This is a genomic window from Streptomyces sp. ISL-43, from assembly GCF_018614195.1.
Classification (GTDB): Bacteria; Actinomycetota; Actinomycetes; order Streptomycetales; family Streptomycetaceae; genus Streptomyces.
The window spans coordinates 113,101-170,029 of the sequence record NZ_JAGGOT010000028.1 but is presented as its reverse complement, the minus strand read 5'-3'; the positions used below and the strand labels follow the sequence as shown (position 1 = coordinate 170,029).

Here is a 56,929-nt window from a genome sequence, read left to right as displayed (position 1 = left end):
ACGAGCAGTGCATGCAGTACGACGAGTGCGACAAGCTCGCCCCCTTCGTGCGGGCGGGCAAGGCGGTCTTCCACGTGGAGTACGAGAAGCCGTTCGCGCAGTGGTGCCCGCGCGCCCGCGAGGCCAAGCTCAGCTCGCTGCAGAAGAAGTACGACCTCGGCGTCTGGCGCCGGGTCTGCCGGTAGGCCCTGGCAGATCCGCGGGCCCGGCAAGATCCGAAAGAGAAGGCCTAGCCCACCGGGAGGATCGCGTGGACCCGGTAGCCGCCCCCGAACCGGGGGCCGGCGAAGCAGGAGCCGCCCAGGGCGACGGCCCGCTCGCGCATCCCGAGCAGGCCGTGCCCGCCGCCCGCGTCCACCGGCCGCGGCGCGGAGTCGGCCGAGGTGCCGCCGTCGTCCAGCACGGTCACCTCCACCGAGCCGCCCACCCGGACCACGCTGACCTCGGCGTCCGTACCCGGGCCCGCGTGCTTGCGCACGTTGGTCAGCGCTTCCTGGATCACCCGGTACGCCGCCAGGTCCACGGCGGCCGGCAGCGGGTCGCGGTCGCGGCCCAGCTGGACCATCACCTTCACCGGGAGCCCCGCGTGCCGGAAGGTGTCCACGAGGTCGTCCAGCACGGCCAGCCCCGGCGCGGGCTCGGTCGGCGCCTCCGGATCGCCGGACTGGCGCAGCAGCCCGACGGTGGCCCGCAGCTCGTTCAGCGCGGAGCGGCTGGCGTCGCGGACGTGGGCGAGGGCCTCCTTCGCCTGGTCCGGGCGCTTGTCCATGACGTGCGCGGCCACCCCTGCCTGCACGTTGACCAGGGCGATGTGATGGGCCACCACGTCGTGGAGGTCCCGGGCGATCCGCAGCCGCTCCTCGGCGACCCGCCGCCGGGCCTCCTCCTCCCGGGTCCGCTCGGCGCGCTCGGCCCGCTCCTGGATGGCGTCGATGAAGGCCCGGCGGCTGCGCACCGCGTCCCCGGCGGCCGCGGCCATGCCGGTCCAGGCGAAGATCCCGAGGTTCTCCTGCGCGTACCAGGGCAGCGGACCGGCCAGCATGGCCACGCCCGTCAGCCCGGCCATGGTGACCAGGCCGACCTTCCAGGTGGTGGGCCGGTCGCTGCGGGAGGCCAGCGTGTACAGGGCGATCACCGCGCACATGGCGACGGGCGCCCGCGGCTCCCCGGTGGTCAGCTCCAGCAGCGAGAGCCCGATGGTCGCGGCCAGTACGGCGCGGGGCCGCCTGCGCCGCAGCACCAGGGCGGCCGCGCCGAGCACCATCAGCACCAGCGAGAGCGTCTCGGGGGTACGGGTCCCGAAGGTCGGGCCGTGGATCCCGTGCGGGTTGGCGAAGGAGCCGACGACCATGGCGACGAGCGCCCCGAGCGCGAGGACGGCGTCGCTGGCCAGCGGATGGTCCCGCGTCCACTGCCGGGCGGAGCCGAAGCGTCCGGGGTTAGTCGTCACCCCGATACGGTACGGCCTGCCCGTACCCCACCCCTATGCCCTGTGCGAGCTCCGGGGCGGCGGGGCCGGCGGGTGGAGGCCGAGGGGAGTGCGGGAGCGCTCCGGACCCCACTTGGCGCGCACATAGCAGAGCACCATGACCGAGGCGATGGCCGCCAGATGCTCCTTGCCCGCCAGGTTGTCCTTGAACAGCAGCTCGCCGATCATCACCACGATGACGACGGATCCGGTGACGTACGCCCGGTAGCGCCAGCAGACGTAGATCGCGAGCCCGACCACCGCCGCCGAGGGCCCGGTGTCGTTGACGATCCGGTCCGACACCGGCAGCCCGAAGGGGTGGTCCGCGCCGAGCGAGAGCCCGATCCGCGCGTACGTCGTCCCGGCCAGCGTGGCGACGTAGCCGATGGCCAGCGTGCGCCACCAGCCGATGCAGATCTCCGAGATCCCGAAGACCAGCAGGATCTGGGCGAGCGCACCCCACACCGGCAGGTCCAGCGCGGGCACGAACAGCGACAGGGGGGTCCGCAGCAGGGCCAGCCAGAGCGGGTCGACGGCTTTGACCGACCCGAGGTTCTGGACCGGCTGGAAGCCCCATGACGTGTTCTGCACGATCTGGAAGACCGAAGTCAGACAGACCGCGCCGATCGTCATCGGGATCGCCCGCCACTTGTCGTGGACGAGCGCGTCCCGGATCGTCCGGTACAGGGGCCCCCACTCGCGGCGGGCGAACCGCCGCAGTGAGGCAGTCGTCAACGCTTGCTCTCCAGATGTCTGCGGTGCATCCACTTCGGCAGGCCGGGGGCTTCCAGGAACCCCTCGGCCCGGCCCGCCGCGATACCGATCCGCAGCAGGTCCGAACTCTTCTCGAAGAGCATGAACCGCGGTTCCCAGATCGGCCGGTATTTGGCGTTGGCCCGGTAGAGGGACTCGATCTGCCACCAGCGCGAGAAGAAGCTCAGCAGCGAGCGCCACATGCGCAGCACCGGACCGGCGCCGAGCTTCGACCCACGCTCGAAGACGGAGCGGAACATCGCGAAGTTGAGCGAGACCTGTGTGACGCCGATCTCCTTTGAGCGCTCCAGGAGTTCGATGACCATGAACTCCATCAGACCGTTCTCGGAATCCCGGTCACGGCGCATCAGATCGAGCGACAGGCCCTTGGGTCCCCACGGCACGAAGGACAGCACGGCGCGTAGTGCGCCGTCGCCGTCGAAGCACTCCAGCATCACGCACTGGCCGTCGCCGGGATCGCCCAGTCGGCCCAGCGCCATCGAGAAGCCGCGCTCGGTCGCGCCGTCCCGCCAGTCGTCGGCGCGCAGCAGGAGCACGTCCATCTCGTCGGAGGGGATGTCGGCGTGGCGGCGGATGCGGACCGTGTATCCGGCCCGCTTGACGCGGTTGTACGCCTGCCGGACGGTCCGCATGGCGCGGCCCTCCAGGGTGAACTCGGCGGTCTCGACGATCGCCTCGTCGCCCAGCTCCAGCGCGTCCAGTCCGTGCCGGGCGTAGATCTGCCCGGCTTCCTCGCTGGCGCCCATCACCGCGGGGACCCAGCCGTGCTCGCGGGCCTCGGCCAGCCAGGGCTCGATGGCGCCGGGCCAGGCCTCGGGGTCGCCGATCGGGTCGCCGGAGGCCAGCGAGACCCCGCCGACGACGCGGTAGGTGACGGCGGCCTTGCCGGTGGGGGACCAGATGACGGACTTCTCTCGGCGCAGCGAGAAGTAGCCCAGGGAGTCGCGGTCCCCGTGCTTGGCGAGCAGCGCGCGCAGTTTCTCCTCGTCGTGCTCGCCGATCGGGTCGACGGCGCGGCGCGAGCGGAAGGCGGCGAACAGGACGGCGAGCAGCAGCACCGTCGACATGACGTTGATGGTGACGTCCACCCAGCCGGGGGTGGTGATCGCGTTGTACGCCTTGCCGTCGGGCGCCAGCGTGATCAGCCGCATCACTCCGTAGCGCCAGCGGGCCAGGAACGGTGCGTCGCCGGCGTCCGGGTCGGTGTTGGTCGCGCCGACCAGCAGGGCGGCGACGAGCGAGGTCACCAGCAGGCCGATGGAGGCGACGAGGCTGGCCAGCAGCGGGTTGGAGCGGTCGCCCTTGGCGTAGAACTCCCGGCGGCCCAGCAGCAGGGCGCCGACGAAGAGGGCGGTCAGCGCGAAGGCCACCCAGTTCTGGGCGTGGCTGCGGAACTCCGGGTAGCAGAAGTCGTCGGTCACGCCCGAGCAGGGGGTGAAGGAGGCGACGGCGGCCACGAGGAACGCCAGCAGCGTCAGCCCGCTCAGTACGAGGTTGAGGATCCAGGCGGCCCGCTTGCGGCGGCCCATCGTGACGGTGAGCAGCAGCGAGAAGGCCGCGGAGGCGAAGCCCGCCGTGAGCAGGTACGGGGTGTAGAAATCGGCGGTGCTGTGCCGGCGCAGGTCCTGGCCGAGCGAAACCCACACCGCGCTGAGGAAGTTGATGAAGGTGACGGCGCGCAAGTACCACACCGCGAAGGCGGCGCCGCGCCGCGATCGGGCGCTTCCCCTGCCGCCCTCCCGGCTGTTGCCGGGGCCGTTCCCCTGGCCGGTTTCCCGGCCGCCCCCTGTTTTGCCGTTGCCGTTCGGATCCCCACCGGTTCCTCGGTCGGTCTTCCGTTCGGTCTCTGCGCTGGTCAAACGGACCTCTCCCATAAAAAGCGATGATATGGGGCGTCGCAGTCCGTGCTCGGCGTCCGGAGGACCGCGGCCTGGTCAGGACTGCGGGCCCCGGTGACTCACTCCTTCGGCTCGGCCGCCCGCTCCGGGAGTTCCGCCGCGAGTGCGGCGGCCGCCTGGACGAGGGGAAGAGCCAGCAATGCCCCGGTTCCTTCTCCCACAGTGACGCCGTGGTCGAGTACAGGGTTGAGCGCCATCCGGTCCAGGGCCTTGGCCTGGCCGGGCTCCCCGCTGGCCTGTCCGGCCAGCCACCAGTCCGGGGCCCGGAAAGCGGCCCGCTGGGCCACCAGTCCGCAGGCCGCCGAGACGACTCCGTCGAGGATGACGGGGGTCCGGCGGACCGCGCACTGGAGCAGGAAACCGGTGATCGCGGCGACGTCCGCGCCGCCTACGGCCGCGAGCAGCGCGACCTGGTCCCCGAGGACGGGCCGGGCGCGTCGCAGCGCGTCGCGGATCGCCGCGCACTTGCGCATCCAGGCCAGGTCGTCGATGGGCACGCCGCCGCGGCCGGTGACGACGGAGGCGTCGGTGCCGCACAGGGCGGCGACGAGCGTCGCGGCGACGGTGGTCCCGCCGACGCTCAGATCCCCGAGCACGATCAGGTCGGTCCCGGAGTCGGCTTCCTCGTCGGCGATCCGCATCCCGAGCCGCAGCGCCGCCGTGGCCTCCTCGGCCGTCAGCGCGTCCTCCACGTCGATCCGTCCGCTGCCGCTGCGTACGCGGTGCTTGGTGATCTCCTCCGGCAGCAGCGCGGGGTCGCACTCCAGGCCCGCGTCGACGATCCGTACGGAGGCGCCGAGCCGCCCGGCCAGGATGGCCACGGGGCTCGTCCCGTCGAGCACGGCCCGCACCAGCTCGTGGGCGCTGCCGGCGGGCCGTGCGGACACCCCCTCGGCGGCGATCCCGTGGTCGGCGGCGAACAGTACGACGCGCGGCCGCTCGATCGGCGCGACCGGCACCCGCCCCTGCGCGGCGGCCAGCCACTCGGCGAGCTCGTCGAGCCGCCCCAGCGCACCGACCGGCACGGCCAGCCGCTCACGGCGTTCCTCGGCATCACGCCGCACGCCCCCGTCGGGGCGCTCGATCAGATCGGAGAAGTCGTCGAGATTCAGCGTGGTCATCTGCCAGAGCGTACAGCCGAGCCCCGCGGCGCCCGACCGGCCTCGGCGGTCCGGATCGGCCCGGGCCGCGGGGCTATTCCTTGAGGACCGCCACCTGCCCCGCCACCACCAGCAGCACGTGCTCGCACTCGCCCGCGACCTCCGCGTTCAGCCGGCCCAGCTCGTCCCGGAACCGCCGTCCCGACGCGGTCGCGGGGACCACGCCGGAGCCGACCTCGTTGCTGACGAGCACGACCGTCCGACGGGTCGCGCGGACGGCGGCCGCGAGCTCGGCGGTCCGTTCCCGCAGCTCCTTCGCGCCGCCGTTCGTCCAGACCGCGTCGTCCCAGGCACCCACCCGGTCCATCGCGTCCGTCAGCCACAGCGACAGGCAGTCGATCAGCAGCGGCGGGCCCTCCTGCGCCAGCAGCGGGGCCAGCTCGCAGGTCTCCACCGTCCGCCAGGAGGCCGGCCGCCGCTCCCGGTGGAGCCCGACCCGCGCCGACCACTCCGCGTCGCCGTCCCGCGTGCCGCCCGTGGCGACGTAGACGACCTCGGGGTAGCCGGTCAGCCGGCGCTCCGCCTCGTACGACTTCCCCGAGCGGGCCCCGCCCAGGACCAGGGTCCGGCGCGGCACGGCCGGCGGCGCGTGGTACTCCCCGGCCGTCACCGTGGTCCCGTCCGGCACCGCCCGCGCGCCGGCGGCCGCGCAGCGGCGCTCCAGCTCCGGGCCCGGCGGGGTGTCGTGGTCCAGGTGGACGGCGATCACGTCCGTCGCCGGGCCCACCGCCCCGCTCGCCCGCAGCCGCGCCATGGCCTCGGGCCGGCCGAGCACGTCGGCCAGGACCACGTCGTACGGGCGCCGCCCGCTCGTGCCGTCGGTTCCGGCGGGCGCGCCGCCGGGCGGCAGGTACAGCACCCGGCCGCCGTCCGGCCCGGTCACCTCGTAGCCGGTGCCCGGCGAGTCCATCGGCACCGCCCGCACCCGGTGCCCGGAGATCACCGCGAGTTCCCGCCCGTCCGGCACCCGCCCGGCCGCGGGCAGCCCCGGCGGCAGCTCGACGGCCGGTCCGTCGTGCGGATGGGTCAGCAGGACCTGCCGTACGGCGGCCAGGGAGTGCCCCGCGCGCGCACCCGCGAGCACGGCTCCGGGGGTCAGGTCGAGCAGCAGCGCCCCGTCCACGAGTACGGCCGTGGCGGCGCGTGCCCGGGGGCCGACGCTGACCGCGCAGGCGGCGCAGGGACAGCCGGGGCGGGGCAGTCCTTCGGGTGTGCCGGTGCCGAGCAGAGTGAGTTCCACAGGATGATCCTCCCGCGTCGCCGAGACTGCTGCGCGCCCGGTTAGTCTGCGGGCACACTCAAGGCGAGAAGCGTGCGAGTGGCGGACGAGCAACGGAGGCGGACATGGCGTGGACGTGGCGGTTCGAGACGGCGGACGGCAGTGAGACGAGTCCGTCGGTGGTGCCCGAGGAGTTCACCACGCAGGGGGACGCCGAGTCGTGGATCGGCGAGTACTGGAAGGACCTGCTGGAGGGTGGCACCGAGAACGTGAAGCTGTCCGACGACAGCGGCACCGAGCTCTACACGATGAGCCTGAGCGAGGCGCTGGACGCCTGAGCCGGATGGCGAGGAGCCCGGGCCCGTCCGCGGGTCCGGGCTCCGGTGTGTCGCGGGGCGGGGTTCAGCCGCGTACGCCGCACAGGTGCAGCAGTGCGGCGATCCCGCGGTACGGGTCGGTCCGCCCGGCGCGGTCCTCGGCGGCGAGGAGGCGTTCCAGCTCCTCGTCGGCGGGGAGCTCCTCCCCGGCCTCGGTGCCGTCGGTGAAGACGCGCACGCCGTACCAGGTCTGCAGCGGGGCGCCGATGCCGGACAGGGTCGCGGTCAGCGCGGCCAGCCGGTCGGAGCGTACGTCCAGGCCGAGCCGGTTGGTGTAGCCGACGGTGTCGAAGGCGGCCAGCGCGGCAGGCCAGTCGCCGTCAAGGCCGGGCCGCATGGCGAGCGCGTCGCCGTTGCGCACCAGCAGGGACAGCAGGCCGCCGGGGGCCAGCATCCGGGCGAGCCCGGCGAGCATGGCGTCCGGCTCGGGCACGTACATGAGGACGCCGTGGCAGAGCACGACGTCGAAGCTGCCCGGCAGGAAGTGCGCGCCGGTCTCCCGGCCGTCGCCCTCCATGAGGCGGACACGGTCCTGGATCCCGGCGGGCTCGGCGGCCAGCGCCTCACGGGCGACGGCCAGCATGTCGGGGTCCTGCTCCAGGCCGGTCACCTTGTGCCCGGCGCGGGCCAGGCGCAGCGCCTGGGTGCCCTGGCCCATGCCGACGTCGAGGACGCGCAGCCGCTGCCCGACGGGGAAGCGGTGCGCGATCTGCTCGTCGACCTGGCGGCCGACGAGCTCCTGGCGGACGGCGTTGCGCAGTCCGCCCAGGCCCTCCAGCCACAAACGGGCCCCGTCCGCGAACCCGCCCCCGCCGAACGCTCCGGGCGTCCCTCGGCTCAGGGCCGTTCCCCGCGCTTGACCTGCGGCTTCGGCAGACGGAGCCGGCGCATCTGAAGGGTGCGCATGAGGCCGTACGCGACGGCGCCGCGCTTGGGCTCGTCCGGGAAGCGCTGGTTCAGGGCCTTGCGCAGGCGGATGAACATGCCGATGGAGTCGAGGATGATCAGCGCGATCACGCCGAGCCACAGCGTCAGCGCGACGTTCTGGATGGACGGCACCCGGACCATGCTGAGCACCAGGATGATCACTGCCAGGGGCAGGAACATCTCGGCGACGGAGAAGCGGGAGTCCACGAAATCGCGCACGTAGCGGCGGACGGGGCCCTTGTCGCGGTTGGGCAGATAACGCTCGTCGCCACTGGCGAGAGCCTCGCGCTGCTTGGCCATCTCGACTCGACGGCGCTCACGGGCTCGCTTGGCATCCTCCTTGCGATTGCCGGTCGAGGCCACCACGGCCTTGCGCTGCGACTGGGCCACAGCACGCTTCGGCGTAGGGCGGCCCTTCGGGGCCTGCGGGTCACGGGACTGCGAGAGGTCGGCGCTCACCTTGTCGGTGGCGGCGGCCTTCTCTTCCTTGGAGGAGCGGCTACCAAACACAAAACCCAAGGGTACGTGGTCATGGGCACGGGCCCCACCCCGGCGGGGAACGATCCGGCAACGGCGGGCGTCCTTCTAGTTGCGGACCCGCGAGCGGGCCGTGAGGGGAGCACCTACTCCTTACGCCTGACACGGCGGCGGAGTAGTCGTCCTGGAGGAGGAGCGCATCCGCACTCGAACAGTGCGGTAATGGAGACAGGGCCCGTACTGTGGGTTCTGTGGCGATCATCTCGGGTGACCGGGGATCGCGACTGTCGGTGACCGGAGCGAAGTCCGTCTAGAAGGGGGCGCGCGAAGCCCATGAGCGGTGTCATGAAGCGTATGGGGATGATCTTCCGCGCGAAGGCGAACAAGGCCCTTGACCGGGCCGAGGACCCGCGCGAGACCCTCGACTACTCGTACCAGAAGCAGCTTGAACTGCTGCAGAAGGTACGCCGCGGCGTCGCCGATGTGGCGACCTCCCGCAAGCGGCTGGAACTGCAGCTGAACCAGCTCCAGGGCCAGTCCAGCAAGCTGGAGGACCAGGGCCGCAAGGCCCTCGCCCTGGGCCGCGAGGACCTGGCCCGCGAGGCCCTGTCCCGCCGGGCCTCCCTGCAGCAGCAGGTCAGCGACCTGGAGGTGCAGCACCAGACCCTTCAGGGCGAGGAGGAGAAGCTGACCCTCGCCGCGCAGCGGCTGCAGGCCAAGGTGGACGCCTTCCGCACCAAGAAGGAGACGATCAAGGCCACGTACACGGCGGCCCAGGCGCAGACCCGGATCGCCGAGTCCTTCTCGGGCATCTCCGAGGAGATGAGCGACGTCGGCCTCGCCATCCAGCGTGCCGAGGACAAGACGGCCCAGCTGCAGGCCCGCGCCGGCGCGATCGACGAACTGCTCGCCTCGGGCGCGCTCGACGACCAGAGCGGCCTCGGCTCCAAGGACGACATCCAGGCCGAGCTGGACCGCCTCTCCGGCGGGACGGACGTGGAGCTGGAGCTCCAGCGGATGAAGGCCGAGCTGGCGGGCGGCACCTCCGCCCCGCAGCAGGCCATCGAGGGCGGCGCCCCGGGCACCGGCCAGCCGTCGCAGACCCAGCACCGGTTCGACAAGCAGTAGGACGGGGCCCGTCATGATTGTCCGCATCATGGGGGAAGGCCAGTGGAAGCTGGCAGACGGTCACTTCGCCGAGCTCAACAAGCTGGACGACGAGCTGCTCGCGGAGATGGAGAGCGGTGACGAGGAGGGCTTCCGGCGCACGCTGGGCGCACTGCTCGACGCCGTGCGCCGGCTCGGCGAGCCGCTTCCGGACGAGGCGCTGGAGCCGTCGGAGCTGATCCTGCCGGCGCCGGAGGCCACGCTGGACGAGGTCAAGGAGCTGCTCGGCGACGACGGCCTGATCCCGGGCTGACGGACGCCGAAGGAAGTACGTGAAAGGGCCCGCCCCCGACGGGCGGGCCCTTTCACGCGGTCCACGTGGTCAGGGTCGACGCAACTCGTTCTCCGAGGCCCGCTCCGGGTCCGGGGTCCCGCCGATGAAGTTCTCGAACTTGCGGCGCGGCGCCGCCCACCTGCGGTCGTGGTGGAACGCGCGCAGCCCCGACTTGGCCCGGGCCTTCGGGCGGTTCGCGTAGAACCTGCGCGCGTACGGGGAACCGGGCCGGGCCAGCCGGATCGCGCCGATCAGCGCGACGAAGGGGATGACCGTGCCGAAGAACGCGGTGCGCGGTTTGCCCTTCCACAGGGCGATCAGGGCCAGGAAGAAGTTGGTCGCCGTGTTCATGGCGACGAGCCCGCGGTTGTGCCGCTCCGCCTCGGTGAGGTCGTTGACCCCGAAGGGCAGGAATCCGCCCAGGACCAGGGCCACGATCGCCGCCGTCAGGACCACGATCTCCACGCTCTTGCGGCCCTGCTCGCTCCAGTACACGTCGTCCAGGTGGAGGATCAGCGCGAACTCGTCCAGCACCAGGCCCGCGCCCAGGCCGAAGATCACGGCCGAGAGTCCCGCCCCGAAACTGTGCCGGCTGCTGCCGATCGCACCGAAACCGCCGATGATCACGAGGATCACGCCGGGGACCACGTGGTGGACGTGGATCCCGCCCGGGGTGACGTTCTTGAACGGCCCCCGCCCCGCCCGGATCATCCGGGTGATCACACGGGTGACCAGGAAGGACAGGACGAAGGAGACCAGGGCGAGGAGCAGGGGGAGCTTCCCCGGTTCCATGATGTTTCGATACCACCAGTGACCCATACCGCAGACTTTCTGTTCGGCAGCTCCCGATTTGGTCCGTAATGGGTAACTTACCGTCCACCGTGAGCGGGTAGCGTTCGCGCCGATGACTGATTCGTACGATGGCCCGATTTCGACGCCGCCCCCGACGCCGCCCCCGGAGCGGGCCTCCCTGCTCGACGGGGTGCGCTTCGCCTTCGGCACGCTCACCGTGCTGCCCGCGCGGATCACCCGCTGGGACCGCCCCGCCGCCCGGACCGGCATGGCCTGCGCCCCGCTCGCCGGGCTCGTCGTGGGACTCCTCGCGGCCGTGCCCGGCGTGCTCCTGCTGCTGTGCGGGGGCGGCCCGCTGCTGGCCGCGGCCGTCACCGTCGCCGTCCCGGCGGCCCTGACCCGCGCCCTGCACCTGGACGGCCTCGCCGACACGGCCGACGGACTGGGCAGCGCCAAGCCGGCCGAGGCCGCGCTGCGCATCATGAAGCAGTCCGACATCGGCCCCTTCGGGGTGGTGGCGCTGGTGATCGTCCTGCTGGTCCAGGTCGCGGCGCTGTCGAACGCGTACGCCGACAGCTGGATCCGCGGCGCCCTCGCCGCCGTGCTCGCCGCCGTCACGGCCCGGCTCGCGATGACCCTGGCCTCCCGCGACGGAGTACCGCCGGCCCGCCCCGGGGGGCTGGGCGCGGCCGTAGCCGGCGCGGTCCCGCGCGGCGCGGCCGCCGCGATCGCCGCGGTCACGGTGGTGCTGGCGGCCGCCGCCGCGCTGCCGCTGGGCCTGCCGTACGCCGGCCAGTACGCGGCGGCGGTCCTTGCGGCCCTGCTGGCGTCGGAGCTCCTGCTCCGCCGCTGCGTGCGCCGCTTCGACGGAGTCACGGGCGACGTGTTCGGCGCCCTGGCCGAGGTCTCGGCGACGACCGCCCTGGTGGTGCTCGCACTGGGCTGAGCCGGGCCGGTTCGGGAGGCCGGAAGGCGGTCCCACGAGGTCGAATATAGTTTCGCGTCATGCAGCGCGAGCACATCCCCGACGTATCCGTGATCATCGCCGTCTACAACGCGATGCCGTATCTCGTGGAGTGCCTCGACTCGGTCGTGAACCAGAGCATCGGCATCGAGCGGATCGAAGTGATCGCGGTCGACGACGGGTCCACGGACGGCAGCGGCGCCGAGCTGGACCGCTACGCCGCCCGCCATCCGCAGATGCGGGTCGTGCACCAGGCGAACTCGGGCGGCGCGAGCGCGCCCCGCAACCGCGCCCTCGACATGGCCCGGGGCCGCTACGTGTACGTGGTCGACGCCGACGACTACCTCGGCCCGGAGGCGCTGGGGCGCCTGGTGGGGATGGCCGACAGCCAGGACAGCGACGTGGTCCTCGGCAAGCAGGTCGGACTCGGCCGGGTCGTTTCGGACAAGGCGTACCGGCACGCCGAACGCGCGGACCTCTACACGTCAGAGGTGTACCGGTCGCTGAGGAGCTTCAAGCTCATCCGGCGCGCGGTCCTGGAGTACAACCGGATCCGCTACCCGGAAGACCTCTGGTACGGCGAGGACCAGGTCTTCATGACCGCCGCGTACCTCGCCGCCCGGAAGATATCGGTGGTCGGGGACTACGACTGCTACTTCTTGCGCAAGCGCGAGGACGGCGGCAACATCACCTCGCGGCCCAGGACCGCGTGGGAGAACGTCGAGTCCATCGACCGCACGATGCGGATGGTCTCGGACGCGGTGCGGGACCCGGTGGGACGCCGCCGCATGCTGGGGCGCCACTTCCGCGCCCTGATGCAGAGGATGACGGCGGCCGCGCGGGCGCGCGCGAGCCGGCCCGACTACGCCGCCGAGGTGTACTGGCGCTGCAAGGCGATGTGCGAGGCGTACTGGACATCCGACATGTACGGGGAGCTCCCGCACATCGACCGGATCCGGATGTACTGCTTCCTGTACGGGGCGATGGAGGCCTTCGAGCAGCTCGCCGCGTACAACCCGGAGAAGGCCCCGCCCGGGCAGATCGTCGACAACGGCCGCGTCTACCGCCCCTTCCCGCTCTTCCGCGACCCCGCCGTCGGACTCCCGGACGGCCTCTTCGAGATCACCGACACCCTCAAGGTGGTGCACCGGCTCGACTCGCTGGCGTGGAAGGGCAACAGGATGCGCCTCACCGGCCGCGGGTACATCACCTCCCTCGGCGCCGGACGGATGACCACCGAACTGGCGCTGCGGCAGCGCGAGACCGGGGTGGAGTACCTGGTCCCGGTCACCGCGTGCCCCTCGTCCGACTCCGTGGGCGGCCCGGCCGGCCCGACCGGCTTCGAGGTGGTGACGGACCCCGCGTCCGTCGACGGCGAGCCGATCCTCTCCGGCTTCGAGGTGGAGGTGGACCTCGCGTCCGTCGGCGGCGAGCCGATCCTCTCCGGCTTCGAGGTGGAGGTGGACCTCGCGTCCGTCGGCGGCGGGCCGATCCCCACCGGCACCTGGGACCTCTTCCTCAACGTCCGCACGGACGGCGTGATGCGCCCGGCCCGTCTCGGGCGCCACGCGGCACCCGGGCTCGACCGGACGGCGCGCCGGCCGCGGGTGGTCCACCAGGACCCCGCCTCGGGGACCGAACTGGCCGCGACCGTCTTCTTCACCGCGGGTTACGACAACGTCAGCATCGAGGTGACCCGCAGGCTCCCCCTCCCCCTCCCCGCCACCGTTCCGGCTCCGGCGGGCTGATCCGCGCCGCGCGGGGACGACGTAGGGTCGGGGCGTGGAAGAGACCGCGACCCCCGGCCCGACACCCATCAGGGTGCTGCTCGCCGACGACCAGGCGCTGCTGCGCAGCGCGTTCAAGGTGCTCGTCGACTCCGAACCCGACATGCGGGTCGTCGGCGAGGCCTCCGACGGAGCGCAGGCCTTCGAGCTGGCGCGCGGGGTCCGGCCCGATGTCGTGCTCATGGACATCCGGATGCCCGGCACCGACGGCCTCGCCGCCACCCGCCTGATCAGCGCCGATCCCGAGCTGGCCGACGTGCGCGTGGTGATGCTGACGACCTTCGAGGTCGACGAGTACGTCGTGGCGGCCCTGCGGGCGGGCGCCTCCGGCTTCCTCGGCAAGGGCGCCGAACCCGACGAGCTGCTCAACGCCATCCGCGTCGCGGCCGCCGGCGACGCGCTGCTCTCCCCGGCCGCCACCAAGGGGCTCATCGCCACCTTCCTCGCCCAGGGCGGCGGCGCCGCCGACACGATCGCCACCGCCGCGCACGCGCAGCGCCTGGCCGCGCTGACCGGACGCGAGCGCGAGGTCCTCGTCCTCGTCGCGGCGGGCCTGTCCAACGACGAGATCGCCGGCCGGCTGGAAGTCAGCCCGCTCACCGTCAAGACGCACGTGAACCGGGCCATGGCCAAACTGGGCGCCCGTGACCGCGCCCAATTGGTGGTCATCGCCTACGAATCGGGACTAGTCCGGCCCAGGGCAGAGTAGGCCCGTCTACTGCGGACGCGGTATGCCCGGGGTAAGGACGGGACTTGGGGCCGACGCTGCGGTGCCCGCGCACACGACAGGCTGAAGGTGCCTCGCGTGTGCCCGACGGCATGACTACGTAGACGTCACCCACGTCACTGCAGAGAGATCCCCATACCCATGTTCCGGCTGTCCCGCTTCAGCCTGGCCCAAAGGGCGCTGATCGGCCTCGTGTCGATCGTCGCGCTCCTCTTCGGTGCCATAGCCATCCCGCAGCTCAAGCAGCAGCTGCTGCCCTCCATGGATCTGCCGATGGTGTCCGTGCTCGCGCCGTACCAGGGCGCCTCGCCCGACGTGGTGGAGAAGCAGGTCGTCGAACCGATCGAAGCCATGCTCAAGGGCGTCGACGGCATCACCGGCATCACCTCCACCGCCAGCGAGGGCAACGCCGTCATCATGGCGACCTTCGACTACGGGGACACCGGCACCAAGCAGCTCGTCGCCGACGTGCAGCAGGCCGTCAACCGGGCCCGCGTCCGGCTGCCTTCCGAGGTCGACCCGCAGGTGATCGCCGGATCCACCGACGACATGCCGACCGTGGTCCTCGCCGTCACCTCCGACAAGGACCAGCAGGCTCTCGCCGACCAGCTGAACAAGTCCGTCGTCCCCGTCCTGGAGGACATCGCGGGCGTCGGCCAGGTCAGCGTCAACGGCGTCCAGGACCTCCAGGTCACCGTCACCCCGGACGAAACCAGGCTCGCCGCCGCCGGCCTCGACGGCGCGGCCCTGGCCCAGGGCCTCCAGGCGGGCGGCGCCACCGTCCCCGCCGGTTCCTTCGACGAGGCGGGCAAGAACCGCACCGTGCGCGTCGGTTCGGGCTACACCTCGCTCGCCCAGCTGGAGGAGCTGCGCCTCACCGCCGGTCCGGGCAAGCCGGCCGTCCGCCTCGGTGACGTGGCGAGCGTGAAGCAGGAGCCCGCCAAGGCCGACTCCATCACCCGCACCAACGGCAAGCCCAGCCTCGCCCTGGTCCTCACGATGGACAAGGACGGCAGCGCCGTCGCCATCTCGGACGCGGTCAAGGACAAGCTGCCCGAGCTCCGCTCCACCCTCGGCTCCGGCGCCGACCTCACCGTGGTCAGCGACCAGGGCCCGGCCGTCGCCAAGTCCATCTCGGGCCTGACCACCGAGGGCCTGCTCGGCCTGCTCTTCGCGGTCATCGTGATCCTGGTCTTCCTCGGCTCGCTGCGCTCGACGCTGGTCACCGCGGTCTCCATCCCGCTGTCCGTCGTCCTCGCGCTGATCGTGCTGTGGACCCGCGACCTGTCCCTCAACATGCTGACGCTCGGCGCGCTCACCATCGCCATCGGGCGGGTCGTCGACGACTCGATCGTGGTCCTGGAGAACATCAAGCGCCACCTCGGCTACGGCGAGGAGCGCGAGAGCGCGATCATCACCGCGGTCAGGGAAGTGGCCGGCGCGGTCACCTCCTCCACGCTCACCACCGTCGCCGTCTTCCTGCCGATCGCCTTCGTCGGAGGCATGGTCGGCGAGTTCTTCGGCCCGTTCTCGATCACCGTCGCCGCGTCCCTGCTGGCCTCGCTGATCGTCTCCTTGACCGTCGTGCCGGTCCTCTCGTACTGGTTCCTGCGCGCGCCCGAGGGCGTGAGCGCGGGGGACGCCGAGAGCGTCGAGCGGGCGCGCCGCGAGGCCGAGGAGAAGGAGTCGCGCAGCAAGCTGCAGCGGTTCTACGTACGGGCCCTGGCACTGGTCACCCGCCGCCGGCTCGCCACCCTGGCCGTCGCCGTCGTGGTGCTCGTCGCGACACTCGGCATGACCCCGCTGCTCAAGACGAACTTCTTCGACCAGGGCGAGCAGGAAGTCCTGTCCGTCAAGCAGCAGCTGCCCCCCGGCACCTCGCTGGCAGCCGCCGACGAGGCGAGCCGCAAGGTCGAGAAGGTCCTGTCCGAGACCGACGGCGTCAAGGACTACCAGGTCACCGTCGGCTCCTCCGGCTTCCTGGCCGCCTTCGGCGGCGGTACCGGCTCCAACCAGGCCTCGTACGCGGTCACGCTGGAGAGCTCGGACGACGCCGACGCCGTGAAGAAGCACATCGAGACCGCCCTGAAGGGGCTCGACGGCATCGGCGACACCACCATCGCTGCGGGCGACGGCTTCGGCAGCCAGAACCTCAGTGTCGTCGTCAAGGCCGGTGACGGGGCCGTCCTCGCCAAGGCCGCCGAGCAGGTCCGCGCCGAGGTGGCCAAGCTCGAGGACGTCACCGACGTCCAGAGCGACCTGTCCCAGTCCGTGCCCCGGATCTCGGTCACCGCGACCCCCAAGGCGGCGGAGTTCGGCCTGAACCAGGCCGCGCTCGGCGCCATCGTCGGCCAGGCCGTACGGGGCAACCCGGCGGGCAAGGCCGTACTGGACAACACCGAGCGGGACATCGTCATCAAGTCCGCGCAGCCGGCCGCCACCCTGGCCCAGCTGCAGGCGCTGCCCGTCGGCCCCGTCAAGCTCGGCGACATCGCCGACGTCAAGGAGGTCCCCGGCCCGGTCGCGATGACCCGGATCGACGGCGCCCGCGCCGCCACCGTCACCGCGAAGCCGATCGGCGACAACACCGGCGCCGTCAGCGCCACCCTGCAGTCGAAGATCAAGGCCCTGGACCTGCCCGCGGGCGCCACGGCCCGCATCGGCGGCGTCGGGCAGGACCAGAGCGAGGCCTTCGGCTCGCTGGGCCTGGCCATGCTCGCGGCCATCGCGATCGTCTTCATGCTGCTGGTGGCGACGTTCCGTTCGCTGGTCCAGCCGCTGATCCTGCTGGTCTCCATCCCGTTCGCGGCGACCGGCGCGCTCGGCCTGCTCCTGGTCACCGGCACCCCGCTCGGCGTCCCGGCGCTGATCGGCATGCTGATGCTCATCGGCATCGTGGTGACCAACGCGATCGTCCTGATCGACCTGATCAACCAGTACCGGGCCCAGGGCTACGGCGTGGTCGAGGCGGTCGTCGAGGGCGGCCGCCACCGCCTGCGCCCCATCCTGATGACGGCACTGGCGACGATCTTCGCGCTGCTCCCGATGGCGCTGGGCGTCACGGGTGAGGGCGGCTTCATCTCGCAGCCGCTCGCGGTGGTCGTCATCGGCGGCCTGATCAGCTCCACGCTGCTGACGTTGCTCCTGGTGCCGACGCTCTACACGATGCTGGAGCTCCGCAAGGAGCGCCGCCGCGCGAAGAAGACGGCCCGCCTGACCGTGGTCCCCTCGCCGTCCGCCTCCTCGGAGGACGAGAGCCCGGTCAAGGTCTGACGCGCCACCCGCACACGCCGAAGGGCCACCCAGGAGGGGCGGCCCTTCGGGCGTCACGGGGGAGGAGGGCTACGGAAGCGCGAGCATCCGCTCCAGGGCGAGCTTCGCGAAGCTCTCGGTCTCCTTGTCGACCTGGATCTGGTTGACGAGGTTGCCCTCGGCCAGGGACTCCAGGGTCCACACCAGGTGGGGGAGGTCGATGCGGTTCATGGTCGAGCAGAAGCAGACCGTCTTGTCGAGGAAGACGACTTCCTTGTCCTCCGCGGCGAAACGGTTCGCCAGGCGGCGTACGAGGTTCAGCTCGGTGCCGATGGCCCACTTGGAGCCGGAAGGGGCCGCCTCCAGCGCCTTGATGATGTACTCGGTGGAGCCGACGTAGTCCGCGGCCGCCACGACCTCGTGCTTGCACTCGGGGTGGACCAGCACGTTGACGCCGGGGATGCGGGCGCGCACGTCGTTGACCGAGTCGACCGAGAAGCGGCCGTGCACGGAGCAGTGCCCGCGCCACAGGATCATCTTTGCGTTCCGCAGCTGCTCGGCGGTCAGGCCGCCGTTCGGCTTGTGCGGGTTGTAGAGCACGCAGTCGTCCAGGGACATGCCCATGTCGCGGACGGCGGTGTTGCGGCCGAGGTGCTGGTCCGGGAGGAAGAGCACCTTCTCGCCCTGCTCGAACGCCCACTCCAGGGCCTTCTTGGCGTTGGACGACGTACAGATGGTGCCGCCGTGCTTGCCGGTGAAGGCCTTGATGTCGGCCGAGGAGTTCATGTACGAGACGGGGACCGTGCTGCCGGCTATGCCGGCCTCGGTCAGCACGTCCCAGCACTCCGCGACCTGCTCGGCGGTGGCCATGTCGGCCATCGAGCAGCCCGCCGCGAGGTCGGGCAGGACGACCTTCTGGTCGTCCGAGGTGAGGATGTCCGCGGACTCGGCCATGAAGTGGACGCCGCAGAAGACGATGTACTCGGCCTCCGGCTTGGCGGCCGCGTCCTTGGCGAGCTTGAAGGAGTCGCCGGTGACGTCGGCGAACTCGATGACCTCGTCACGCTGGTAGTGGTGGCCGAGGATGAAGACCTTGTCCCCGAGCTTCTCCTTGGCGGCGCGGGCGCGCTCCACCAGGTTCGGGTCGGACGGCGAGGGCAGGTCGCCGGGGCACTCCACCCCGCGCTCGCTCTTGGGGTCGGCCTCGCGGCCGAGCAGCAGCAAGGCAAGGGGCGTCGGCTGGACGTCCAAAGGCTGGGCGGTGGTCACGACACGCACCCTTTCTGTTCTGCGACAAGGGACTTCTGAAGACATTGCTTCGACTTCTCGTCTATTTGACGCTATCTATCATAACCGCTTCACGTCACTTTGACGATGCCGATAGTGTCGATGTGACGAATTCGCCCGCGCCGGGTAGGGGCGGCCCGTCCGCGATAGGGGTCACCTCCGCACGGCGGTGTGCGAGCATGGAATATCTGAGACAAGCGTCGGGCCCCGGAATGAATCCGCGGTCCCGCTCGTTGCCACCGACGGCAAGAGTCCGACGTTTCCCCGCACCCGCGCGGGGAGCCGCCCACTTCGGGAGTGAATGCAGATGTCCGTACAGGACGAAAAGACCACCGTGAGCGACGGCATCCTCCTGTCCGACGCCGCCGCCGAGAAGGTCAGGACCCTGCTGGAGCAGGAAGGCCGTGAAGACCTGGCCCTGCGCGTAGCCGTCCAGCCCGGTGGCTGCTCGGGCCTGCGCTACCAGCTCTTCTTCGACGAGCGCTCCCTCGACGGCGACGTCGTGAAGGACTTCGACGGCGTCAAGGTCGTCACCGACCGGATGAGCTCCCCGTACCTGCACGGTGCCTCGATCGACTTCGTCGACACCATCGAGAAGCAGGGCTTCACCATCGACAACCCGAACGCCACGGGCTCCTGCGCCTGCGGCGACTCCTTCAGCTAAGCCTGCAGGACCGCGAGAGGGGCCCGCCGCCGGACATCCGGTGGCGGGCCCCTCTCGTGTGCGGGCCCCTCCTCGTGCGGAAGGGCTCCTACTGTCGGGCGAGCGGCTTGCCCGTCGTCGCGTCGATCACCTTCCGGTCGCCGAGCGGCTGCTGGAGCTTGGCCGTCACCGTCATCTCCTGCGCGATCATGATGCAGGCCTGACCCGGCTTGTTCGGGGTGTCCGTGATCTTCGTCATCACCGACTCCGGCTGCTCCCGGACCTCCAGGGCGTACGTGCTGCACACCCCGCCCCAGAAGTTCACGGTCAGCGTCCGGTCGGCCTCGGAGTACGAGAATCCGGGCACGGTGAGCCCCTTCGCGGGCGGGGAGGCCGGCGCCGGGGGATCCTCGGCCGGGGCCGCCGGCTGGGCCACCGTGCGGCCCGGGCCGTCGCCCTTGCCCGCCACCTCGAACAGCCAGGCCGGGACCAGGCCCCGGGCCCCGTCGACCGTGCCCGGGACCAGCCCGAGCGCGGCGCCCCGTACCGACTCGGTCCGCGGCGGCTTCATCGGCCGGGGCTCCGGGTTGCACGGCAGCGTGTCCGTGGCGCCGTCCGGCGGGTCCGGAGTCAGCGGGACGCTGGTGGCGCAGCCGCTCGGGCCGGGCCCGGTGCCGTCGGACCCCCTCGCCTTGTCGTTCAGCCGGGCCAGCGCGTCGACGGCGCCGATCACCGGCTGCTCGGCGGCCCGTACGGGAGCCGTCAGCTCGCCGCTGCCCGACACCACCGCGGAGTCCGCCCCGACGCCGATCCGGGTGGACCAGCCCTGCGTGGGCAGTCCGCCGATCACGGGGTCGGCGCTCACTACGCGCACCGAGCCCTGGAGGAGCCGGGCGTCGAGCTTGGCCGAGCCCTGGCCGACCGCCGCCAGTACGGGCGCCACGGCGGCCTTGGCGGCCTCCTCGGAGACCGGCTTGCCCGCCGCCGTGCCGGAGGCGTCGGCCGCGCCGTTCCCGGGGAGCGTGGCAGGTCCGCAGGTGTCCTTGCCGCGTTGGCAGTCGTCCCCGGTGCCGCCCACCTGGAAGCGGGAGAAGTTCCACGTTCCGGGAGCCTTGCGGTTCACCGTGAGCAGGGGCCCGGAGCCGTCCGCGCTCTCCCCGACCTGCCAGAGCTCACCGGTGAGCCGGGGCGCGCCGGAGAGGCCGAGGGCCGCGGCGAGCCGGGCCACCTCGGCGGAGGTCACCTCGCCGCGCGCGGCGAAGGCGGGCGCGGTCGCCGGACCGTCGGGCAGCGGGACGTCAGCCGTGTACGTGACCCCGCCGCCGGAGGGGTCGGGCTCGCCGGGCGCGATGCCGGGCCCGGTCGGAGCGGGCGCGACGCGGGGCGCGGAGGCCGCGCTGTCCCCCGTACCGCCTTCCCCGTGCGCGGTCGACGCCCAGTACGCCGTGCCGCCGCCGGTGAGCAGGACGGCTGCGGCGATCGAGCCGACGATCCAGGCCGGCCGCCGTGGTGTGGCGCGTGAGGTATCGGTTGTGTCGGATGTGCCGGGTTGTTCGCTGGTCACCGCTTCGCTCCTTTGCCCGTCCCGCCGTGGGTGATGCGGGTGTGACGCGGCAGGCGCGGATCCGGTTCCCCCGGAGCCCCGGGCTCCGGTCCCTTCAGGGCCGAGAAGGCCTAGTCGCCGTAGGCCGCGGTGGAGGCGATCAGGCGGGCCGAAGCCGCCGGGACGCGGATGCCGTGGATCTGCGAGGGCGCCACCCGGTCCGGACGGGGGTCGGCGGGGACCGGCCAGTGCGGGGCCATACGGGCGCAGTCGCCCAGCAGCCGGGCGAAACCGGGGCGCGCGTCGGCGGGATCGGCGTACCCGAAGCCATCGGTGTAGGTCATGGGGCACGGTAAGCACGGCACGGCGGGCGAAGAAAGGCCTACTACGGGGTAGTTTCTGCCGGTCGGCCACACGCCGTCGACCGGGTAGTTTTGAATGTCCCCTCGCCGTCCTCCGCAGGAGCATCCACGCCGTGCGCATCGCAGTCACCGGCTCCATCGCCACCGACCACCTCATGACCTTCCCCGGCCGCTTCGCCGACCAGCTGGTCGCGGACCAGCTGCACACGGTCTCCCTCTCCTTCCTCGTCGACAACCTCGACGTACGGCGGGGCGGCGTCGGCCCGAACATCTGCTTCGGCATGGGGCAGCTCGGTACCCGCCCGATCCTCGTCGGCGCGGCCGGCTACGACTTCGACGAGTACCGCGCCTGGCTGGACCGGCACGGCGTCGACACCCAGTCCGTGCGCATCTCCGAGGTGCTGCACACCGCGCGCTTCGTCTGCACCACGGACTCCGACCACAACCAGATCGGCTCCTTCTACACGGGCGCGATGAGCGAGGCCCGCCTGATCGAGCTGAAGGCGGTCGCGGACCGGGTCGGCGGCCTGGACCTCGTCCTGATCGGCGCGGACGACCCCGAGGCGATGCTGCGCCACACGGAGGAGTGCCGCACGCGCGGGATCCCCTTCGCGGCGGACTTCTCGCAGCAGATCGCCCGGATGGACGGCGAGAACATCCGCACCCTGATGGAGGGTGCGACGTACCTCTTCTCCAACGAGTACGAGAAGGGCCTCATCGAGTCGAAGTCCGGCTGGACGGACGCGGAGATCCTGGCGAAGGTCGGCACCCGGGTCACCACGCTGGGTTCGAACGGCGTCCGGATCGAGCGGGTCGGCCACGACCCGATCGTCGTCGGCTGCCCCGAGGAGACGGCGAAGGTCGACCCGACGGGCGTCGGCGACGCCTTCCGCGCGGGCTTCCTGACGGGCCTGGGCTGGGGCGTCGGCCTGGAGCGTGCGGCGCAGGTCGGCTGCATGCTGGCGACGCTCGTCATCGAGACCCTGGGCACGCAGGAGTACACCCTGGCCCGGGCGCACTTCATGGAGCGCTTCACGAAGGCCTACGGGGACTCCGCCGCGGCGGAGGTCCAGGCGCACTTCGCCGCGTAGCCGACGGCCAGCCGCCGGGGCTCCGCCCCCGGCGGCGGGGGCGGAGCCCCGGCGGGGTCATACCGCCCGGCGGACCGTGTAGGCGACGCCCTGCCCGCGCGGGGCCTCGCCCACGTAGACCTGGCCCCGCATCGAGCACCACGCCGGAATGTCCAGCCGGGCGACCTCGTCGTCCGACAGGACCGTCACCGTGCCCCCCACCGGCACCCGCCCGATCGCCCGCGCCAGCTCGATCACGGGCTGCGGGCACCGCAGCCCGAGCGTGTCCAGTTCCAGCGATTCGGCGTCGGGGGCGGCGGGCTCGGCCTCCACGGCGCCGAGCCGTTCCCGGACCCCGGCCACCAGGCCCGGCAGGACCTCCAGGAAGCCGTTGACCTCGGCCGCCGTCGTGCCCGCCGGCAGGGACACCCGTACGTTCCCCTCCGACAGCGCCCCCATGGCCCGCAGGACATGGGAGGGGGTCAGCGTCGAGCTGGTGCACGAGGAGCCGGAGGAGACGGAGTAGCCCGCCCGGTCCAACTCGTGGAGCAGCGTCTCGCCGTCGACGTACAGGCACGAGAAGGTGACCAGGTGGGGGAGGCGGAGGTCCGGGTGTCCCACCACCTCCACGTCCGGCACCAGGCGGGCCACCCGCCGGCGCAGCCGGTCCACCAGGATCCGCAGGCGGGCCGCCTCCGCGTCCGCCTCGGCGCGCACCGCCCGCAGCGAGGCCGCCGCCGCGACGACCGCCGGCAGGTTGACGAAACCGGGGGAGCGGCCCGACTCCCGTTCGTCGAGGGGGCCTTGGGCGGCGAAGCGGACCCCCTTGCGGACCGCCAGCAGACCCACCCCGGGCGGGCCGCCCCATTTGTGGGCGCTCGCGCACAGGACGGACCAGTTCCCGGGAACCGGCCCCCAGCCCAGCGACTGCGCCGCGTCCACCAGCAGCGGGACCCCGGCGGAGCCGCAGACCTCGGCGACCTCCGCCACCGGCTGGACCGTGCCCACTTCGTGGTTGGCCGACTGGAGGCAGGCCAGCGCCGTGGACGGGCCCACGAGTTGCCCGTAGGCGGATGCCGAGACGAGGCCGAAGCGGTCCACCGGGACCTCCTCGACCGTCCCGCCGCCCGCCGCGTGAACCTCCGCCGCGTGCAGTACAGAACTGTGTTCGACCGCCGATACGACCAGATGTCCGCCGACGCGCCGGCGTCCCGCGAGCACACCCGCCACGCCCGAGTGAACCGCGTGCGTCCCCGAAGGAGTGAACGAGAGCTCGTCCGGGCGGCATCCCACCGACTCCGCCGCCGCCTCCCGCGCCGCGTCCAGCAGCAGCCTGGCCCGCCGCCCTTCGCGGTACAGCCGGGCCGGGTCGGCCCAGCCCTCGTCAAGGGAGGCCTGGAGCGCCTGCCGGGCCACGGGGTGCAGCGGGGCGGCGGACGCGGTGTCGAAGTACGGCATCCGGTCACGCTAACCGGCGGGCGCGCGGACGCGGCGCCCGGCCGAGGTCAGGGGGCGTCAGATGTCGTCGGGAGGCCGCCATTCGGGGCGGGTTGGGCCGTCCCCCGTACGGCGGATCCATCCCTTCGGGGTCAGTAGCGGCGCGTTGGGCACCCTCCCCGCGCGACCCCAAATAGCGTCCAGTAGGGTTTGGTCCGCATAAACATCCAAACCCCTGCCTGCGTCAGGGCCGGCGACCGACCTGAATACGGCCGCGGCCGGCCGCGCGGGCCGAGACTCTCGGGAAGGCGCTACGTGAGTCCCTACGGCTCCGACCGCTCGCCGCGGCGCCCGATGCGGCGGAAGCTGCTGCAGGCGCTGACTGCGGGCGCGGTTCTGGCGACCGCCACTGGTTGCTCGTATAACTGGAAAAGCTTCCCCCGCCTCGGAATGCCCACTCCGGTCACCGAGGAGGCGCCGCGCATCCTCTCCCTGTGGCAGGGCTCCTGGGCGGCCGCGCTCATCACGGGCATCCTGGTGTGGGGCCTGATCATGTGGAGCGTCATCTTCCACCGGCGCAGCCGGACGAAGATCGAGGTCCCCGCGCAGACCCGGTACAACATGCCCATCGAGGCGCTGTACACCGTGGTCCCGCTCATCATCGTCTCGGTGCTCTTCTACTTCACCGCGCGTGACGAGTCGAAGCTGCTCTCCCTCTCCGCCAAGCCGACGCACACGATCAACGTGGTCGGCTACCAGTGGAGCTGGGGCTTCAACTACATCGAGAACGTCGACGGCGACGCGGCGACCCCGAAGGCGGGCGAGGTTCCCAAGGAACTCGCCTCCATCCCGGACCGCTTCACCAAGGACTTCCCCAAGGGCGCCGAAGGCGTCTACACCAAGGGCGTCCCCAGCGACCGGAACCCGGAGACCAACAACCCGGGTCCGACCCTCTGGCTGCCCGTGGGCGAGAAGGTCCGCTTCATCCTGTCGTCGAACGACGTCATCCACTCGTTCTGGGTGGTCCCCTTCCTGTTCAAGCAGGACGTCATCCCGGGCCACACCAACGTCTTCGAGGTCACCCCGACCGAAGAAGGCGTCTTCATGGGCAAGTGCGCCGAGCTCTGCGGTGTCGACCACTCCCGGATGCTCTTCAACGTCAAGGTGGTCTCCCCGGAGGCGTACCAGGCGCACCTGAAGGAGCTGGCGGAGAAGGGGCAGACCGGCTACCTCCCGGCCGGCATCAAGCAGACCGACCCGGCCCGGAATGCGGAGACGAACAAACTGTGAGCATCCTCAACGAATCTCAGGGTGCCGCCGCCGACTCGTATGAGAACGAGCTGCCGGTGCGGCGCAAGCAGCCGGGCAATGTCGTCGTGAAGTGGTTGACCACTACCGACCACAAGACCATCGGCACGATGTACCTGATCACGTCGTTCGTGTTCTTCATCATCGGCGGGATCATGGCGCTCTTCATGCGCGCCGAGCTGGCCCGTCCGGGTACGCAGATCATGTCGAACGAGCAGTTCAACCAGGCGTTCACCATGCATGGCACGATCATGCTGCTGATGTTCGCCACCCCGCTCTTCGCGGGCTTCGCGAACTGGATCATGCCGCTGCAGATCGGCGCGCCCGACGTGGCGTTCCCGCGGCTGAACATGTTCGCGTACTGGCTGTACCTCTTCGGCTCGACCATCGCGGTGGCCGGCTTCGTCACCCCCTCGGGTGCCGCCGACTTCGGCTGGTTCGCCTACTCCCCGCTGTCGGACGCCGTCCGTTCGCCGGGCATCGGCGCCGACATGTGGATCATGGGTCTGGCCTTCTCGGGCTTCGGTACGATCCTCGGCTCGGTCAACTTCATCACCACGATCATCTGCATGCGCGCTCCCGGCATGACGATGTTCCGCATGCCGATCTTCACCTGGAACGTGCTGCTGACCGGTGTCCTGGTCCTGCTCGCCTTCCCGGTGCTGGCCGCCGCGCTCTTCGCGCTGGAGGCCGACCGGAAGTTCGGTGCGCATGTGTTCGACGCGGCCAACGGCGGCGCATTGCTGTGGCAACACCTCTTCTGGTTCTTCGGACACCCAGAGGTGTACATCATCGCGCTACCGTTCTTCGGAATCGTTTCCGAGGTCATCCCGGTCTTCTCGCGCAAGCCGATGTTCGGTTACATCGGTCTGATCGCCGCGACGATCTCGATCGCCGGTCTCTCGGTGACGGTGTGGGCCCACCACATGTACGTCACCGGCGGTGTGCTGCTGCCGTTCTTCTCCTTCATGACCTTCCTGATCGCGGTACCGACCGGTGTGAAGTTCTTCAACTGGATCGGCACCATGTGGAAGGGCTCGCTGTCCTTCGAGACACCGATGCTCTGGACGATCGGCTTCCTGGTCACCTTCACCTTCGGTGGTCTGACCGGCGTCATCCTGGCCTCGCCCCCGATGGACTTCCACGTCTCCGACTCGTACTTCGTCGTCGCGCACTTCCACTACGTCGTGTTCGGCACCGTGGTCTTCGCGATGTTCGCCGGCTTCCACTTCTGGTGGCCGAAGATGACGGGCAAGATGCTGGACGAGCGCCTCGGCAAGATCACCTTCTGGACGCTGTTCACCGGCTTCCACGGCACCTTCCTGGTGCAGCACTGGCTGGGTGTCGAGGGCATGCCGCGTCGTTACGCGGACTACCTCGCGGCCGACGGCTTCACCGTGCTGAACACGATCTCCACGATCAGCTCGTTCCTGCTCGGCCTGTCGATGCTGCCCTTCATGTACAACGTCTGGAAGACGGCGAAGTACGGCAAGAAGGTCGAGGTCGACGACCCGTGGGGTTACGGCCGTTCGCTGGAGTGGGCGACCTCCTGCCCGCCGCCGCGGCACAACTTCCTCACCCTGCCGCGGATCCGTTCCGAATCCCCGGCGTTCGACCTGCACCACCCGGAGATCGCGGCCCTCGACCACCTCGCGGACCACGGCGCCGGCACCCAGGCAGTCACCGGCGGCAAGGAGGCCGGCAAGTGAAGATCCAGGGCAAGATGTTCCTCTGGCTCTCCTTCTTCGTCCTGATCATGGCCGTCGTGTACGGCGTGTGGTCGAAGGAGCCCGTAGGCACCACCGCGCTGTTCCTTACCTTCGGCCTGACCGTCATGATCGGCTACTACCTGGCCTTCACGGCCAAGCGCGTGGACGAGATGGCCCAGGACAACCTGGAGGCCGACGTCGCCGACGAGGCGGGCGAGCTGGGGTTCTTCTCCCCGCACAGCTGGCAGCCGCTCTCGCTGGCCATCGGTGGCGCGCTCGCCTTCATGGGCGTCATCTTCGGATGGTGGCTCATGTACTTCTCGGCCCCGGTCATCCTGCTCGGCCTGTGGGGCTGGGTGTACGAGTACTACCGCGGCGAGAACCAGAACCAGTAGCCGCACCCGCGCCGCCGCTTCCGGTGGCGGCCGCAGCCTGACACTTGGGGCCCGGACACCTCTAACGGAGGAGTCCGGGCCCCTCGTTTGCAGTCACCCCGCGCGCCGTAATTGTCATACCTTCATAGCGTTGGCTCCATGAAGCACTCACCGCGTCTTTGGACGGTCATCGGCTGCTCCCTGCTGGTCGCGTCCCTCGGGGCCGGCGCCACCGCATGCGGGTCCGATGACAACCCGCTGTCAGCCCGCCCTCACGACGCGGGCGATCAAGTCGCCTTCAACCAGTCCTCGGGCGGCCGCCCCGTCGATCCCGACCGGCCCCTGGAAGTCACCGCCAAGAGCGGCGACGGCCGGATCACCGACGTGACCGCCACGGACACCCACGGCCGACGCCTCGCGGGCGAGCTCTCCGCCGCGGGCGACCGCTGGCACAGCACCGTCCCGATGGCCGCCGGAGTCCGGTACACGGTCACCGTGAACACCGAGGACGAACGGGGCGCCCCCGGGCAGCGCACGATGTCGTTCGACACCACCCCCGCCAAGACCGTCCTCAAGGTCGAATTCGGGCCGGAGGAGGGCAAGTACGGTGTCGGACAGCCCCTCACGGCCGAACTCAACGAGCCCGTGAAGGACAAGGCCGCCCGTGCCGTCATCGAACGGGGCCTGGTCGTCGACACCCCGCCCGACGTCGTGGGCGCCTGGTACTGGGTGGACGACAAGACGCTCCACTACCGGCCCAAGGACTACTGGCCGGCCAACACCAGCGTGTCCGTCCGGAGCAATCTGGAGGGCATCAAGATTACCGATGACCTCTACGGGGCCGCGGCCAAGCCGCTGAAGCTGGAGATCGGCGACCGCGTCGAGGTCACCACGGACGCCTCCTCGCACTACCTCACGTTCACGCGCAACGGAGAAGTGATCAACACCATTCCGGTGACCACCGGAAAGCCGGGCTTCTCCACCCGCAACGGCGTCAAGGTGGTGCTCGGCAAGCAGTACTACGTCCAGATGCGCGGCGACACCGTCGGCATCGGCGGCAGCGAGTACTACAACCTGCCCGTCTACTACGCGACTCGCGTCACCTGGAGTGGTGAATACGTGCACGCCGCGCCGTGGTCCGTCGGCTCCCAGGGCTACGAGAACGTCAGCCACGGCTGCACCGGCATGAGCACGGGCAACGCCGCCTGGTTCTACGAGAACATCACCGAGGGCGACATCGTCAAGGTGATCAACAGCATCGGCGACGACATGGACAACTTCGGCAACGGCTACGGCGACTGGAACATCGACTGGAAGGACTGGCGCCAGGGCAGCGCCCTCCTCAAGGGCACCCAGGAGGGCCGCAGCCCGATCGACCACGCCCGGCTGCGCCCGCAGGTGTAACCACCGGGGCTGGAGCGCCCCCAGGGGCCGCCACCGGGGCGTGGGAGTCCGCAGGGGCTCCCGTGCCCCGGAATGCGCCCGTACGGCCCCTACGGGCCCCACAGGCGGCCCCAGGCCGTTACGCGGCCGGAGAGAGCCGCGTACGCAGGAGACCCGCCAGGGCCTCCGCGAAGTCCACCGGATCCACCGGAAGGGTGACGGCGGCGTCCGCGCGGCTCCACGTGGCCAGCCAGGCGTCCTGCGGACGGCCCATCAGGAGCAGGACCGGCGGACACCGGAAGATCTCGTCCTTGATCTGCCGGCACACCCCCATGCCCCCGGCCGGAACCGCCTCGCCGTCCAGCACGCACACGTCGATGCCGCCCGCGTCCAGCTCCTTGAGGACGGCGGGGAGCGTCGCGCACTCCAGGAACTCCACCGGCGGCAGGTCCGAGGCCGGCCTGCGCCCGGCCGCCAGCCGCACCTGCTCCCGGGTGCCCGCGTCGTCGCTGTAGACCAGAACCCGCGCAGTCGCCCGCATTTCGTTCCTCCACGTGTCCCGTGAAAAACGCTGATGTTGCGCGGGATGCTACTCCGTCCGGGCCGGTGTCAACATCGGTTCGCACAGCCTCGCCCGCCGATCTCCCGGAGACGCGCGCGGGCCCATCTGATGGGCCGTTCGGGCCTTGCACACGGCCCTGACACTCCGAACGGCACCCCCCGGGGTGAGGGCGGGATAAGGGACCGACATAATGTCGGTCGTGGCGACAGCAACGACAGTAGATACCGGGCACGCGCACCCGACGGTCAACCGGCCGAACCTCGTCAGCGTCGGAACCATCATCTGGTTGAGTTCCGAGCTGATGTTCTTCGCGGCCCTCTTCGCGATGTACTTCACCCTGCGATCCGTGACAGGCGCCGAGTACTGGAAGGAACAGGCTGACTTCCTGAACCTTCCCTTCTCGGCGACGAACACGACGATCCTGGTGCTGTCTTCGCTCACCTGCCAGCTCGGCGTATTCGCCGCCGAGCGCGGTGACGTGAAGAAGCTCAGGACGTGGTTCATCATCACGTTCGTCATGGGTGCGATCTTCATTGGCGGCCAGGTGTTCGAGTACACCGAGCTGGTCAAGCACGAGGGCCTGAGCCTCTCGTCCGGCCCGTACGGATCGGTGTTCTACCTGACCACCGGTTTCCACGGGCTGCACGTGACGGGCGGTCTCATCGCCTTCCTGCTGGTCCTCGGCCGGACGTACGCGGCCAAGAGGTTCACCCACGAACAGGCCACGTCGGCCATCGTCGTGTCCTACTACTGGCACTTCGTCGATGTCGTCTGGATCGGCCTCTTCGCGACGATCTACCTGATCAAGTAGCGAACACGTCGCCGGGCCCGTCCCGGCACTCCATCCAGAAACACCGACGCAGAAGATCCTGACACCCGGGGTAATCCGTGAAAAAGCTCTCCGCACGACGACGCCATCCGCTGGCGGCGGTCGTCGTTCTACTCTTCGCGCTGGCGGTCACTGGGGGGCTGTACGCCGCCTTCGCGCCCGCGGGCAATGCGCAGGCCGACGAAACCGCCCAGTCCCTCGCCATCGAGGAGGGCAAGAAGCTCTACGCCGTCGGCTGCGCAAGCTGCCACGGAACCGGCGGTCAGGGTTCCTCTGACGGCCCGAGCCTGGTGGGCGTCGGCTCCGCAGCCGTCGACTTCCAGGTGAGCACGGGCCGCATGCCCGCCCAGCAGCCCGGCGCCCAGGTGCCGAAGAAGCCCGTGATCTACAGCCAGGCGCAGACCGACCAGCTGGCCGCGTACATCGCGTCCCTCGGCGCCGGCCCGACCACGCCGACCGAGAAGCAGTACGACCCGGCGGGCGCCGACATCGCCAAGGGTGGTGAGCTGTTCCGCAACAACTGCGCGCAGTGCCACAACTTCACCGGCGAGGGCGGCGCACTGACGAACGGCAAGTACGCCCCGAACCTCGAGGGCGTCGAGCCGAAGCACATCTACGAGGCCATGCTCACCGGCCCGCAGAACATGCCCTCCTTCCCGGACAGCACCATGCCGGAGAAGCAGAAGAAGGACATCATCGCGTACCTCCAGAACGTCAACGGCGAGAAGTCGACCAGCCCCGGTGGCCTCAAGCTCGGTGGCCTCGGCCCCGTCTCCGAGGGCCTGTTCGGCTGGATCTTCGCTCTGGGTGCGCTGATCGCTGTCGCCGTCTGGGTCGCGGCCCACACCGCTAAGGCCAAGAAGTCATGAGTAGCCAAGACATTCCCGAAGAGAAGCACCTGCCGAGCGAGCAGGGCGACGCGCACCACGGTGGCGTGGCAGTGGCGGACGACCCGTTCGCAGACCCGGGTCTGCCGGTTCACAAGCCGCGCATCCAGGACATCGACGAGCAGGCCGCGAAGCGCTCCGAGCGCACGGTGGCCATGCTGTTCACCTTGTCGATGCTGGCCACGATCGGCTTCATCGCCTCGTTCGTGTCCATCCCGGTCGACAAGATCGTCTACATCTTCCCCATCGGGAAGGTGAGCGGGCTCAACTTCGCCCTGGGCATGACCCTGGGCACGGCGCTCTTCTGCATCGGCGCGGGAGCGGTCCACTGGGCCCGCACCCTGATGTCCGACGTGGAGATCGCCGAAGAGCGCCACAACATCGCGGCGACGCCCGAAGCCCGGGCCAAGGCCAAGCAGAACTTCAAGGACGGCGCCCGCGAGTCGTCCATCGGCCGCCGGCCGCTGATCCGCAACACGCTGCTCGGTGCGCTGGCCCTGCTGCCGCTCTCCGCCGTCGTGATCCTGCGCGACCTGGGCCCGCTGCCCGAGGACAAGCTCCGCAAGACGATCTGGGCCAAGGGCAAGCTGCTCATCAACCAGAACACGATGGAGCCGCTGCGTCCCGAGGACGTGCCCGTCGGTTCGCTGACCTTCGCCATGCCGGAAGGCCTGGAGGAGGACCAGCACGATTTCCAGAAGGAGATCGCCAAGGCCGCCCTGATGATCGTCCGCATCCAGCCGGAAGACATCAAGGACAAGCAGGAACTGGAGTGGTCCCACCAGGGAATCGTGGCCTACTCCAAGATCTGCACCCACGTCGGCTGCCCGATCAGCCTGTACGAGCAGCAGACGCACCACGTGCTCTGCCCGTGCCACCAGTCCACCTTCGACCTTTCCGACGGCGCCCGAGTCATCTTCGGCCCGGCTGGTCACGCGCTCCCGCAGCTGCGGATCGGCGTCAATGACGAAGGTTTCCTCGAGGCGCTCGGCGACTTCGAAGAGCCCGTCGGTCCTGCATTCTGGGAGCGCGGATGAGCACTGCCACAGAAACCAATGAACGCAAGGCTCCGGCCGGTGAGCGTGTCACCGACTGGATCGACGGCCGCATGGGCATTCACAGCCTCGGCAAGGCCGGCCTGCGCAAGATCTTCCCGGACCACTGGTCCTTCATGCTCGGTGAGATCTGCCTGTTCAGCTTCGTCATCATCATCCTCACGGGTGTGTACCTGACGCTGTTCTTCCACCCGAGCATGAACGAGGTCGTGTACCACGGCTCGTACGTCCCCATGCAGGGCGTAATGATGTCCGAGGCCTTCGCTTCGACGCTCGACATCAGCTTCGAACGCCGCGGCGGTCTGCTCATCCGGCAGATCCACCACTGGGCGGCGCTGATCTTCGTCGCGGCGATGATCGTGCACATGATGCGCGTCTTCTTCACCGGCGCGTTCCGCAAGCCGCGCGAGATCAACTGGATCTTCGGCTTCCTGCTGCTGGTCCTCGGCATGTTCACCGGTTTCACCGGTTACTCGCTGCCGGACGACCTGCTCTCGGGCACCGGTGTCCGCTTCATGCAGGGCGCGGTCCTGTCCGTGCCGGTCGTCGGCACGTACCTGTCGTTCTTCCTGTTCGGCGGGGAGTTCCCGGGCGGCGACTTCGTGGCCCGGTTCTACTCGGTCCACATCCTCCTGCTGCCGGGCATCATGATGGGCCTGATCGTGGCCCACCTGATCCTCGTCGTGTACCACAAGCACACCCAGTTCGCGGGTCCGGGCAAGACCGAGAAGAACGTCGTCGGCCTGCCGCTGCTGCCGGTCTACGCGGCCAAGGCCGGAGGCTTCTTCTTCCTGAACTTCGGCCTCATCGCGGCCATCTCGGCGATCGCGTCGATCAACCCGATCTGGGCCATCGGCCCGTACCGCCCGGACCACGTGTCCACCGGTGCGCAGCCCGACTGGTACATGGGTATGCCCGAAGGCCTGGTCCGTGCCATGCCGGGCTGGGAGGTCAACCTGTGGGGCCACACGCTCGTCCTGGGCGTGTTGATCCCGCTGATGCTCTTCCCGCTGGTGCTCGGCTCGATCGCCGTCTGGCCGTTCATCGAGTCCTGGGTCACCGGGGACAAGCGCGAGCACCACATCCTGGACCGCCCGCGCAACGTCCCGACCCGTACGGCCTTCGGTGTCGCCTGGATCGCGGAGTACATCGTGCTCCTCATCGGCGGTGGCAACGACATGTTCGCCCAGTACTTCCACATGTCGATCAACTCGATCACGTGGTTCGTCCGGATCGGCTTCTTCGTCGTCCCGGTGCTGGCCTTCATCGTCACCAAGCGGATCTGCCTCGGCCTGCAGCGCCGGGACCACGACAAGGTGCTGCACGGTCGCGAGACCGGCGTCATCAAGCGTCTGCCGCACGGTGAGTTCGTCGAGGTCCACGAGCCGCTCTCGCAGGGCAAGCTGCACCAGCTCACCGCGCACGACCAGTACGAGCCGATCGAGATCGGCCCGACGGTCGACGAGAACGGCGTCGAGCGCAAGGTGAAGCCGCTGGAGAAGCTCAAGGCCAAGCTGAGCAAGGGGTTCTACGCGGAGGGCAACCAGATTCAGAAGCCCACCGTGGAGGAGTACAAGGAGATCCAGAGCGGCCACGGCCACCACTGATTTCCCCAAGTCGCCACAGACATACGCGTGCCCCGCTGGTTTCCAGCGGGGCACGCGTGTTTTCCGTTCTCCGCGTCATGACTTCGTCGGCGCTTTAGCGCTTTCCCTCACGCTGCTCATTGGCACTCGATTGCCAAGACACGAGAGGGGGCAGTCCCATCACTGTTCCGATAGCCATCGACACGCCCATGAGCGCGGATACGGTCCGCAAGGCGGTGGGCGCAGTCCTGGAGGACTTCCTCACCGCCAAGGGCATCGCCAACGACAGACCGGAACTGCGCAGCCTGGCGGAGCTGCTCCGGGACTTCACCTCCGAAGGCAAGCGGCTGCGCCCGCTGCTCTGCGCGATCGGCTGGCAGGCTGTCGGAGGCGGTGCCGGCACGGAATCGCTGTTCCGCGTCGCGGCCTCTCTGGAAATGTTCCACGCCTTCACGCTGATCCACGATGACGTGATGGACCAGAGCGACACCCGCAGAGGGCGCCCCACCATCCACCAGTCCCTGGCCTCCCGCCACGGCGACCGGGAACCGGGCCGGCGCGACCGGCTCGGGGAGAACGCGGCGATCCTCGTCGGCGACCTGGCCCTGATCTGGTCCGACGAGCTGCTGTTCAAGGGCGCGGCGGCCGAGGACCGGCTGCTGCCCGTACTGCGGGTCGTCGCCGAGATGCGCACCGAGGTGATGCTGGGCCAGTACCTCGACCTGCGGGCCACCGGTGAACTGAGCGACGACGTCGACGCGACGCTGGTGGTGAACCGCTTCAAGACGGCGAAGTACACCATCGAGCGTCCCCTGCACATCGGCGCGGCCCTGGCCGGCGCGGACGAGGAGGCCATGGAGGCCTTCACGCGCTACGCCCTCCCGCTCGGCGAGGCGTTCCAGCTGCGCGACGACCTCCTCGGCGTGTACGGCGACCCGCGGCTGACCGGCAAGTCCCGGCTCGACGACCTGCGCGAAGCCAAGCGCACGACGCTCGTCGCCCTCGCGCTGGGCGCCGCGGACCCCGGGCAGGAGACCCGGCTGCGGGCGCTGATAGGCAACCCGCTGCTCGACGAGACGGACGCGGAGGAAGTGCGCGCGCTCTTCGCCGCGACCGGTGCCCGCGAGGGCGTGGAGCGGATGATCGAGGAGCGCCGCGCGCGGGCGGTCGGCGCCCTCGAAGGATCTCCGTTCACCCAGGAGGCGATCCGCGACCTGACGGACATCGCTGGTACGGCCACTGCGAGGAACTCATGACGACCACCAGCATGATGCGTTACTGGGCGGAGAGCACCGAGCGCTTCCGCGACCTCTTCACCCGCGACTTCCCCCACGAGCCCACCATGTGCGTGCTCGACGAGGCGGAGCTGCGGGAGGTCATCGACGCGTGCAACCGCGCCGTGGCGCCGCTCGGGAAGAACATCTCGGACGAGCGCTGGATCTCGTACATGGACGTGGTCCGCTGGTCCCAGAGCGCCCGCCACGTGAAGGACATGGAAGCCTTCAAGGCGGTCTGCATCCTCAACTGCGTGACCTTCGTGTGGGACGACATGGACCCGGCCCTCCACGACTTCGACGCCTTCCTGCCGGAGATCCGGAAGATCTGCGAGCACTACTACGAGGCGGACGAGGTCTGGTTCGCGTACGAGGCGGCCCGCGCCTTCGTGGTGAGCGACAACATGTTCCGGGACTCGGAAATCAAGAAGGTGCTCTGCGAGACGTCCCCGGAGCAGTACTTCCGATTCCGCGTGACCGACGTCGGCGTGGACTTCTGGATGAAGATGTCCTACCAGATCTACCGCCACGCGGATTTCTCCGAGCACGCCAAGAGCGGCCTCGCGGCCCGGATGACCACGCGCGGACTGGCGATCGTCAACGACTTCTATTCGTACGACAGGGAAATCGCCCTCGGGCAGGTCACCAACTGCTTCCGGCTCTGCGACGTCTCCGACGAGCGAGAGTTCAAGGAGTTCTTCGACGCCCGGCTCGCGGACATCGAAGAGGACGTCCGGTGCATCAAGGAGTTCGACCCGATCTCCCGCGACGTGATGCTGGACCTCATCTACGGCAACTTCATCTGGACGACCAGCAACAAGCGCTACAAGGCCGCCGTCAACGACGTCAACTCGCGGATCCAGTGAAAGGCGACCAGATGCTCGCCTCGGCCCCCCCTGTGTCCGCGCCGGACACGCGCGGCTGGACCGTGGCCAAGGCGCCCGGCGCCGTCCCCCTGCTCGGGCACACCCTCGCGCTCTGGAAGAACCCGCTCGGCTTCCTGGCGTCGCTGCCCGCCCACGGGGATCTGGTGGAACTGCGGCTGGGCCCCAAGCGCGCCTACCTCGCGTGCCATCCCGACCTCGTCCGGCACGTCCTGCTCAGCCCCCGCAAGTTCGACAAGGGAGGCGTGTTCGACAAGGCGAGGCAGCTGCTCGGCAACAGCCTCTCGGTCTCCCGGGGCGAGGAGCACCGGCGCCAGCGCCGGCTGATCCAGCCCGCGTTCCAGCCGGCCAAGCTCGCCGCCTACACCAACTCGGTGGCAGCGGACACCGCCCGGACCATCGGCTCCTGGCAGCCCGGCCAGGTACTGGACGTCTCCGACGCGATGCACGTCCTGCTGATGCGCGTCGCCGCGCGGACCCTGTTCTCCGCCGGGCTGGACGACAGCACCACGGACGAGGCCCGCGAGTGCCTGCGCACCGTGTCCCAGGGCATCTACAAGCGGACCGTCGCGCCCGTCGGCGTCATGGAGAAACTCCCCACGCCCGGCAACCGCCGCTACGACGAGTCCAACCGCAGGCTCCGGGAGATCGTCGACGAGATGATCAAGGCGCGGAGGGGCCACGAGGGCGGTGACGAGGACCTGCTCTCCATCCTGCTGAACGTGGAGCACCCCCAGACCGGGGAACGCCTGAGCGAGGCCCAGATCCTCGACCAGGTGGTGACCTTCCTCGTCGCGGGCAGCGAGACGACCGCCTCCACCCTCGCCTTCGTCTTCCACCTGCTGGGCCGCCATCCCGAGGCGGAGCGGCGGATGCAGGAGGAGATCGACCGGGTCCTCGACGGCCGGCCTGCCGTCTTCGACGACCTGCAGGACCTCCCGTACACCAAGGGAGTCATCACCGAGGCCCTGCGGCTGTACCCGCCGTCGTGGCTGTCGATGCGGGTGGCCGCCGAGGACGTGGAGATCGGCGGCCACCGGATCGCCGAGGGAACGATGATCATGTACAGCTCCTACGCGCTGCACCACAACGCGGAGCTGTTCCCCGACCCGGAGCGCTTCGACCCCGAGCGCTGGCTCCCGCCCCGCCTCGCGGAAGTCCCCAGGGGCGCGCTGGTGCCCTTCGGGCACGGCGCCCACAAGTGCATCGGAGACGTCCTGGCCCTGGCCGAGACCACGCTCATCGTCAGCACGATCGCTGGCGGCTGGCGGCTGCGCCCCGTACCCGGTACGCAACTGCGGCCACAGCCCAAGGCCACGCTGGAGCCCGGGCCCCTGCCCATGAGGTGCGAACCGCGCCACCGCAAGACGAAGGACACGGACGGATGAAAACGCTGCGGGACAAGACGGCGACCCGCGAGTGGCGGGTCGCCCGGGCGCCGGGCATGCTCCCGCTGCTCGGCAACGCGCTGTCCATGGGCAGGGACCCCGTCCGGTTCCTGTCCTCGCTGCCGCGCCACGGAGACCTGGTCGAACTGCGGATCGGCGGCAAGCGGACCTTCCTGCCCTGCCACCCCGAGCTCGTCCAGCAGGTGCTGCTGAACGCCCGCGTCTTCGACACGGGCGGGCCCATGAAGGAGAAGGCCCGGCCGATCCTGGGCAACGGCCTGATCACCTCCGACCGGACCGACCACAAGCGCCAGCGCCGGCTGGTGCAGCCGGCCTTCCACCCGGCCCGGATCGCCACGTACGCGCACGTGATGCACGAGGAGGTGCAGGCGCAGGCCGGCACGTGGCAGGCCGGGCAGGTCGTCGACGTCAACGAGGTGACCCAGGCACTGACCGCCCGGATCACCGCGCGGGCCCTGTTCGCCCTCGACATCGCCCCGCACGCGGTCGCCGTCATCCAGCACTGCCTGCCGGTCATCGTCCGCGGGGCCTACCGCAACGCGGTGGATCCGACGGGCCTGCTGGCGAAGCTGCCGACCCCGGCCAACCGGGAGTTCAAGCGGGCGCTGGAGCAGATGCACCGGCTGATCGACGGGATCGTCGAGGACTACCGCACGGCGGACCGGGACCGCGGCGACCTGGTGTCGGCCCTGCTCGCGGCCGAGGACCCGGAGAGCGGCGAGAAGCTCTCCGACCAGGAGATCCACGACCAGGTCATGACGCTGCTGCTCGCCGGTATCGAAACCACGGCCTCCGCCCTGACCTGGGCGTTCCACCTGCTCGCGCAGAACCCGGAAGCCGAGGCGCGGCTGCACGCGGAGGTGGACGAGGTGCTGGGGGACCGGTCCCCCGAGTACAAGGACCTGCCCGACCTGCGCTACACGCAGCGGGTCTTCACCGAGACGCTGCGGCTGTACCCGCCCGCCTGGCTCTACACCCGCACCACGACCACGGCCACCGAGCTGGGTGGCGCCCGGCTCCAGCCGGGCGACGACATCATCATCAGCCCGTACGTACTGCACCGGATCCCCGAGCTGTTCGCCCGCCCGGAGCACTTCGATCCGGACCGCTGGCTCCCCGACCGGGCCAAGGACGTGGCTCGCGGCGCCTACGTGCCGTTCGGCGCGGGCAGCCGCAAGTGCATCGGCGACGTCTTCGGGATCACCGAGGCCACCCTGGCGCTGGCGGCCATCGCCTCCCGGTGGCGGCTGCGCCCCCTGCCGGGTACGCGCGTCACGCCGAGACCGCACATGAGCCTTTCCACCGGGCCCCTGCCCATGCGGGTGGAGCCGCGCTGATCGCGCTGCGGTACGGCGAGCCGGGCCCCGGAGAACGGGGACCGGCTCGCGCACGCGTGCGATGGCGCAGTTCCGATCTTCCGTGTCCGCCCCTCGGGACGGGGCTCTTTGCCGTCTCCGCGGCTGGATAGGCTGAAGGCCTTCCCATTCGCGTGGACCATCAGGAGCGGACCATGAACGTTGTGACCCCGGCAGGCGGCGACAGCGTGGCGGCCCGCGGCTGGCCGGGTGTCCTCGACGCCCTGCTGTCCGGCCGGGACCTCGGCGCCGACGACACGGCCTGGGCGATGGACCGGATCATGCGGGGAGAGGCCACCGACGCCCAGATCGCCGGCTTCGCGGTCGCGCTCCGGGCCAAGGGGGAGACGGTCGCGGAGATCAGCGGCCTCGTACGGGCGATGTACGCGCACGCGAACCTGATCGAGGTGCCGGGCCGGACGGTGGACATCGTCGGCACCGGCGGCGACGGCGCCAAGACGGTCAACATCTCCACGATGTCGGCGATCGTCGTGGCCGGTACGGGCGCCAAAGTGGTCAAGCACGGCAACCGCGCCTCCTCCTCGGCGAGCGGATCCTCGGACGTCCTGGAGAAGCTGGGGGTCAACCTCGACCTCACCCCGGCGCGGGTCGCCGAGGTCGTCGAGGAGGCCGGGATCACCTTCTGCTTCGCGGTCAAGTTCCACCCCGCGCTGCGGCACGTGGCGGCGGCCCGCAAGGAGCTGGGCATCCGGACGACCTTCAACTTCCTCGGCCCGCTGACGAATCCGGCCAAGGTCCGGGCGCAGGCCACCGGTGTCGCCGACGCCCGTATCGCCCCGATCGTGGCGGGCGTGCTGGCCGAGCGCGGCTCCTCGGCGCTGGTCTTCCGCGGCGACGACGGCCTCGACGAGCTCACCACCACGTCGACCTCGCGGGTCTGGTGGGTGCGCGACGGCAAGGTGGCGGAGCAGGGCTTCGACCCGCGCGACGTCGGCATCCCGCTGGTCGACGTCTCCGCGCTGCGCGGGGAGGACGCCTCGTACAACGCGGACGTCGCCCGCCGCCTCCTGGCCGGCGAGAGGGGCCCGGTCCGCGACGCGGTGCTGCTGAACTCGGCGGCCGCCCTGGTCGCCCTCGACCCGGGTACGGGCACGCTGGAGGAGCAGCTCGCGGCGGGCATCGCGAAGGCGGCGGAGGCGATCGACTCGGGTGCGGCCCGGGCGGCGCTCGCGCGGTGGGTGGCGGCCAGCAACAGCTGACCGTCGCAGCACTGGATCCAGCCAAGATCCGGACGGGATCCCGGTCCGCCATGTGGACCGGGGTCTTGCGTCCGGGGGATCTTGTGGCAGGATGCTCAGCAGGTCACGAGTGACAGCGCTTTGCCCCGGCTCGCTGTCCGGCAACCCTCCTTCCGTGGCGGGGTGCCCCGGGTGATGACCAGGTCGTAGGCAGTGAGGTCTACGGCAAGCGCGGATCCCTCGAATCACCAGGGGTCCTGGTCTCTCGAGGAGCGTTTTCCGTGAGCAAGCGAATGCGATAGGGCGACTCCGCCCCTTCTTCAACCCTCGGAACAGGGTCACTTCCGCGTACCCCGAGTACGCCACCCCGACGCCGAGGCATTCCCGTACCCCGGACGGCCGCAGCGTCGTACCCGCGTACGGGCACTCCGAAGCCATTCAGACCTGCCTGCCGGGAGATATCGCCATGTCCGCGACCCTGTCCGCGTCCGCCAACTCGGGCGCCACCACCGCTGCCACCGCCGCCGCCGACCCCGCCTGTGCCGAGCCGCTGCCGGTCCTCGGCCGCGACGTCACCGTGCCGCTCGTCACCGGCGGTGAAGTCACCTACGCCGCCCTCGACTACGCGGCGAGCGCCCCCGCCCTGCAGCGCGTCTGGGACGACGTGGCCGCCTACGCCCCGTACTACGGCAGCGTGCACCGCGGCGCCGGATACCTCTCGCAGCTCTCCACGGACTTGTTCGAGCAGAGCCGCGTCACGGTCGCCGAGTTCCTCGACTGCCGGGCGTCCGACCAGGTGATCTTCACCCGGTCCACCACCGACTCCCTCAACCTGCTCGCCGCCGTGCTGCCGGCCGACTGCCAGGTCTTCGTCTTCGAGACCGAGCACCACGCCTCGCTGCTGCCCTGGACGAACGCGCAGGTCACCTTCCTCAACGCCCCCCGCACCCCGGGCGAGGCCGTCGCCACCCTGGAGCGGGCCCTCGCCGACCGCGACCCCTACGGGCCGGCCCTGGTCTGCGTCACCGGCGCCTCCAACGTCACCGGCGAGCTGTGGCCCGTCAAGGAGCTCGCCGCCGCCGCGCACGCCCACGGCGCCCGCATCGTCCTGGACGCCGCCCAGCTGGCCCCGCACCACCCCGTCTCCGTGCAGGAGCTCGACGTGGACTGGGTGGCCTTCTCCGGGCACAAGCTCTACGCGCCGTTCGGCTCGGGCGTGCTGGCCGGCCGCGCGGACTGGCTGCGGGAGGCCGAGCCGTACCTCGCCGGCGGCGGCGCCTCCCGCAAGGTGGCCCGCCGCGAGGACGGGGGCGTCGACGTCGAGTGGCACACCACCGCCGCCCGCCACGAGGCCGGCTCCCCGAACGTCATCGGCGTCTACTCCATCGCCTCCGCCTGCAAGGCCCTCAACGAGGCCGGCTTCGAGAGCCTCGTCGCCCGCGAGCGGCACCTCATCGCCAAGGTCCGCGGCGGCCTCGCCGAGGTCCCGGCGGTCCGCGTCCTGTCCCTCTTCGGCGACGACGCCCCGCGCGTCGGCGTCATCTCCTTCGTGGTGGACGGCTGGAACAGCTCCCACTTCGCGGCCGCGCTCTCCGCCGAGTACGGGATCGGCGTGCGCGACGGCCTCTTCTGCGCCCACCCGCTGGTCCGCACCCTGCTGGGCAGCGAGCCGCAGGCCCAGGGCGAGTGCGGAGCCCCGGAGGCGGCGCCGGGGGAGCGGTCGCTGAACGCGATCCGCGTCAGCTTCGGCGCCGGCACCCCCGACGAGCACGTCGAGCGGTTCGTCCGCGCGGTCAAGGAGCTCGTCGCGGACGGTGCGAAGTGGCAGTACCGCACCGAAGAGGGCCGCTGCGTCCCGGCCGTCTGAGCCGGGACCGAGCGGACGGTGCGGGAGGGGCCGGGCGGGAGGGTCCGGGCGTCAGGCCCGGGCCGCCGGCCGGTACGTGCACACCTGCGCGCCCGTGGGCGCGGTGACCGAGGAGACCAGTTCCAGGGTCCGCAGGCCGCCGTCCGCCGGGAAGATGGACTTGCCGCCGCCGAGCAGGACCGGCATGACGATGAGCCGCAGTTCGTCGACCAGGCCCTCGCTCAGCAGGGTCCGCGCCAGCGTGGGGCTGCCCATGACCACGAGGTCGCCGCCGTCGGCCGCGTGCAGCTCGCGGATCCGGGCGACGGCCTCGGCGCCGGGGACGAGCGTGGTGTTGTTCCACGTCAGGTCAGAGGTGCCCAGGGTGGCGGACACGACGTACTTGGGGATCTCGTTCATCTGATCGGCGAAGGGGTCCCCGGCCCGCTCCGGCCAGGCCGCCGCCATCGTCTGCCACGTGCGGCGCCCGAACAGCAGTGCCTCGGCCTTGGCGGTCACCTCGGCGAAGGCGCCGCCCACCACCTCCGCGTCGAAGAACGGGTGCGACCAGCCGCCGTGGGCGAATCCGCCGTCGTTGTCCTCGCCCGCGCCTCCGGGTGCCTGGACGACACCGTCGAGGCTGATGAACTCGCTGATGACGATGCGCATGGGGTGTTCTCCTCGATATCGGGCTCGGGCACGGTCTTCGCGCCCGGTCTACGGCAGTACAGACCGCCGCCCTGCCGAGAACTCATCGCACCACGCGACACAGAATCTGTGACCCGGGTCACATGGACCCGAGGGGTTCAGGCGTCCAGGCCGATCGCGAACGCCGCTTCCAGGTCGTGCTGGGAGTACGTACGGAACGCGACGTGCGTGTCCGTCGCCTCGACACCGGGGATCTTGCTGATGCGGCCCGGGATGATGTCCGCCAGGTTCTCGTGGCGGGCCACGCGGACCAGCGCGATGAGGTCGTACGTACCCGTGACGGAGTAGACCTCGCTGACGTTTTCCAGCGCGGCGATGGCCTCGGCGATCTCGGGGATCCGGTCCACGCTGGTCTTGATGAGCACGATCGCGGTGATCACGGTTGGCTGTCTCCCTCGCCGGCAGTCACTGGTCGACTCACTCTAGCCCCACGCCTGTAGCGCACCCACGCGTAGAGGAAGCCCACCGAGAAGCCCACCACATGGGCCAGATAGGCGACTCCCGGGCCGCTTCCCGCGCGGTGCGCCGCCAGCCACTGCAGGGCGAACCAGAACATCAGGACGATCCACGCCGGGAACCGCAGCGGCAGGAAGAACAGGAACGGGAACAGGCTCGTCACCCGCGCCTTGGGGAACAGGCACATGAAGGCCCCCAGCACCGCCGAGATCGCCCCGGAGGCCCCGACGAGGGTCTGGTCGGAGGAGGCGTTGGCCGCCGCGTACGCCGCCAGGGCGATGTAGCCCGTACAGACGCAGAAGACGAGGAACCCGGCCCTGCCCATGCGCTGCTCCGTCATCGCCCCGAAGACGAAGAGGAAGAGCATGTTGCCCAGCAGGTGGAGCCAGCTGCCGTGGACGAACAGGGCGGTCAGCGGGGTCAGCAGCGCCCGGCCGCTGCCGGCGAACAGTTCGTCCGGGACCACGCCCCAGCGCCGGAAGTAGGCCGTTCCCGTCGTCAGCAGCTGATCGCCCGACCCGTAGACCGGGTTCAGCCCCGACGCCGGGCTGAGGAGGAACACCACACAGCAGCTCGCGATCAGCGCGTGGGTGACCACCGGTCCCCGGAAGGCCTCGCGTACGGCCTGCCACCTTACGATCATGCGACCGAGCATGACCCAGCCGGACCCGCCCGCGAGTGCGGCAGGCCGTAGGGTAACGAGCTACGCACGTATCTGTACTGCACAGTCGTGTACGACATAGAAGGAGAGAGCGGCCTGATGACGGTTCCCCTGCCGACCGACACCACCCGGTGGCGCTGCACCCTGTGCGGCAACCTGACGCGCTTCGACGTCACCCGTTCGTCGAAGGTCGTCGAGTACGTCCACCTGGACCTCGCCGGGGAGCCCAAGGTCGAGGAGCGCGAGGTGGTCAATGAGACCATCGAGTCGGTGCGCTGCCGCTGGTGCAACGCGGTGGACCAGATCGAGCTCGTGGACAGGCCGGGCGCGGACTCCTGACGGAGCCCCGCCCGCAGGTGAATGACGGTAGGGGTGACGGATTGTGGAGCCAGCAAGCGGCGCTGAGCCGGCCGACGCGGCCGGCGACGCCGCCGAGGTGCTCGACCGCCCGCTGCCGGAAGGCGTGCGGCGCCGGGTCGTCGCGCTCGTCTCGGACGCCTTCGGCGGACTGACGGTCGCGGACCTCCCGGCACAGCTGCGCCAGTACGCGCGGTTCACCCCGACGCGGCGCGCCAAGTTCGCGGGCAACGCCATGGCGACGGCCGTGGAGAGCGACCCCGTCTTCCGGGGCCGGGTCGCGGAGAAGCTCCGCGAGGCGCAGGCCGACCTGGCCGGGGCGCTGGAGTCGGGCGCCCCGCCCGCCGCCGCCGACCCGCTGGACGTGGCGGCCGCCGCGTACGTCCTGCGGCCGGCCGGCTGGGCCAAGCTCGTGGCCGCCGCCGGCGAGGAGGCGCAGCGCGCCGACGCCGAACGGGTCGGCGAGGAGACCCGCCGGGAGATGGAGCGCCTGCGCGAGGAGCTGGCCCACGTACGGGAACTGCAGCGCGCGGGCGGCGACCAGGTGCGGGCCGAGCTGGAGACGGCCCGCAAGGAAGCGGAATCGCTTCAGCGCAAGCTGCGCAGCGCCCTGAGCGACGTCAAGCGGGGCGACGCGGCCCTGCGCAAGGTCAACGCCGAGGTCGACGGCATTCGCGCCGAGGCGGCCGCGCGCGTGGCCGCGGCCGAGAGCGAGACCCGGCGGCTCAAGTCCCGTCTCGCGGAGGTGGAGTCGGCGCTTGAGACCTCGCGCCGGGCCACCCGCGAGGGGCGCAGCATCGAGGACATGCGGCTGCGGCTGCTGCTGGACACCGTGCTGGACGCGGCCGCGGGGCTGCGCCGGGAGCTCGCGCTGCCGCCGGTGTCCACGCGGCCCGCCGACACGGTGGAGGCGGTGGAGCCGGGCCGGATGACCCCGAAGGACATCGCGGCGCGCGCGCTGTCGGAGACCGACCCGGCGCTGCTGGACCAGCTGTTGGCGCTGCCCCAGGCGCATCTGGTGGTCGACGGCTACAACGTCACCAAGACCGGCTACCCGACGATGCCGCTGGAGAAGCAGCGGCTGCGGCTGCTGGGCGGGCTGTCGATGCTCGCCGCGCAGACGGGCGCCGAGATGACCTGTGTCTTCGACGGGGCGGAGCTGGCGGCCCCCGTGCTGCTCGCGCCGCCGCGCGGGGTGCGGGTGCTGTTCTCGAAGGCCGGGGTGACGGCGGACGAGCTGATCCGCCAGCTGGTGCGCGCCGAGCCGCCGGGCCGGCCGGTGGTCGTGGTCTCCACGGACCGCGAGGTCGCCGACGGGGTGGCCAAGGCCGGGGCGCGGCCGGTGACGTCCGCCTTGTTGCTGAAGCGGCTTTCGCGCGTTTCGTAACCGTCGGCCGGTATGCCGGAATTGGCATGCGATCGGGAGGACGGACCGTCAAGTCGTCGGCACAGAGCGTGCACTGTAGGTAAAGAAGCTGGTCGGAGGGCGAGTTTTTTCCCGACAGGATTTGAACTGATCACAGAGAGGTCACTAGTGTCAGGTCAAACCTTCGTGCGGTAGTTCACTCATTCGGGGTGGCAGCGAAGGTGTCGCCGAGCTTGCGTTCTTCGGCGGCTCTAGGAAGAAGGAGCTCGCCTTCGTGGCGTCCCACCGTCGACCCAAGCAGCCGACCCGCACTCGCGTGACCGTGCTTACCGTTACAGCGGCCGCGGCCGTAGCCCTCTCCGGCCAGGCTGCGAACGCCGCCCCGGCCAAGCCGAGCAAGGACGAGGTCAAGGCGAAGGTCGACGCCCTCTACGAAGAGGCGGAGCAGGCCACCGAGAAGTTCAACGGGGCCCAGACGCGCCAGGACGGCCTCGAGAAGGAGATCGGGCAGCTCCAGGACCAGGTCGCCCGCGGCCAGGGGGATCTCAACACCCTGCGCGGCACCATCGGTTCGATGGCCAACGCCCAGTACCGCACCGGCGGCATAGACCAGTCCCTCGCGCTGTTCCTCTCCGCCGACCCCGACAACTACCTGGACAAGGCCTCCACGCTTGAGCAGTTGAGCGGCAAGCAGGTCGAGGCGGTCCAGAAGATCCAGGCCAAGCAGCGCGGCCTCGCGCAGCAGCGCCAGGAGGCCGCCGGCAAGCTCGCCGACCTCGACGCCACCCGCAAGGAGCTGGCCGAGAAGAAGAAGATCTCGACGGACAAGCTCGCCGAGGCCCAGGCCCTCCTCAACACCTTGACCGCGCAGGAGCGCGCGCAGCTCAAGGAGGAGGCCAAGAAGGCGGGCGGCAGCGCGGCCGAGCAGGCCGAGCTCAGCAACGTGAAGGGTTCCGGCCGGGCCGCGGACGCGCTGCGGGCCGCCGTGACCAAGAACGGCATGTCCTACGTCCGCGGCGGCACCGGCCCGAACGCGTTCGACTGCTCCGGCCTCACGCAGTGGGCCTACAAGCAGGCCGGGATCACCATCGGGCGCACCACCTTCGACCAGGTCAAGAACGGCCGGAAGGTCAGCCTGAGCGAGCTCCAGCCCGGAGACCTGGTCTTCTACTCGAACCTCCAGCACGTCGGGCTGTTCGCGGGCAACGGCAAGGTCTTCCACGCCGCCAACCCGAGCGCCGGCGTCCTGTACGGCTCCCTCAGCGGATTCGCATACGGGGTCCGCGTCGGCGGCTGACGCCCCCGGACCCGACCGGGCGCGCCGCACACCGCCCATCCGGGCGAATTCCCGGGCCCCGCTCTGACCACACGCCCCGCCGGTGACCTGCGTCTCCGGCGGGGCGTCACTGTGTGTGCCCGCCGGAGGTCGTTGGCCGGTGCCCGTCGGCGCCGCTACTGTCTGCCAGCGCGGAACCCGGCACACGTCCGTCCACGGGGGACGGACCCGGTCCCGCGCAGCGGAAGGGAGCGGTTTCACGTGGCGTCCCATCGCCGGCCCGGGCCCAGCGGCCTCGACCGGAACACGAAGGTCACCGTCCTCACCGCCGCCGCGGCAGGAGCCGCGGTCGCCATGACGGGCGCACCCGCGAGCGCGGCCCCAGGACTTCCGTACGAGCCCTCGGCCGGCGCCCGCGCCCAGGTCGACCGGCTCTTCGAGGAGGCCGAGCAGGCCACCGAGCGCTTCAACCAGGCGGGCGAGAAGGCCGACAAGCTCCGCATCGAAGTCGGCCGGGTCCAGGACGCGGTGGCCCGCGGCCAGGACCGCATCAACACCATGCGCGGCGTGCTCGGCGCCTACGCCGGAGCCCAGTACCGGGCGGGCGGCATCGACCCCGCCGTCGAGCTGATGCTCTCCGACGACCCCGACGACTACCTCGCCAAGGCCGCCGCCCTCGACCGGCTGACCGGCCGCCAGGCCCGGCAGCTCGACGAACTGCACTCCGAGCAGCACCGGCTGGGCCAAGAGCGCGAGGAGGCCACCCGCAAACTCGCCGCACTCGACGCCCTGCGCGCCGACGTCGCGAAGGAGAAGCGCGCCGTCACCGCCAAGCTCGCCGCCGCCCGCCGGCTGCTGAACGCGATGCCCACCCAGGAGCGCGCCGACTTCGAGCGGGCCTCGCGCTCCGACGGCCGCCCCGAGGGCCTGCCCGACCTCTCCGACGCGTCCTCCCTGGGCCCCTCCTCCGGCCGCGCCGCGACCGCCGTGACGGCGGCCCGCTCAGCCGTCGGGCGGCCCTACGTATGGGGTTCCACCGGCCCCACCGGCTTCGACTGCTCCGGGCTGATGGTGTGGTCCTACCGCCAGGCGGGCGTCGCGCTGCCGCGGACCTCGCAGGCGCAGCGGCACGCAGGGCGCCGAGTCCCGCTCTCGGAGGCGCGCCCGGGCGACCTGGTGACGTACCGCTCGGACGCCAGCCACGTCGGCATGTACGTGGGCAACGGCCAGGTGGTGCACGCCCCGTACCCGGGGGCGCGGGTGCGCTACGACCCGGTCGGGATGATGCCGGTGTCCTCGGTGACACGGCCCTGAGGGTGCTTCTGCGTACGATCGGGTGATGTTCCCGGGCCTGGGTCTTCTCCGCCGTCCGCGCCGTCTCCTTCCGCGCGCACTGCCGCTGGTACTGCTGTGCGCGCCGCTCGCCGGCTGCCAGGCCGGTTCGGCTCCCGGTTCCGCTTCCGGTTCCGCTTCGCACCCGGTGAGCGCCACCGAACGGGACGTCCGCGGCGCCGTCGCCGCCTGGGCGGCGGCCCCTCCCGAGCGGCTCTCCGCGATCCCGCTGGAGGGCTGGTCCTACGAGGTCTCCTCGGTCCGCGAGGAAGGCGTACGGGCCTTCGCGCGGGCGCGGCTGAGCTACCGGCTCACCGGCTACGACGTCGCCGCCCCCGCCGGATCGGCCCGCGAGGTCGAACTCGCCCGAGACACGGGCACCTGGAGCGTGGTGGCCGACCGGCCCGCCCCGGGCGCGCCGCCGCAGCTGTGGGACCAGGGCACGGTGACCGTGGAGCGCGGGGCGCGCGCCCTGGTGCTCGGCGGGGCCGGCCAGAGCTCCGCCGCCCTGTCCGCGGTCGCCGCCGAGGCCGATGTCGCGGTCCCCGCCGCGAGCGCCGCGTGGCCGGGTCGCTGGGCGGGCCGGGTCGTGGTGCTGGTCCCCGGATCGCTGGACGCGATGGCGGCCCTGCTGGGCCGGCCGGCCGACGAGTACCGGGGCCTGGGCGCCGTCACCACCGGGCGGACCGGCCCGGGTCCGGCCCCCGCCGACCGGGTCGTCGTCAACCCGGAGGGGTACGCGCAGCTCACGGCGGAGGGCCGCCAGGTCATCCTGACCCACGAGACCACCCACGTCGCCACCCGCGCCGCGACGACCGCCCGGACCCCGCTGTGGCTCTCCGAGGGCTTCGCGGACTGGGCGGCGTACCGCGGCGGCCGCCGCACCCCCGCTGAGGCCGCCCCGGCGCTCGCCAGGGCGGTGCGCCGGGGCGACGTGCCGGGCGCGCTCCCCGCGAACGAGGCCTTCGCCTTCGGCGGGGACGCGGACGCGCTGGCGCGGTCGTACGAGGGCTCCTGGCTGGCCTGCCGGCTCATCGCGGACAAGTGGGGCGAGGCGGCGCTCGTCGATCTGTACGAGAGGGCCGGACGCGAGTCGCTGCCCGCGGCCCTGGAGGAGGCCCTCGGCACGGACGGCGGGGAACTGACCCGGGCCTGGAGGGAGGAGCTGCGCCGCGAGCTCCGGTAGGGTCGCGAAGCGATGCACAAGACGCTGATCGTGACCAACGACTTCCCGCCGCGACCGGGGGGCATCCAGGCCTTCCTCCACAACATGGCACTGCGGCTGGACCCCGACCGCGTCGTCGTCTACGCCTCCACCTGGAAGAACTCCGCCGAGGGCCGGGAAGCAACCGCCGCCTTCGACGCGGAGCAGCCCTTCCAGGTCGTGCGCGACCGTACGACGATGCTGCTGCCCACCCCGCGGGTGACCCGCCGGGCGGTCGGCCTGCTGCGCGAACACGGCTGCGAGTCGGTGTGGTTCGGCGCGGCGGCCCCGCTGGGCCTGATGGGCCCGGCGCTGCGCCGGGCCGGCGCCCAGCGGATCGTGGCGACCACGCACGGGCACGAGGCGGGCTGGGCCCAGCTGCCGGGCGCGCGGCAGCTGCTGCGGCGGATCGGCGAGGGCACGGACACGCTGACCTACCTGGGCGAGTACACGCGCTCGCGGATCGCCTCGGCCGTGACGGACCGGGCGGCGGCGCGGATGACGCAGCTCCCGCCCGGAGTCGACGAGAAGACCTTCCACCCCGGGTCGGGCGGCGACGAGATCAGGGCCCGGCTGGGGCTGTCGGACCGGCCCGTGGTGGTGTGCGTCTCCCGCCTCGTCCCCCGCAAGGGCCAGGACACGCTGATCGAGGCGATGCCGCGGATCCTGGCGGCCGTACCCGACGCCGTACTGCTCATCGTGGGCGGCGGACCGTACGAGGCGGACCTGCGGGCGCTGGCCGCCTCCACGGGGGTCGCCGAGTCGGTCGTCTTCACGGGCGCGGTCCCGTGGTCGGAACTGCCCGCCCACTACGGCGCCGGGGACGTCTTCGCGATGCCGTGCCGCACCCGGCGGGGCGGGCTGGACGTGGAGGGCCTGGGCATCGTCTACCTCGAAGCCTCCGCGACGGGCCTGCCGGTGGTCGCGGGCGACTCCGGCGGGGCCCCGGACGCGGTGCTCGACGGGGAGACCGGCTGGGTGGTGCCCGGCGGCGCCCCGGCGGACGCGGCGGACCGCGTCGTCGCCCTGCTCCGGGACCCCGACCTGCGCCGCAGCATGGGCGAGCGCGGCCGCGCCTGGGTCGAGGAGAAGTGGCGCTGGGACCTGCTGGCGGACCGCCTGCGCGAGCTGCTCTGACCCCGTCCCCCGGTCCGCCCCTGCCCACGGCCCCGGCGGACGACGCCTCTGACTGTCACTCAGATGTGTGTCAATACGGACTCTGTGGGTATGGGGCGATCCGCCCCATCATGCCGCCATGACACCAAAACTGACGCGTCGTCACCTGCTGGGGATCGGCGCCCTCCAGACGGCGGCGGCCCTCGGCTTCACCCGCATCGGCCTGCAGTCCGCGGCCGCCGCCGAACCGGCGGCCGCGAGCTACGCCCCCGCCATCGTCGTCGGCTCCGGCTACGGCTCCGCCGTCGCCGCGCTGCGCCTCGGACAGGCCGGAGTGCGGACCGTCGTGCTGGAGATGGGCCGGCTCTGGGACACCCCCGGGTCCGACGGGAAGATCTTCCCCTCCACCTCCGCACCCGACCAGCGCTCCATGTGGTTCCGCAACCGCACCGAGGCCCCGCTCGCCCAGTTCCTCTGGCTGGACGTGGTCAACCGCAACATCAGCCCGTACCCCGGCGTCCTGGACCGCGTGAACTACGGGGCCATGTCGGTGTACGTGGGCCGCGGTGTCGGCGGCGGCTCCCTCGTCAACGGCGGCATGGCGCCCACGCCGAGGCGCTCGTACTTCACCGAGGTCATGCCCCGGGTGGACGCCGACGAGATGTACGGCACGTACTACCCCCGCGCCCGCGCCATGCTCGGGGTCAACGACATCGACCCGGCCTGGTTCGAGTCCACGGAGTGGTACCGCTTCGCCCGGATCTCCCGCAAGCACGCCCACAACGCCGGTCTGAAGACCACCTTCGTCCCCAACGTCTACGACTTCGAGTACATGAAGCGCGAGGCAGCCGGCACCGCGACCAAGTCCGCGCTCGCCGGAGAGGTCATCTACGGCAACAACCACGGAAAGAAGAGCGTCGACAAGACCTACCTCGCCGCCGCCCTCGGCACGGGCAACGTCACCATCGAGACGATGCAGCGCGTGGTCGGCGTACGGCAGGACCCGGCCGGCGGCTACGTCCTGACCGTCCGGACCAGCGACCTCGCCGGCCGCGTCACCCAGGTCCGCGAACTCGGCTGCAAGCAGCTCTTCCTCGGCGCCGGCAGCCTCGGCACCACCGAGATCCTGCTGCGGGCCCGAGAGACCGGCACGCTGCCCGCCCTGAACGACAAGGTCGGGCTCGGCTGGGGCCCCAACGGCAACGTCATGACCGCCCGCGCCAACCACCTGTGGGACACCGTGGGGGCCAACCAGGCCACCATGCCCGCCCTGGGCATCGACGACTGGGACAACGCCTCGAACCCGGTCTTCGCCGAGATCGCCCCGCTCCCGATGGGGATCGAGCACTGGATCTCGATGTACCTGGCCATCACCAAGAACCCGGAGCGCGGGCGGTTCACCTACGACGCCGCCAGCGACTCGGCGAAGCTCCAGTGGACCCGGGACCAGAACACCCCGTCCGTCCAGTCGGCCAAGAAGCTCTTCGACCGGGTGAACCGGGCCAACTTCACCATCTACCGGTACGACCTCTTCGGCGACAACAAGAACTTCGCCGACAACTTCACCTACCACCCGCTGGGCGGCTGCGTCCTCGGCGACGCGACCGACGACTTCGGCCGCGTCAGGGGCTACCAGGGTCTGTACGCCATCGACGGCTCGCTGGTGCCCGGATCGCTCGGCGTGAACCCCTTCGTGACCATCACCGCGCTCGCGGAGCGAAACATGGCCAGAGTCCTCGCCGAGGACCCGCGCTGATCAGCGGCCTCCGGCCGCGGACCGTCAGGCCCGTCAGCCCCGGTAGAGGGCTTCGATCTCGTCCGCGAAGTCCTTCGCCACCACATTCCGCTTGAGCTTCAGCGAAGGCGTGATGTGCCCCGACTCCTCCGTGAACTGGGAGGGCAGAATGCGGAATTTCCGCACCGATTCCGCCTTGGAAACCGCCGCGTTGCCGTCGTCCACGGCCTTCTGGACGGCGGCGATGAGGTCCGCGTCCTCGCGCAGCTCCGCGGCCGTCACACCGGCCGGCTTGCCGTGCTCGGCGGCCCAACGGCCGAGGAACTCCTCGTCGATGGTGACCAGCGCGGCCACGAACGGCCGCGCGTCGCCGACCACCATGCACTCCGCGACCAGCGCGTGCGCCCGGATCCGGTCCTCGATCACCGCGGGCGCCACGTTCTTGCCGCCCGCCGTGACGATGAGCTCCTTCTTGCGCCCGGTGATCGTGAGGTAGCCGTCCTCGTCGAGCGTGCCGACGTCGCCGGTGTGGAACCAGCCGTCGGTCAGCGCGTCGGCGGTGGCCGTCTCGTTGTTCCAGTACTCCTTGAAGATGTGCTCGCCGTGCAGCAGCACCTCGCCGTCGTCGGCGATGCGCACCACGGAGCCCGGGAGCGGCTGGCCGACCGTACCGATCTTCGTCTTGTCCCACGGGTTGAAGGCCGTGGCCGCGCAGGACTCGGTCAGGCCGTAGCCCTCCAGCACCGTGAAGCCGATGCCGCGGAAGAAGTGGCCGAGCCGCTCGCCCAGCGGGGCCCCGCCGGAGATCGCGTACTCGCCGCGCCCGCCGAGGACCGTGTGCAGCTTGCTGTAGACCAGCTTCGAGAACACCTTGTGCTTGATCCGCAGCCCGAGCGACGGGCCGGCCGGGGCGTCCAGCGCGCGGCTGTACGCGATCGCGGTCTCGGCCGCCGAGTCGAAGATCTTGCCCTTGCCGTCGGCCTGCGCCTTGGCGCGCGCCGAGTTGTAGACCTTCTCGAAGACGCGCGGCACGCCGAGGATCAGGGTGGGCTTGAAGGACTGCAGCTCGTCCGTGAGGTTCTTGATGTCCGGTACGCAGCCCAGGCGGATCGGCGCCAGTACGGCCGCCACCTCCACCAGGCGGCCGAAGACGTGCGCGGCCGGCAGGAAGAGCAGCACGGAGCACTCGCCGGTCCGGAAGAGCGGGCTCAGCCGTTCCACGATGTTCCCGCACTCGGCGAAGAAGCTGCGGTGGGTCAGCACGCAGCCCTTGGGGCGCCCGGTGGTGCCGGAGGTGTAGACGATGGTGGCGGGGTCGTCGGCGCCGGCCAGCGCGCCGCGCGCGTCCACCTCGGCGTCGGTGACCTCGGCGCCCGCCGCCGTCAGGGTCTCCAGCGCGCCCTGCTCGATCTCCCAGACCTCGCGGAGCTCCGGCAGCCGGTCGCGCAGGGCGGCCACGGCCGCACTGTGCCCGGGGAGCTCGGTGACGACGGCGACGGCGCCGGAGTCGCCGAGGATCCACTGGATCTGCTCGGGGGAGCTGGTCTCGTACACGGGGACGGTGACGGCGCCCGCGCTCCAGATCGCAAAGTCGATCAGCACCCACTCGTAACGGGTGCGGGAGATCAGGGCGACCCGGTCGCCGGGCTGGATGCCGGCCGCGATCAGGCCCTTCGCCGCGGCGCGGACCTCGGCGAGGAACCGGGTCGCCGAGACGTCCTGCCAGCTGCCGTCGACCTTGCGGGCCATGACGGCCGTGTCGGGATGCTGAGCGGCGTTGCGGCGGATGAGATCCGTCAGGTTCCCGTCCGACGGGACCTCGTACAGGGCCGGAAGGCTGAACTCACGCAAGACTGCTGCTCCTCTGGGCGCCATCGCCACCATGTGGACCGACCGGACGTTACCCACCGGTAGTGGGTTCCGGATAGAGGGAACCGGCCATTGTTCTCTGCGTCACATGCCACGGTCCTGTCCTACCGACAGTAGTCGACCTTGTTTGCGACTCGGAAGTAACCGCAGGTCCGGCCGCCTGACCCGATTCCCTACCGGCGGTGGCCAAGCGCCCCTAGGGTGGCGCCATGGGTGGCAAGAAGAGTCGGACACGGGTCCATGTCGTCAGCGACGTCCACGGCAACACCGAGGCCCTCGCCCGGGCCGGGGAAGGCGCCGACGCGCTGATCTGCCTCGGCGACCTCGTCCTCTTCCTCGACTACGCCGACCACTCGCGCGGCATCTTCCCCGACCTCTTCGGCGTCGAGAACGCCGACCACATCGTCGAACTGCGCACCGCGCGCCGCTTCGAGGAGGCCCGCGAGTTCGCCCGCGGCCTGTGGGCCGGGCTGGACCGGGAGCGGCTGGTCGAGGGCGCGGTCCGGCGCCAGTACGCCGAGATGTTCGCCGCCTTCCCCCGGCCCACGTACGCCACCTACGGCAACGTCGACATGCCGGGCCTGTGGCCCGAGTACGCCGGCCCCGGCCTGACCGTGCTCGACGGGCAGCGTACGGAGATCGGCGGCCGGGTCTTCGGCTTCGTCGGCGGCGGGCTGCCCTCCCCGATGCGCACGCCCTACGAGGTGCCCGAAGAGGAGTACGCGGCCAAGGTGGAGGCGCTGGGCGACGTCGACGTGCTGTGCTCGCACATCCCGCCGGAGGTCCCCGAGCTCTGCTACGACACCGTGGCCCGGCGCTTCGAGCGGGGGAGCGGCGCGCTGCTCGCCGCGATCCGCCGGATGCGGCCCCGGTACGCGCTCTTCGGCCACGTTCACCAGCCGCTGGCCCGCCGGATGCGGATCGGCTCCACGGAGTGCGTGAACGTCGGCCACTTCGCGGCCACCGGACGGCCGTGGGCCCTGGAGTGGTGAGCCCCGCACGCGCGATAGCCTTCACGCGGCGGCCCAGGCCGTCCGCACACTTCCTCGAACACTCCCCGGAGGAGCGACCGCGATGGCGGAACACACCAGCTCGAGCATCACGATCGAGGCGTCCCCGGCCGACGTCATGGCCGTGATCGCCGACTTCGCCCGCTACCCCGAGTGGACCGGCGAGGTGAAGGAGGCCGAGGTGCTGGGCACCGACGCCGAGGGCCGGGCCGAGAAGGTCCGCCTGCTGCTCGACGCGGGCGCGATCAAGGACGACCACACGCTGGCGTACACGTGGAAGGGCGCGGACGAGGTCAGCTGGACGCTGGACAAGTCCCAGATGCTGAGGCAGCTGGACGGGTCCTACCGGCTCGCGCCGCTGGCGGACGGGACGCGGACCGAGGTCACCTACCAGCTGACCGTGGACGTCAAGATCCCGATGCTCGGCATGATCAAGCGCAAAGCGGAGAAGGTCATCATCGACCGCGCGCTGGCGGGCCTGAAGAAGCGGGTGGAGAGCCCCGCTTCCGCTTAGCGCGCCCCTTCTCGACGCGCCCCTCGCGCGGCTCGGCGTGGCGCCGGGGTCAGCAAGATCCAAGCCCCGCCGGCGTGTGAGGCGCGGGGGTCCGGGGGCCGGCCCCGGAGGACGGCGCCGCACACGGCAACGCGCAGCTAGGAGCACCATGCACACCCTCCTCGTCACCGGCCCCGGAGGCGCGGGGCGCAGTACCGTCGCGGCGGCGACCGCGCTCGGCGCCGCACGGCAGGGGCACCGCGTACTGCTGCTCTCCGCCGACTCGGGCGACCCGCCCGTCGCCTCGCAGGGCGGCCTGCGCTTCGCCCGCGTCGACTCCGGCGAGGAGTTCCGCCAGGAGCTCGTCTCTCTCCAGGAGCGCGGCTCCGCGCTCCTGGGGATGCTCGGCGCCCGGCCGCTGGTCGCCGACGAGCTCACCGAGCTGCCCGGCGCCGAACAGTTCGCCCTGCTCCGCGCCCTGCGGCGGGCCGCCGCCGAGCCCGGCACCGACCTCGTGGTCGTCGACATGCCCCCGCTGCACCAGGCCGTCGCCACCCTCGCCCTCCCCGCCCAGCTGCGCCGCTACCTCGCCCGGCTGCTCCCCGCCGAGCGCCAGGCCGCCCGCGCCCTGCGGCCCGTACTGGCCCAGCTCGCCGGGGTGCCCATGCCCGCGCAGTGGCTGTACGAGGCCGCCGCCCGCTGGGACGAGGAGCTGGCGGCCGTCCAGGCCGTCATCGAGGCCCCCACCACCTCGATACGGCTCGTCGCGGAACCGGGACCCGCCGCCGACGCCGCGCTGCGCCTCGGCCGGCTCGGGCTCGCCCTGCAGCAGCTGCCCGTCTCGGCGCTCGTGGCCAACCGGATGCTGCCCGGAGGATCCGCCGACCCGTGGCTCGCGGGACTCGCCGCCCAGCGGGAGGAGTACGCCGCCCGGTGGGCCGGTGAGGAAGACCTCCCGGTGCTGCCCGTGCCCCACCTGGGCCGGGACCCGCAGGGCCCCGAGGACCTGGCGGCACTGGCCCCCGCCCCGGCCCCGGCGACCGCGCCGCGCCCGGACTGGGCCGTCGAGGACCGGATCGCCGAGGACGGGGTGCTGCTCTGGCGCGTTCCGCTGCCCCGCGCCGAGAAGCGGGAGCTCGACCTGATCCGGCGCGGCGACGAGCTGCTGCTCACGGTGGGCCCGTACCGCAGGATCGTTCCGCTGCCCGCGGTGCTGCGCCGCTGCACGGTCTCCGGCGCCGCCCTCACCGCAGGCGAGCTCCGCATCCGCTTCACCCCGGACCCGGGCCTGTGGCCCCGGACGGCGGCCTGAGGGCTGCCCCGCAATCCCCGGCGGGCGCTTGGGGGGGCAGCCCTTGGGGGGACGCCCTCGCCGTACCGCCGTTCGGGTAACGTCGAAGGTAGTAGTCCGTACCGCACGCCCAGCCGCTGCCGCCGCAGGAGAGTCCGCCATGAGCGAGGCCACCGACCGACCCACCGACGCCTCCGCAGACGACGACGCCTGGGCCGATGCCTGCGCCGAGGACCTCGCCGCCGAGAAGGAGCGCCGCAGGTCCGAGCAGGGCGCCGGCACGGGGACCGCCGCCGACGAGCTCTTCAAGCTGTTCGAGGCCGTCGCCGACAAGGTCTCCGCGCTGAACAACCCACTGTTCGGCGTCGCCGCCCAGGGCGCCGTACGGCAGTTCGTCAACCAGGCGAAGACCGCCGCCAAGCCCGTCGTCGAGCGCAATCCCGAGGTCTTCGACCACCTCGCGGCCGCCGGCTCGGAGCTGCTCGCCGCCTACCGCTCGGCGGTCGAGGGCCATGAGCGCCGGTGGACGCGCGACGAGCCCCGCGACCGGCCCGGCCGGCCCGAAGACCGGCCCGGTGGCAAGGACGAAGGCGAGGGCGGCGGCGCCCCCACCGAGCGGATCGATCTCGACTGATCCTCTTCCCCACTCGGGTACCGTTGGCGACGGCGGGGTTTGACCGGAAACCGAGGGACTAATGGGACTCACCATCGGCGTCGACATCGGCGGCACGAAGATCGCGGCCGGCGTGGTCGACGAAGACGGCACCATCCTTGAGACGTACAAGGTGCC

The 56,929-nt window shown here is 71.1% G+C and carries 53 protein-coding genes and 1 riboswitch (2 of these 54 running past the window's edge); of the genes, 36 read left to right on the top strand and 17 right to left on the bottom strand.

Annotated features, from left to right (window positions below; all coding sequences use genetic code 11):
* On the top strand, positions 1-185 hold the end of the coding sequence (locus J7F03_RS15985; protein WP_214949961.1) for an endo alpha-1,4 polygalactosaminidase. Its footprint begins 649 nt before the window's first position; the window shows 185 of its 834 coding nt (coding positions 650-834); its start codon lies beyond the left edge, outside the window; it ends in the stop codon at positions 183-185.
* A gap of 44 nt (positions 186-229) precedes the next feature.
* On the opposite strand, the gene J7F03_RS15980 is transcribed toward J7F03_RS15985, so the two are convergent.
* From J7F03_RS15980 to J7F03_RS15960, 5 genes are all read right to left on the bottom strand, one after another.
* Positions 230-1,450, bottom strand: a complete 1,221-nt coding sequence (locus J7F03_RS15980) for a histidine kinase (RefSeq protein ID WP_214949960.1) — start codon at positions 1,448-1,450, stop codon at positions 230-232.
* 33 nt (positions 1,451-1,483) lie between these two features.
* The gene (locus J7F03_RS15975; RefSeq protein ID WP_251071972.1) at positions 1,484-2,203 is read right to left on the bottom strand and encodes a hypothetical protein; all 720 of its coding nucleotides are present in this window, start codon (positions 2,201-2,203) and stop codon (positions 1,484-1,486) included.
* Positions 2,200-3,933: a phosphatidylglycerol lysyltransferase domain-containing protein gene (locus J7F03_RS15970; protein WP_374104342.1), complete on the bottom strand. Its 1,734-nt coding sequence runs from the start codon at positions 3,931-3,933 to the stop codon at positions 2,200-2,202. The genes J7F03_RS15975 and J7F03_RS15970 overlap by 4 nt, the downstream gene beginning before the upstream one ends.
* Before the next feature lie 266 nt (positions 3,934-4,199).
* Entirely contained in the window at positions 4,200-5,261 is a 1,062-nt protein-coding gene (gene cobT / locus J7F03_RS15965) for a nicotinate-nucleotide--dimethylbenzimidazole phosphoribosyltransferase (RefSeq protein ID WP_214949958.1), read from the bottom strand.
* 73 nt (positions 5,262-5,334) lie between these two features.
* A complete protein-coding gene (locus tag J7F03_RS15960; RefSeq protein WP_214949957.1) occupies positions 5,335-6,540 on the bottom strand; it encodes a bifunctional adenosylcobinamide kinase/adenosylcobinamide-phosphate guanylyltransferase in 1,206 nt (401 codons plus the stop codon).
* A gap of 104 nt (positions 6,541-6,644) precedes the next feature.
* On the opposite strand from J7F03_RS15960, the gene J7F03_RS15955 reads away from it, so the two are divergent.
* Positions 6,645-6,857, top strand: a complete 213-nt coding sequence (locus J7F03_RS15955) for a hypothetical protein (RefSeq protein ID WP_214949955.1) — start codon at positions 6,645-6,647, stop codon at positions 6,855-6,857.
* Between the two features lie 64 nt (positions 6,858-6,921).
* Here the strand turns inward: J7F03_RS15955 and J7F03_RS15950 are convergent, their stop codons facing one another.
* Together J7F03_RS15950 and J7F03_RS15945 are read right to left on the bottom strand one after the other, a co-directional pair.
* Positions 6,922-7,680 (bottom strand): class I SAM-dependent methyltransferase, encoded by a 759-nt coding sequence (locus J7F03_RS15950; RefSeq protein WP_374104341.1) that lies wholly within the window; start codon positions 7,678-7,680, stop codon positions 6,922-6,924.
* A gap of 53 nt (positions 7,681-7,733) precedes the next feature.
* Positions 7,734-8,342, bottom strand: a complete 609-nt coding sequence (locus J7F03_RS15945) for a DUF3043 domain-containing protein (protein ID WP_214949953.1) — start codon at positions 8,340-8,342, stop codon at positions 7,734-7,736.
* 291 nt (positions 8,343-8,633) lie between these two features.
* Here J7F03_RS15945 and J7F03_RS15940 point away from each other — a divergent pair, with 291 nt between their 5' ends.
* Together J7F03_RS15940 and J7F03_RS15935 are read left to right on the top strand one after the other, a co-directional pair.
* Positions 8,634-9,428, top strand: coding sequence for a PspA/IM30 family protein (locus J7F03_RS15940; RefSeq protein ID WP_214949951.1), 795 nt, complete (start codon positions 8,634-8,636; stop codon positions 9,426-9,428).
* Positions 9,429-9,441: 13 nt separating this feature from the next.
* A complete protein-coding gene (locus J7F03_RS15935; protein ID WP_214949950.1) occupies positions 9,442-9,720 on the top strand; it encodes a hypothetical protein in 279 nt (92 codons plus the stop codon).
* A gap of 69 nt (positions 9,721-9,789) precedes the next feature.
* Here J7F03_RS15935 and J7F03_RS15930 read toward each other — a convergent pair whose 3' ends face one another.
* On the bottom strand, positions 9,790-10,560 hold the full coding sequence (locus J7F03_RS15930; protein WP_214949948.1) for a hypothetical protein: 771 nt from the start codon (positions 10,558-10,560) through the stop codon (positions 9,790-9,792).
* An 85-nt stretch (positions 10,561-10,645) separates the two neighbouring features.
* On the opposite strand from J7F03_RS15930, the gene J7F03_RS15925 reads away from it, so the two are divergent.
* The 4 genes from J7F03_RS15925 to J7F03_RS15910 all read left to right on the top strand — a co-directional run bounded on the left by J7F03_RS15925 (position 10,646) and on the right by J7F03_RS15910 (position 17,284).
* Positions 10,646-11,479 (top strand): adenosylcobinamide-GDP ribazoletransferase, encoded by an 834-nt coding sequence (locus tag J7F03_RS15925; protein WP_214949946.1) that lies wholly within the window; start codon positions 10,646-10,648, stop codon positions 11,477-11,479.
* Positions 11,480-11,538: 59 nt separating this feature from the next.
* A complete protein-coding gene (locus tag J7F03_RS15920; protein ID WP_214949944.1) occupies positions 11,539-13,245 on the top strand; it encodes a glycosyltransferase in 1,707 nt (568 codons plus the stop codon).
* A gap of 34 nt (positions 13,246-13,279) precedes the next feature.
* The gene (locus J7F03_RS15915; RefSeq protein ID WP_214949943.1) at positions 13,280-13,993 is read left to right on the top strand and encodes a response regulator transcription factor; all 714 of its coding nucleotides are present in this window, start codon (positions 13,280-13,282) and stop codon (positions 13,991-13,993) included.
* 159 nt (positions 13,994-14,152) lie between these two features.
* Complete coding sequence (locus J7F03_RS15910) at positions 14,153-17,284, top strand: efflux RND transporter permease subunit (RefSeq protein WP_214949942.1); 3,132 nt, start codon at positions 14,153-14,155, stop codon at positions 17,282-17,284.
* A 69-nt stretch (positions 17,285-17,353) separates the two neighbouring features.
* Here J7F03_RS15910 and nadA read toward each other — a convergent pair whose 3' ends face one another.
* On the bottom strand, positions 17,354-18,541 hold the full coding sequence (gene nadA / locus J7F03_RS15905) for a quinolinate synthase NadA (protein WP_214949941.1): 1,188 nt from the start codon (positions 18,539-18,541) through the stop codon (positions 17,354-17,356).
* Positions 18,542-18,857: 316 nt separating this feature from the next.
* On the opposite strand from nadA, the gene erpA reads away from it, so the two are divergent.
* A complete protein-coding gene (gene erpA, locus J7F03_RS15900; protein ID WP_214949940.1) occupies positions 18,858-19,214 on the top strand; it encodes an iron-sulfur cluster insertion protein ErpA in 357 nt (118 codons plus the stop codon).
* Between the two features lie 88 nt (positions 19,215-19,302).
* On the opposite strand, the gene J7F03_RS15895 is transcribed toward erpA, so the two are convergent.
* Both J7F03_RS15895 and J7F03_RS15890 read right to left on the bottom strand, forming a co-directional pair.
* On the bottom strand, positions 19,303-20,757 hold the full coding sequence (locus J7F03_RS15895) for a hypothetical protein (RefSeq protein WP_214949939.1): 1,455 nt from the start codon (positions 20,755-20,757) through the stop codon (positions 19,303-19,305).
* A gap of 110 nt (positions 20,758-20,867) precedes the next feature.
* Positions 20,868-21,080: a hypothetical protein gene (locus J7F03_RS15890; protein ID WP_214949938.1), complete on the bottom strand. Its 213-nt coding sequence runs from the start codon at positions 21,078-21,080 to the stop codon at positions 20,868-20,870.
* 131 nt (positions 21,081-21,211) lie between these two features.
* Between J7F03_RS15890 and J7F03_RS15885 the strand changes: the two genes are divergently transcribed.
* The gene (locus tag J7F03_RS15885) at positions 21,212-22,189 is read left to right on the top strand and encodes a carbohydrate kinase family protein (protein ID WP_214949936.1); all 978 of its coding nucleotides are present in this window, start codon (positions 21,212-21,214) and stop codon (positions 22,187-22,189) included.
* Between the two features lie 57 nt (positions 22,190-22,246).
* Here the strand turns inward: J7F03_RS15885 and J7F03_RS15880 are convergent, their stop codons facing one another.
* Positions 22,247-23,626: a cysteine desulfurase/sulfurtransferase TusA family protein gene (locus tag J7F03_RS15880; protein ID WP_214949934.1), complete on the bottom strand. Its 1,380-nt coding sequence runs from the start codon at positions 23,624-23,626 to the stop codon at positions 22,247-22,249.
* A 294-nt stretch (positions 23,627-23,920) separates the two neighbouring features.
* Here J7F03_RS15880 and coxB point away from each other — a divergent pair, with 294 nt between their 5' ends.
* The 4 genes from coxB (at position 23,921) to J7F03_RS15860 (ending at position 28,400) form a co-directional block, all read left to right on the top strand.
* Positions 23,921-24,895, top strand: coding sequence for a cytochrome c oxidase subunit II (gene coxB / locus J7F03_RS15875; protein ID WP_214949933.1), 975 nt, complete (start codon positions 23,921-23,923; stop codon positions 24,893-24,895).
* On the top strand, positions 24,892-26,622 hold the full coding sequence (gene ctaD, locus J7F03_RS15870; protein WP_214949932.1) for a cytochrome c oxidase subunit I: 1,731 nt from the start codon (positions 24,892-24,894) through the stop codon (positions 26,620-26,622). The genes coxB and ctaD overlap by 4 nt, the downstream gene beginning before the upstream one ends.
* Complete coding sequence (locus J7F03_RS15865) at positions 26,619-27,017, top strand: cytochrome c oxidase subunit 4 (protein WP_214949931.1); 399 nt, start codon at positions 26,619-26,621, stop codon at positions 27,015-27,017. Before ctaD ends, J7F03_RS15865 begins: the two co-directional genes overlap by 4 nt.
* A gap of 138 nt (positions 27,018-27,155) precedes the next feature.
* The gene (locus J7F03_RS15860) at positions 27,156-28,400 is read left to right on the top strand and encodes an Ig-like domain-containing protein (protein WP_214949930.1); all 1,245 of its coding nucleotides are present in this window, start codon (positions 27,156-27,158) and stop codon (positions 28,398-28,400) included.
* 118 nt (positions 28,401-28,518) lie between these two features.
* Here J7F03_RS15860 and J7F03_RS15855 read toward each other — a convergent pair whose 3' ends face one another.
* Complete coding sequence (locus J7F03_RS15855; RefSeq protein WP_214949929.1) at positions 28,519-28,920, bottom strand: hypothetical protein; 402 nt, start codon at positions 28,918-28,920, stop codon at positions 28,519-28,521.
* Between the two features lie 211 nt (positions 28,921-29,131).
* Between J7F03_RS15855 and J7F03_RS15850 the strand changes: the two genes are divergently transcribed.
* The 10 genes from J7F03_RS15850 (at position 29,132) to J7F03_RS15805 (ending at position 41,286) form a co-directional block, all read left to right on the top strand.
* Positions 29,132-29,752, top strand: coding sequence for a heme-copper oxidase subunit III (locus J7F03_RS15850; RefSeq protein ID WP_214949928.1), 621 nt, complete (start codon positions 29,132-29,134; stop codon positions 29,750-29,752).
* A 77-nt stretch (positions 29,753-29,829) separates the two neighbouring features.
* Positions 29,830-30,639: a c-type cytochrome gene (locus J7F03_RS15845; protein ID WP_214949926.1), complete on the top strand. Its 810-nt coding sequence runs from the start codon at positions 29,830-29,832 to the stop codon at positions 30,637-30,639.
* Positions 30,636-31,694: a ubiquinol-cytochrome c reductase iron-sulfur subunit gene (locus J7F03_RS15840; RefSeq protein WP_214949925.1), complete on the top strand. Its 1,059-nt coding sequence runs from the start codon at positions 30,636-30,638 to the stop codon at positions 31,692-31,694. The genes J7F03_RS15845 and J7F03_RS15840 overlap by 4 nt, the downstream gene beginning before the upstream one ends.
* Positions 31,691-33,319, top strand: a complete 1,629-nt coding sequence (locus tag J7F03_RS15835; RefSeq protein ID WP_214949924.1) for a ubiquinol-cytochrome c reductase cytochrome b subunit — start codon at positions 31,691-31,693, stop codon at positions 33,317-33,319. Before J7F03_RS15840 ends, J7F03_RS15835 begins: the two co-directional genes overlap by 4 nt.
* 188 nt (positions 33,320-33,507) lie before the next feature.
* Positions 33,508-34,554, top strand: coding sequence for a polyprenyl synthetase family protein (locus J7F03_RS15830; protein ID WP_214949923.1), 1,047 nt, complete (start codon positions 33,508-33,510; stop codon positions 34,552-34,554).
* Positions 34,551-35,438 (top strand): hypothetical protein, encoded by an 888-nt coding sequence (locus tag J7F03_RS15825; RefSeq protein WP_214949922.1) that lies wholly within the window; start codon positions 34,551-34,553, stop codon positions 35,436-35,438. Before J7F03_RS15830 ends, J7F03_RS15825 begins: the two co-directional genes overlap by 4 nt.
* Positions 35,439-35,449: 11 nt before the next feature.
* Positions 35,450-36,844 carry a cytochrome P450 gene (locus tag J7F03_RS15820; RefSeq protein WP_214949921.1) on the top strand — a complete coding sequence of 465 codons (1,395 nt, stop codon included), beginning with the start codon at positions 35,450-35,452 and terminating at the stop codon, positions 36,842-36,844.
* Positions 36,841-38,202: a cytochrome P450 gene (locus J7F03_RS15815; RefSeq protein WP_214949920.1), complete on the top strand. Its 1,362-nt coding sequence runs from the start codon at positions 36,841-36,843 to the stop codon at positions 38,200-38,202. Before J7F03_RS15820 ends, J7F03_RS15815 begins: the two co-directional genes overlap by 4 nt.
* Positions 38,203-38,375: 173 nt before the next feature.
* Positions 38,376-39,440, top strand: coding sequence for an anthranilate phosphoribosyltransferase (gene trpD / locus J7F03_RS15810; RefSeq protein ID WP_214949918.1), 1,065 nt, complete (start codon positions 38,376-38,378; stop codon positions 39,438-39,440).
* A gap of 101 nt (positions 39,441-39,541) precedes the next feature.
* Positions 39,542-39,657: riboswitch (SAM riboswitch) on the top strand.
* 228 nt (positions 39,658-39,885) lie between these two features.
* The gene (locus J7F03_RS15805) at positions 39,886-41,286 is read left to right on the top strand and encodes an aminotransferase class V-fold PLP-dependent enzyme (RefSeq protein ID WP_251071970.1); all 1,401 of its coding nucleotides are present in this window, start codon (positions 39,886-39,888) and stop codon (positions 41,284-41,286) included.
* A gap of 51 nt (positions 41,287-41,337) precedes the next feature.
* Here J7F03_RS15805 and J7F03_RS15800 read toward each other — a convergent pair whose 3' ends face one another.
* The 3 genes from J7F03_RS15800 to J7F03_RS15790 form a co-directional block, all read right to left on the bottom strand.
* Positions 41,338-41,934: a dihydrofolate reductase family protein gene (locus J7F03_RS15800; protein WP_214949916.1), complete on the bottom strand. Its 597-nt coding sequence runs from the start codon at positions 41,932-41,934 to the stop codon at positions 41,338-41,340.
* 137 nt (positions 41,935-42,071) lie between these two features.
* A complete protein-coding gene (locus J7F03_RS15795) occupies positions 42,072-42,353 on the bottom strand; it encodes an Lrp/AsnC ligand binding domain-containing protein (RefSeq protein ID WP_214949914.1) in 282 nt (93 codons plus the stop codon).
* Positions 42,350-43,072, bottom strand: a complete 723-nt coding sequence (locus J7F03_RS15790; RefSeq protein WP_251071969.1) for a rhomboid family intramembrane serine protease — start codon at positions 43,070-43,072, stop codon at positions 42,350-42,352. The genes J7F03_RS15795 and J7F03_RS15790 overlap by 4 nt, the downstream gene beginning before the upstream one ends.
* A gap of 117 nt (positions 43,073-43,189) precedes the next feature.
* On the opposite strand from J7F03_RS15790, the gene J7F03_RS15785 reads away from it, so the two are divergent.
* The 7 genes from J7F03_RS15785 to J7F03_RS15755 all read left to right on the top strand — a co-directional run bounded on the left by J7F03_RS15785 (position 43,190) and on the right by J7F03_RS15755 (position 51,497).
* Positions 43,190-43,429, top strand: coding sequence for a hypothetical protein (locus tag J7F03_RS15785; RefSeq protein ID WP_008738811.1), 240 nt, complete (start codon positions 43,190-43,192; stop codon positions 43,427-43,429).
* Between the two features lie 40 nt (positions 43,430-43,469).
* On the top strand, positions 43,470-44,834 hold the full coding sequence (locus J7F03_RS15780; RefSeq protein ID WP_214950021.1) for an NYN domain-containing protein: 1,365 nt from the start codon (positions 43,470-43,472) through the stop codon (positions 44,832-44,834).
* Between the two features lie 253 nt (positions 44,835-45,087).
* Complete coding sequence (locus J7F03_RS15775) at positions 45,088-46,110, top strand: C40 family peptidase (protein ID WP_214949910.1); 1,023 nt, start codon at positions 45,088-45,090, stop codon at positions 46,108-46,110.
* A gap of 240 nt (positions 46,111-46,350) precedes the next feature.
* Positions 46,351-47,403 carry an NlpC/P60 family protein gene (locus J7F03_RS15770; RefSeq protein ID WP_308379573.1) on the top strand — a complete coding sequence of 351 codons (1,053 nt, stop codon included), beginning with the start codon at positions 46,351-46,353 and terminating at the stop codon, positions 47,401-47,403.
* 25 nt (positions 47,404-47,428) lie between these two features.
* Complete coding sequence (locus tag J7F03_RS15765; RefSeq protein ID WP_214949908.1) at positions 47,429-48,607, top strand: hypothetical protein; 1,179 nt, start codon at positions 47,429-47,431, stop codon at positions 48,605-48,607.
* 12 nt (positions 48,608-48,619) lie between these two features.
* The gene (locus J7F03_RS15760; RefSeq protein ID WP_214949906.1) at positions 48,620-49,762 is read left to right on the top strand and encodes a glycosyltransferase family 4 protein; all 1,143 of its coding nucleotides are present in this window, start codon (positions 48,620-48,622) and stop codon (positions 49,760-49,762) included.
* Between the two features lie 118 nt (positions 49,763-49,880).
* Positions 49,881-51,497, top strand: coding sequence for a GMC oxidoreductase (locus J7F03_RS15755; RefSeq protein WP_214949904.1), 1,617 nt, complete (start codon positions 49,881-49,883; stop codon positions 51,495-51,497).
* A 33-nt stretch (positions 51,498-51,530) separates the two neighbouring features.
* Here the strand turns inward: J7F03_RS15755 and J7F03_RS15750 are convergent, their stop codons facing one another.
* Positions 51,531-53,327: a long-chain fatty acid--CoA ligase gene (locus J7F03_RS15750; RefSeq protein WP_214949902.1), complete on the bottom strand. Its 1,797-nt coding sequence runs from the start codon at positions 53,325-53,327 to the stop codon at positions 51,531-51,533.
* A gap of 227 nt (positions 53,328-53,554) precedes the next feature.
* On the opposite strand from J7F03_RS15750, the gene J7F03_RS15745 reads away from it, so the two are divergent.
* From J7F03_RS15745 to J7F03_RS15725, 5 genes are all read left to right on the top strand, one after another.
* Positions 53,555-54,337 carry a metallophosphoesterase gene (locus J7F03_RS15745; protein WP_214949900.1) on the top strand — a complete coding sequence of 261 codons (783 nt, stop codon included), beginning with the start codon at positions 53,555-53,557 and terminating at the stop codon, positions 54,335-54,337.
* 82 nt (positions 54,338-54,419) lie between these two features.
* Positions 54,420-54,869, top strand: a complete 450-nt coding sequence (locus tag J7F03_RS15740) for an SRPBCC family protein (RefSeq protein WP_214949898.1) — start codon at positions 54,420-54,422, stop codon at positions 54,867-54,869.
* A 148-nt stretch (positions 54,870-55,017) separates the two neighbouring features.
* The gene (locus tag J7F03_RS15735; RefSeq protein WP_214949897.1) at positions 55,018-56,160 is read left to right on the top strand and encodes an ArsA family ATPase; all 1,143 of its coding nucleotides are present in this window, start codon (positions 55,018-55,020) and stop codon (positions 56,158-56,160) included.
* 139 nt (positions 56,161-56,299) lie between these two features.
* Entirely contained in the window at positions 56,300-56,773 is a 474-nt protein-coding gene (locus J7F03_RS15730) for a DUF5304 domain-containing protein (RefSeq protein WP_214949896.1), read from the top strand.
* A gap of 61 nt (positions 56,774-56,834) precedes the next feature.
* A protein-coding gene (locus J7F03_RS15725; RefSeq protein ID WP_214949895.1) for an ROK family glucokinase crosses the window boundary here: on the top strand, positions 56,835-56,929 show its 5' portion. 847 nt of this gene lie beyond the right edge of the window; only the first 95 of its 942 coding nucleotides appear in the window; it begins with the start codon at positions 56,835-56,837; its stop codon lies off the right edge, out of view.

Coding starts and splice junctions, on each gene's coding strand:
- cobT (WP_214949958.1), bottom strand. CDS start 5,261: ATGACCACGCTGAATCTCGACGACTTCTCCGATCTGATCGAGCGCCCC.
- J7F03_RS15955 (WP_214949955.1), top strand. CDS start 6,645: ATGGCGTGGACGTGGCGGTTCGAGACGGCGGACGGCAGTGAGACGAGT.
- J7F03_RS15940 (WP_214949951.1), top strand. CDS start 8,634: ATGAGCGGTGTCATGAAGCGTATGGGGATGATCTTCCGCGCGAAGGCG.
- J7F03_RS15935 (WP_214949950.1), top strand. CDS start 9,442: ATGATTGTCCGCATCATGGGGGAAGGCCAGTGGAAGCTGGCAGACGGT.
- J7F03_RS15930 (WP_214949948.1), bottom strand. CDS start 10,560: ATGGGTCACTGGTGGTATCGAAACATCATGGAACCGGGGAAGCTCCCC.
- J7F03_RS15925 (WP_214949946.1), top strand. CDS start 10,646: ATGACTGATTCGTACGATGGCCCGATTTCGACGCCGCCCCCGACGCCG.
- J7F03_RS15920 (WP_214949944.1), top strand. CDS start 11,539: ATGCAGCGCGAGCACATCCCCGACGTATCCGTGATCATCGCCGTCTAC.
- J7F03_RS15910 (WP_214949942.1), top strand. CDS start 14,153: ATGTTCCGGCTGTCCCGCTTCAGCCTGGCCCAAAGGGCGCTGATCGGC.
- erpA (WP_214949940.1), top strand. CDS start 18,858: ATGTCCGTACAGGACGAAAAGACCACCGTGAGCGACGGCATCCTCCTG.
- J7F03_RS15890 (WP_214949938.1), bottom strand. CDS start 21,080: ATGACCTACACCGATGGCTTCGGGTACGCCGATCCCGCCGACGCGCGC.
- J7F03_RS15880 (WP_214949934.1), bottom strand. CDS start 23,626: ATGCCGTACTTCGACACCGCGTCCGCCGCCCCGCTGCACCCCGTGGCC.
- J7F03_RS15860 (WP_214949930.1), top strand. CDS start 27,156: ATGAAGCACTCACCGCGTCTTTGGACGGTCATCGGCTGCTCCCTGCTG.
- J7F03_RS15855 (WP_214949929.1), bottom strand. CDS start 28,920: ATGCGGGCGACTGCGCGGGTTCTGGTCTACAGCGACGACGCGGGCACC.
- J7F03_RS15850 (WP_214949928.1), top strand. CDS start 29,132: ATGTCGGTCGTGGCGACAGCAACGACAGTAGATACCGGGCACGCGCAC.
- J7F03_RS15840 (WP_214949925.1), top strand. CDS start 30,636: ATGAGTAGCCAAGACATTCCCGAAGAGAAGCACCTGCCGAGCGAGCAG.
- J7F03_RS15835 (WP_214949924.1), top strand. CDS start 31,691: ATGAGCACTGCCACAGAAACCAATGAACGCAAGGCTCCGGCCGGTGAG.
- J7F03_RS15830 (WP_214949923.1), top strand. CDS start 33,508: ATGAGCGCGGATACGGTCCGCAAGGCGGTGGGCGCAGTCCTGGAGGAC.
- J7F03_RS15825 (WP_214949922.1), top strand. CDS start 34,551: ATGACGACCACCAGCATGATGCGTTACTGGGCGGAGAGCACCGAGCGC.
- J7F03_RS15820 (WP_214949921.1), top strand. CDS start 35,450: ATGCTCGCCTCGGCCCCCCCTGTGTCCGCGCCGGACACGCGCGGCTGG.
- J7F03_RS15815 (WP_214949920.1), top strand. CDS start 36,841: ATGAAAACGCTGCGGGACAAGACGGCGACCCGCGAGTGGCGGGTCGCC.
- trpD (WP_214949918.1), top strand. CDS start 38,376: ATGAACGTTGTGACCCCGGCAGGCGGCGACAGCGTGGCGGCCCGCGGC.
- J7F03_RS15805 (WP_251071970.1), top strand. CDS start 39,886: ATGTCCGCGACCCTGTCCGCGTCCGCCAACTCGGGCGCCACCACCGCT.
- J7F03_RS15800 (WP_214949916.1), bottom strand. CDS start 41,934: ATGCGCATCGTCATCAGCGAGTTCATCAGCCTCGACGGTGTCGTCCAG.
- J7F03_RS15790 (WP_251071969.1), bottom strand. CDS start 43,072: ATGATCGTAAGGTGGCAGGCCGTACGCGAGGCCTTCCGGGGACCGGTG.
- J7F03_RS15785 (WP_008738811.1), top strand. CDS start 43,190: ATGACGGTTCCCCTGCCGACCGACACCACCCGGTGGCGCTGCACCCTG.
- J7F03_RS15765 (WP_214949908.1), top strand. CDS start 47,429: ATGTTCCCGGGCCTGGGTCTTCTCCGCCGTCCGCGCCGTCTCCTTCCG.
- J7F03_RS15760 (WP_214949906.1), top strand. CDS start 48,620: ATGCACAAGACGCTGATCGTGACCAACGACTTCCCGCCGCGACCGGGG.
- J7F03_RS15755 (WP_214949904.1), top strand. CDS start 49,881: ATGACACCAAAACTGACGCGTCGTCACCTGCTGGGGATCGGCGCCCTC.
- J7F03_RS15745 (WP_214949900.1), top strand. CDS start 53,555: ATGGGTGGCAAGAAGAGTCGGACACGGGTCCATGTCGTCAGCGACGTC.
- J7F03_RS15740 (WP_214949898.1), top strand. CDS start 54,420: ATGGCGGAACACACCAGCTCGAGCATCACGATCGAGGCGTCCCCGGCC.
- J7F03_RS15735 (WP_214949897.1), top strand. CDS start 55,018: ATGCACACCCTCCTCGTCACCGGCCCCGGAGGCGCGGGGCGCAGTACC.
- J7F03_RS15730 (WP_214949896.1), top strand. CDS start 56,300: ATGAGCGAGGCCACCGACCGACCCACCGACGCCTCCGCAGACGACGAC.